Source organism: Heliophilum fasciatum (assembly GCF_004341395.1).
GTDB lineage: Bacteria > Bacillota > Desulfitobacteriia > Heliobacteriales > Heliobacteriaceae > Heliophilum > Heliophilum fasciatum.
Genome location: NZ_SLXT01000011.1, coordinates 1 through 57,671 on the forward strand (window position 1 = coordinate 1; position 57,671 = coordinate 57,671).

Here is a 57,671-nt window from a genome sequence, read left to right on the forward strand (position 1 = left end):
TTTCGAATCGATCGTTTCTTCATTTGATTCGACATGCGAAGTCAAAATACCTTTAAATGGTGCAAAATACCATCGAATAATGCGTTTTTTGAATCACCCCTTGGGATGCGGGGGTTTTTAGACAGACTCATATAGGTAATAGCGAAAAACGTTCCGTCCATCGCTATTGAATTATTGTTATTGAGGACGACCCCGACACTTCATGTATTTGGATATAAATATTCGTAATGATCCCGTAGAGCATAATGCGGAAATGTATCAATGCCGCTGGTAAGTCGAGCTTCTTTTTCGCTTCCTTAAGCAATATTTAAAACTAACGAATTTCTTCGCTACTACTTAAAATGCCGTCTTTGGACAGCTTTTTTGTGCTTTAATTATGGTCCGTCCTAATGATAAAAACGTTTCATCAAATAAAAAGCGTACAACATTGCAAAAAACTACCTTGGTTGCATTTTATGTCATCTTCTTATACATTCGCTGCCAACTGAGATCATCGTCGCATTTGATTTCTGTGTTTGAGCTCATCGATCTCATAATATTCATTGATTATTTTGGATAATCAACAGGCCGGATGTGAAAAGGTTTGCCCTGCTATAGAATTGCCGGCAATCACTGATAATAATATACGGTGAAGTATATTGCTAGTTGATGAAATTCTCAGAGCATTGACCTCTATCTGGAGGGGCTTTTTCAAGCACAGCAGATAATTTTTTAAAAAATGGCTGGCGTCGTTTTTGGTGCCGAACTTGGCAGCGACTTTGTAGTATGTCATGTCGGTACATTCGTGATCGGTTAACCATATATAGTGAAATTTATCAATGGATTCACCACATTGGAAATGCCGCTTCATGTTCCCAAGGCAAAAGGGGACCCCATATTGTGGGTATTCTTCATTACGATTGCAACAATAACCGGAAACTGTTGTAAATCGGAGTTTGTTTGATTTGTACGTGTTCTTTTTGGGGTGAATTTGGTTAACCGAACACGAATGAACGATTGTTAAGTAAGGCCAGTCTTTATGGATTGTTAAAAAAGAAAAATATTCTATAGAAAGAATGAAACACAAATGAAAGGTGTAAAAGTTACTTTGAATGAGAAAAGAAACCGTGATAAATATAAAAAATACGGTTTTTTTATTTGGTTTCTATCTCGTATTATAAGAATACTTCCCATTCATGCGCGAATTTTTTATATAAATCGGTTGAACAGGAGAAGTGGCAAAATTGCAATAGGATTGCGTTACGCCGCGTTAAGAACCATTGCCAGAGAATGCGGGGAGAATGTTGCTATTGATGAGGGTGTTATCCTGTATAACCCTGAAAACCTTAAACTTGGCAATAATATTTCAATTAATCAATTCTGCTATCTGCAAGCAAGAGGCGGAATAACGATTGGAGATAATGTTTCAATTGGTCACATGGTAACCATCATGTCATCTGAGCATGTATTCACTGATATCCATAAGCCAATTAAAGATCAAGGGATTCAAGTAAAGAGTGTTGTCATAGAAAACAATGTATGGATTGGAGCAAAGGCAACAATTATGATGGGTGTACATATTGGTCAAGGGGCCATTATTGCTGCAGGGGCCGTTGTTACAAAAGACGTTGCACCGAATACTATAGTTGGTGGCGTGCCCGCTCGCGTGATTAGGAAAAGAGTATGAATATATTGGTGATAACCCGCGGTGCTTGGAATACCAGCAACAATACCGGTAACACACTTGAGAACTTCTTCCAGGGGTTGTCTGAGTACAGCTTTTATAATCTGGCATTGAAAGAAGAGCCAATGAATTCTGTTGTATGCAAGAGAAGCTTTGTTATTTCAGAGGAAAAAATGATAAAGCACTTTTGTTGCAAGAAGTATGAACAAGAAATGTCTTGCAATACACAGCTTTCATCCGGTGGGAATAGGATTTATGTCGATGTAAATAAGAGACATAATTCGTTGGTACTGAAAATTATCCGCGAGATAATATGGGCAGTGAAGCGTTGGGATGGTAAACCACTTAAGCAGTATCTTGATGAAATAAAGCCAGATGTTGTGTTCATGCCTGTCTACAATTGCCTGTATCCGTTTGATGTACTTGAGTTTGTCAGAACTTACACTGGTGCAAAAGTTGTTCTCTTCCATGCAGATGACAACTTATCGGTTCCTAAAGACAGCAAATCCGATCTGTTTGTTGCCTACCGTAAAAGACTGCAGAAGAAAATCAAAAAGGCAGCCAATCATTCATTTGTTAATCTGGCAATTAGTCCACTGATGGCAAAAGAGTATTCTAAGCAGCTTAACAAGGAAATGTGGGTAGTACAAAAATCATATCTTCCCGAACAGGTTATTGAAACAGCATTTGACTATGCAAGTATTGTTGACAGCGAAACGGTTAAGATGGTTTATACAGGTAACGTTGGGTCTGGAAGACTGGCAACACTGATAAAGGTTGGCCAGGAAATCAATAAACTCAGCTGTTGCAAAAAAATTGTTCTTGAAATCTATACGAATACGGCACTCTCCGAGGAAGATTGCATGAATATTGAAACAACTAATGTTATAAAAATTATACCGCCCGTTAGCTATGAAGAAATTCAAAAGGTGCAAGCAAAAGCAGATTTTCTTGTCTATGCCGAGCCATATGACAAGGAGAATTTAGAACGAGTACGGCTTTCTTTTTCCACCAAAATAACGGATTATTTGACAAAAGGCAAGTGTATAATTGCCTTTGGAAACGAGGGAGCAAATTCGATTCAGTATCTTCAAGAAAATAATGCTGCCGTAGTTGTAACAAATCCGGATAAGATTGGACAAACGGTTTGCAATATCATTTTTGATCCAAAGTTTTGTACCAAAACTGCTGATAATGCTGTTAAGTGTGCTAAGAAAAATCACAGTCCCGATTCCTTGCGTAATCTGCTGAAATCAGTGTTTGAGGAGATTAATGATGAAAGTTGCACAGATTAATACTGTATATGAATACGGTAGCACGGGTCGCAACTGTAGCGAACTATGTGGATACTTAAGGGAAAACGGTGTTGACTGTGTCAATATCTATTCGAAGGGAAAGAAAAGTGATGGAGGATATGTAGTCGCATCGGTTTTGGAATGCAAGTTGGCGGCTTTGTTGTCAAGGGTTACTGGGTATCATGCCCATAACTCCTTAATCTCGACAAACCGTTTGCTGAAGATTCTAAGTAAAGAAAAACCGGATGTTGTATGCTTGAATAATCTTCACTCTAATTATGTGAATCTTCCACAGCTTTTGTCTTTTTTAAGTATTAACCAAATTCCCACTGTTGCTATTTTGCATGACTGCTGGTTTTACACTGGCTATTGCACTCATTATACATATATTCGCTGCGATAAATGGAAGAGAAGCTGCGGTGACTGTAAGTATGTGATACAAGATGGCGGAACATGGTTTTTTGACCGTACAAAACAGATGTGGGACGACAAAAAAAAATATTTTAATTCTATAACAAATCTCGCAGTTGTCGGTGTTTCTAAGTGGATAACAAATGAAGCAAAGAAGTCACCTATATTTGGCCGCGCAAAAGAAATCGTTCATATTGGGAACTGGATTGATTTGTCAGTTTTTAGACCTAAATATTCTAACAAGAAAATAGAAGGATTTTCCGTGTTGGTTGAAGCAACAAAATGGTACGACATGAGAAATTGTGAGGTAAAAAAAAATCTCTTAAGTAACCTATGGGCAGATTGCAAAATTCTTTTGCTCGGAAATGAACAGAAGGACGAAATTGATGACCCACGGGTGATTAATCTAGGTTACATAAATAATATTGAAAAGCTAGTAGAGGTTTATAATACTGCCGATTGCTATTTACATATGTCCTACGAAGATAGCTTCGGCAAAATTGTTGCTGAATCAATGGCATGCGGAACGCCTGTAATTGTATATGACAGTACCGCGCTTCCAGAATTCGTTGTTAATGAACGCTGCGGTTATGTTGTTAAGCCTGGTGATGGCAAGGATATTATTTGTGCTTTGGACAAGATAAGAGGTAATGGAAAAAAATACTACAAAGATGAATGTGTAAGTTTAGCAAAAGAAAAATTTGAAAAACAAAAGCAATGTGTGAAATACCTCGAATTATTCAAAAGAATGGTTGGCGAAAACAGTGTGGCAGATATTTGTATACATTGAGGTGTTCATATTAGCCTTTATTGCAATTTATGGTAATGCAAAAACGAGAAAAGGTGATTTCTTTGTTCGAAAATTCGTTTATTTAAGTCTGGTAATACTTGCTTGTACCAGAAACTATTCGGGTTACCCCGATTACATCGGATATAATGGTTACGAACAAGAGTACAATCGTTTTGCAATAATGTCATTTGAGAGCATAATCGACCAATTTGATATTCTTAAGGACCCGGTTTATTATTTGGTCGGCAGTGTCTTTGGCAAATTAGGTTTACCGTTTCGTATATGGATTGCTGTGATTGCGGTTTTTTCTATAGCCGCATTAATTAATTATGTCTGGAAGTATTCACAAAATAGAGGATTGTCCATGTTGCTGTACTGCACGTTTGGCTACTTTTTCTTTTCACTATGCGGATTAAGACAGGCAATTGCTATAGGATTTATTTTTTATGCTTACATTCAGGCTAAAGAACAGCACCTTGTAAAATTTTGTGTTCTTGTTGTGATGGCGACCATGTTCCATGAAAGTGCACTTATTTTTTTACCCGCTTACTTTATTATCTCAAGGGAAAAACCAAATAAGAGAACTGCAATGTTACTTGTTCCTATAGCAGTTATTTTGTTAATAAGATCGGATTTGGTTATATCTTTCTTGAAAATTATTATTATTAATGATACCAGATTTGAGGGAGTGCTTTCTGGAGCACAGGAGGGGTTAAATGCTACAAATGGTATTATTTTTACAGCTATATTAATATATTCCTTTACAATCAGGCACGCTAATGCGGATATAGGCAAACAAATAGATTGCCTTACTTTGCTTGTAATAGGATGGTTTTTCCGGATGTTTTCGATGGTAATGTCCGTGTCATTTAGGCTTGCAATGTATTACGATATATTTATTATTTCGTATATACCGGAGCGGTATATTGGTTCGGGAAAGAATAAAACTGATGTAAAAACTTATGCAATTATCGGTATGTGCTTGCTTTATTTCGTATTCTTTTCAGGCAGGAGTTTTGGCGCATTTAACTGGTAAAAAACAAGGGAATATTTAGGTGATAATATGGATGAATTACTATACATTGGGTGTTACGACTGCAATGAAAATAAAATAGAAAACAGAAAAGTTGCTCTTTCGGCAGTGAACAAAATGAATTACATTGCAAAATCACTTCGTGACATCGGATATCGCGTTAAAATAGTTTCGTCGGCAATTACAATGAATAAAAAACGATATGAAGCCCGTTCTGTTAATTTGGAACATAATATTGAATTGCAGTTGTTGCCGACTTTACCATGCGGGAGTGTATGCGCTCGTGTTCTTCAACGGCTTACAATGAGGATACAAATAGCAAGATTTCTTTATAAAAATACCAATGAAAATTCAAAAGTAATTGTCTACCATTCCTGCGGCTATATGCGAATTATTGAGTTGCTAAAGAAAATCAAAAAATTTAAACTTATACTTGAAGTTGAGGAAATATATGCTGATGTTAGCGGAAATGAGCGTATGAGAAAGAGTGAATTGCACTTTTTTAATCAGGCGGATGCATTCATTTTCCCGACGGAATTATTAAATCAACAGATAAATAAAAAGGGTAAACCTTATGTACTGATACATGGCACATACCAAGTAGAAGCGGCGAGAGAGTGCAAGTTTTTCAATAGCAAAATTCATTCCGACAAACAATCGCAGATCCATGTGGTATACGCAGGGACATTTGATTCTAGAAAAGGAGGTGCCATAGCCGCCGCCGCCGCCGAACATTTACCTTCTAACTACCATATTCATATAATTGGCTTTGGAACAGTAGAAGAAACAGAAAAAATGAAAAACTTAATATCTAAAATTGCAGACAAAAACAAAGCTATGGTAACTTATGACGGTTGCTTATCAGGCGAAGAATACATACGTTTTATTCAAGGATGTGACATTGGTCTTAGCACCCAGAATCCTGATGCTGCTTTTAATATGACCTCGTTCCCGTCAAAAATCCTTTCTTACTTGGCAAACGGTTTACGTGTGGTAAGCATAAGAATAAGCGCAATAGAAGATTCTGCTATAGGTAAAGAATTATTTTACTACGAAAATCAGACACCGTTAGAAGTGGCTGAGGCAATAAAAAGAGCGTCCGCAGAAAAGAAGAATTCAAGAGCGGTAATAAAGGAACTTGATGAGAAGTTCAAGGACGAGATAGGAAAAATACTGAGTATAGTATAAAAAGCAATGTTATATAGGAAGAAAGATATAAACGATGGATAAAGGTGTATGCATATTAGATTAAGTGAATTAATTAAAAAAATCAAAGATTCAGACAACGATACAAAGAATGTTCTGATTAATATGTTTGGGGCCTTTTCTGTTAAAGGTGGTGCATTGATTGTTTCACTTTTAGCAACCCCCGCATACATTCGTTTCTTTAACGATAACAGCGCATTAGGGTTGTTGTACACGTTACTCTCTGTAATTTCATGGGTTTTGAATTTTGATTTGGGCATCGGAAATGGGCTTCGCAATAAGCTCACGGTTGCCTTTGCGAAAAAAGATAATGATGCAATAAAAAAATATATTACAAGCTCCTATATTTCAATAGGCATGGTCGTTCTGATAATTATTCTTCTGTCTATTTTTTCATTTGACTTCGTTTCATGGAATTTGATCTTTAATATCGACTCAGAAATAGTATCTTATCAGGCTGTACTGCTGTCGGTTAAAATTGTTTTTAGTGGCATTATGCTTCAGTTTTGGCTTAGAATTATTTCTTTTATTTTGTATGCTTTGCAATTATCGTCAATAAATAATGTATTGTCTCTTATAACTTCTATACTTCAATTATTGTATGTATCTTTTGCCGCTTCTGGTACTAATGATTACAATCTTGTCGTGATGGCAGTTGTACATACTCTTGCGGTTAATGTGCCGCTCGTAGTTGTGACAGTAGTAGTTTTTTCAATGAGGAGGTTAAAAAGTGTAAGACTGAGACTGTCTGATTTTAGCCTGTATCACACAGTTGATGTATTAAGGCTTGGCGGTAAGTTTTTCTTTGTCCAGATTGCATACATGGTCCTAATTAATACAAATGAGTATTTTATCTCTTTGTTCTCGGATAGTTCATATGTAGTAGATTACCAAATATATTACAAGCTATTTACAATAATAGGGACGATAGTAAGCTTAACACTAACCCCAATCTGGTCTGCAATAACAAAGGCAGTTGTAGAAAAGAGGATTAAATGGATTAATAAACTGTACAAAAAACTTCTTCTATTTGGGGCAGTGGGTTGCATTTTTGAGTTCATTTTAATACCGTTTTTACAGTTTGTAATTAACATATGGCTAAAAGAAGATGCTATAGTTCTTGATTACACATATGCTACAGTGTTTGCAGTATTTGGGAGCTTGATCATATTGAATAGTATCTTCTCAAGTATAGCAAATGGAATGGGTAAACTTATGCCTCAGCTTATCTGCTTTGGACTCGGCGCAATTATAAAAGTACCATTGGCTTATCTACTTGTATCGCATATCGGTTCATGGATAGGAGTTATTATCGCCACTGTTATTACAATGGCTGTATATGTAATTATCCAGCCTATAGTATTAAGGCAGGAAATCAACCGTCTCGGTAAATCAATAGAATAATAGTGGAACAAATAAATGTATATAAGGGTGTTAATCACTCTTGTTTTGAAGAGAAATCAAAATCATTGACAACACGGACAAACACCCTAAGTGGTATTTTAGCGGGCAGTTCAAGAGCAATTATAGCCATACAGGCCTTTGAAGATAGATGATTATCTCACCTGATTATATAACCATATTCCATTTCTGATTAACATTTTCACATAGGGAGGTAACAGAAAAATGAGCGTACAACCTAATTCGTTATTTACAGGAAAGACATTAATGATTACAGGTGGGACAGGGTCATTTGGCAATGCCATACTTAACCGTTTCATTGAGTCTAACATTGGCGAAATACGTGTCTTCAGTAGGGACGAGGCCAAGCAAGATAACTTAAGATACTCCCTCCAGGTACGCTTTCCTGAAGCATCCGAAAAAGTGAAGTTCTTTATCGGTGATGTGAGAGACATCCAGTCCATCCGTAATGCTATGCACGGTGTGGATTACATCTTCCACGCTGCTGCTTTGAAGCAGGTACCGAGCTGCGAGTTCTTCCCGATGGAAGCTGTTAAAACAAACGTTATTGGTACTGACAATGTACTGACGGCGGCTATTGATGCGGGTGTTAAGACGGTCATTTGCCTCTCAACAGATAAAGCTGCATACCCTGTCAACGCAATGGGTACGAGCAAGGCAATGATGGAGAAAGTTATAGTGGCTAAGAGCCGGACAACGAAGAGTACGAAGATTTGTTGCACCAGGTACGGTAATGTCATGTGTAGTCGTGGATCTGTTATACCTCTGTGGATTGACCAGATTAAAGCGGGTAATCCAATCACCATTACAGAGCCATCAATGACCCGATTTATCATGTCTTTGGAAGAAGCAGTTGATCTCGTGATGTTCGCCTTTGAACACGGCGAAAGCGGTGATGTACTGGTTCAGAAGGCACCAGCGTGTACAATTGAAACTCAGGCCAAGGCTGTAATCAGACTCTTCGGCGGGAAGGAAGAGGACATTAAAGTCATCGGCATCCGTCATGGCGAGAAGGTATATGAGACGCTTTTGACTAACGAAGAGTGCGCTCACGCCATTGACTTGGGGAAGTTTTACAGAGTACCATGCGACAAGAGGGATCTGAATTATAATAAGTATTTCACGGTTGGAGATACCGAGAGAAACACACTCACTGAATTCAATTCCAATAACACAGAACTGTTGAATGTCGAGCAGACTATGGAGAGAATAGCTGCCTTGTCTTACATCCAAGGACTGCTTGCTGAAAAGAAGTAATTTCTGATTGAGTCTGGATTTGCTCATATTATTGTGCTAAACCTTTGAGTTCGGATGAAGGGATGAAATGATGAGGATTTTAGTTACCGGTGCAGCAGGTTTCATAGGAAAGAACTTGTGTACATCTTTGAAGAACATAAAAGAGAAAAAAGACAGGACGCATTTTGGGCTGGCCATTGATGAAATCTTTGAGTATGATATTCAATCCACAACTGAAGATCTGGATGCCTACTGTAGCCAGGCAGATTTCGTTTTTAATCTTGCCGGTGTGAACAGACCGAAGGATGAATCAGAATTCATTGCAGGAAATTTCGGCTTTGCTATTCAACTGCTAGCCACCCTTAAAAAGCATAATAATTTTGCTCCTGTAATGCTGTCTTCTTCAATCCAGGCGACTCTCATCGATCGCTATAGTGGGTCCGACTACGGCAAAAGCAAGCTGGCAGGTGAAGAGTTGTTCTTCCGGTATGCTGCCGACACAGGTGCTCGTGTCCTTGTCTATCGTTTCCCGAACATTTTTGGCAAGTGGTGCCGACCAAAATACAATTCGGTAATTGCCACTTTTTGCAACAGTATAGCCAACGATCTGCCAATAACTGTGAATGATCGATCCACTGAACTGGAACTGCTTTACATAGATGACCTCGTCGCAGAAATGATTGCAGCACTTGAAGGCAAAGAACATCACTGTGACTACAACGGCTTGAATCCTGTGGAGAAAGCTGATGGTCGTTACTGTTTCGTCCCGACAACACATCATGTAACTCTGGGTGAGGTTGTGGACTTGTTGTATACCTTCCACGACCAACCACAGACACTGATTATGCCGGATCTACCGGATGGTAGCTTTGCCAAGAAGCTCTATTCAACCTATCTGTCGTATCTGCCTGCGTCTAAGGTTGTATTCCCGCTGAAGATGAACGTGGATGCAAGAGGCAGCTTCACAGAGTTGCTGAAGACAAAATCCTGCGGTCAGTTTTCTGTGAATATCATCAATCCTGGTATCGTCAAAGGACAGCATTGGCATCAATCCAAGTGGGAGCTCTTTATCGTCGTATCAGGTCACGGTCTAATTCAAGAGAGACAGATCGGATCCGACGAGGTGCTTAACTTCGAAGTCTCCGGTGACAGTATCCAAGCAGTCCACATGCTGCCTGGATATACGCATAACATAATTAACCTGAGCGATACAGAGTCGCTCGTTATAGTCATGTGGGCAAATGAGCAATTTGACCCGAATCACCCTGATACGTTTGGTGAGCCAGTAGATCCAGTTGCTCCAACGGAGGACAAATAATTATGAAGTTAGATTATAGCGATATTAAATTTGCAGACAACGGAAAACTAAAGCTACTTATTATCGTCGGTACAAGACCTGAAATCATCAGACTCGCTATGGTCATTTCTAAGTGTCGACAATACTTCGATTGCATCCTTGCACACACCGGACAGAACTACGACTATAACCTCAACGGTGTGTTCTTCAAGGATCTGAAACTAGCAGACCCGGAAGTATATATGGACGCAGTGGGCGATGACCTCGGTGCAACTGTTGGCAATATCATCAATTGTTCCTACAAGCTGATGAATGCTATCCAACCGGACGCTCTCTTAATACTTGGTGATACTAATTCTTGTCTTTCTGCTATTTCTGCAAAGCGCCTTCATATCCCTATCTTCCATATGGAAGCGGGTAATAGATCCAAAGATGAATGCCTTCCTGAGGAGACGAACCGTCGAATCGTTGACATAATCTCCGACGTGAATATGGCATACTCCGAGCACGCAAGAAGATATCTTGCTGAATGTGGATTTCCAAAGGAGAGAACCTATGTAACTGGTTCACCGATGGCCGAAGTGTTGCATGCAAACCTTGAGGATATCAAAAATAGTACCATCCTTGAAAAGCTGGGACTCCAGCCGAAAAAATACATCCTCCTCTCGGCTCATCGTGAGGAGAACATAGACACAGAGAAGAACTTCTTGTCGCTTTTCACAGCTATAAATACGCTATCCGAGAAGTATGACATGCCGATTCTGTACTCTTGCCATCCGAGGAGCAAAAAGAGACTGGAACAGTCCGAATTCGCCTTGGACCACCGTGTTATCCAGCACGATCCGCTTGGCTTCCATGACTACAATAACCTGCAGATGAATGCCTACGCTGTAGTTTCTGATTCTGGTACTCTGCCAGAGGAATCAAGCTTCTTCACGTCCATCGGACACCCGTTCCCAGCAGTATGTATCAGAACTTCCACAGAACGCCCAGAGGCATTGGATAAGGCATTGTTTATCCTCGCTGGAATCGACACGAAGAGCTTACTGCAGGCGGTTACCACAGCGGTCGAGTTGAATGACAATGGACAATCCGGCATTCCAACACCGGATTACCTTGATGAAAACGTATCAACTAAGGTCGTGAAGATCATCCAGTCCTACACTGGCATAGTGGATAAGATGGTATGGAGAAAATATTGATATGCGGATAACGGTGTTTGTCAAGGTAGTTGTCATGTACGAGATATCATAGACCCAAACGGTATTGGGTGCATCGACGTGAAAATCTTGCTTTAACAGGTTTTCCGCAACGGGCAAGTTATGATTGGAGTTCGTAGTAGCTTTATATTTCCGGCACCGGATTGAACGAATTCCATGGTCTTGCATCATCGGTACACTCGTTTGCGACTGCAACGTTGCTGTTCCCGAACATCGGCCAGGATCTTGTCAACCCATAAATCCCTTTGCTTGTTTGATGTCTTGCTTGAATGAGCTTCAAAACTTGGGCATCTTCTTGCTTGCGACGGCCTGGCTTGCGGCGCATCCAGGCATAGTAGTTGCTCCGTGGAAACTCCAAATCATGGCACAACCTCGCCACCGAATGTTCGGAGCAATTGTCCCGGATAAACCGGCACTTTACTTCCAGTGTTGCGTTGCGAAGAAGGCCGTTGCTTTTTTAAGATTGTCACCGTTTCTTCCAGGTCGGCTGTTCGTTTCTCTGCGGCCCGTAACTTTGCTTCAAGTTCCTGAATCCGTACTTGATCCGGATTTTCCTGGCTTTATCACGTTCCATCCGGCAATAGATGTTTTGATTGCTGACACCGAGGTCTTTCGCTACACTCGTGATGCTTCGGCCCTGTTTTTAGATCATTTGTAGGGTATTTTGCTTAAATTCTTCACTATATCTCATTCCCGTTCGTGGCATTTTCATCGCTCTCCCTAAGAGTATTTTATCTCACTCTTAGGTGTCCAACAAATCGGGTACAGGTCATAGGTGGTATGCTGAAAGAAATTGATATGCCTCCACACTCTCTCCGATGTATTAACCGCTTTGCGGCCCTTCTCTTCGCATACCGGGCAATCAAATTTTCCGCCAGGTGTAAAATCAAGGAAGATGCCCAATCGATCTTGTTCTACGTAAAAGCGTGTTTTTTTGACATGCCATGGCGGTCTCAATCCTAATGCAAGTTTAAATAAATCAATATTGTTCATACCCATATTTTGCCCAGGTACCCTTGCATTCACACTTTGTTACCCGAGCTAAACAGCGAAGAACCAAACAAAGTTACTGACAATGACGATGCCCCGTGAGATATTGGATCATGGTCATTTTGGTAACCACTGGAACAACGGTTCATGTTACATAATAAAAATAAATTAAAGAAAGGTAATTCGGCATGTGCAAAATAGCAATAGCGGGAACTGGTTATGTTGGTCTTGTATCCGGTGTGTGCTTTGCCGAAAAGGGACATCAGGTAACTTGTGTCGATACTGATGAGAATAAAGTTAATATAATGAAATCAGGGGTTTCTCCAATTTATGAAGCAGATCTGGAAGAACTGATGCAGAAGAACTATGCAGAAGGTAGAATTAGCTATACGACAGACTATAAATCAGCCTACAAAGATGCGGATGCAATATTTATTGGGGTAGGAACTCCAGAGCAACCTGATGGATCTGCTAATCTTACATATATTGCGACGGTAGCAAGGCAGATAGCTGAAACTGTAATGAGGGACTGTCTTGTTGTCGTTAAATCCACGGTGCCCATTGGTACCAATGATAAAGTTGAGCAGTTTATAAAGGACTTTTTAATTAATGATGTTAAGGTAGAAGTGGCTTCTAATCCAGAATTTTTGGCCCAGGGAACGGCCGTACGAGATACACTTCATGCGGCAAGGGTAATCATTGGAACAGATAGTAAATGGGCAGAAGATATGCTTAAGAAGATTTACGAACCATTCAATCTTCCAATAGTGTCTGTGAGCAGAAGATCTGCCGAGATGATAAAATATGCCTCAAATAACTTTTTAGCGCTTAAAATATCGTATATGAATGACATTGCTAATCTCTGTGAACTGGTGGGAGCGGATATACAGGACGTTGCTAAAGGTATGAGCTTTGACGAGCGTATTGGCAACAAGTTTCTGAGTGCTGGTATTGGTTATGGGGGATCGTGTTTTCCTAAGGATACGAAAGCGCTAGAATACCTTGCCAAACAAAATGGCTATGAATTAAGGACCGTAAAGGCTGGCATAGCTGTTAATAAGGAACAAAAGACTCTGCTTTACAAGAAGGCCAGCAGCAGATTGATAACATTTAACGGTTTAAAAGTTGCTGTTCTTGGGCTAACATTTAAACCGGGAACAGATGATCTTAGGGAAGCTCCGTCGCTTGAAAATGTGCCGTTATTGTTAGCACAAGGAGCAAATATCTATGCTTTTGACCCAGTAGGCAAGAAAAATTTTGAGGATAGATTCCCAGAAGGCAAACATGATAAAGGAAGAATTACATACGTAGATAATATAAAAGATGCATTGATAGATGCTAATATTTGCTTTATATTTACTGAATGGAGCGAAGTAAAGTCTGTAGCTCCAGAAGATTATAAAAATCTCATGAGAACACCATTGGTTTTTGACGGAAGAAATATTTATGAAATAAAAGACATGAGAAAAGCAGGAGTTGAATACTACTCTGTTGGAAGAAACTATCATGGGAGATGAGAAATTGAGTTATAAACAAATAGATAGATCGAAAATATACCTTGTAACTGGGGTGGCAGGTTTTATAGGATTTTTTTTATCTAAAAAACTTTTAGAACATGGATGCAAGGTAATTGGTATAGATAATATGAATGATTATTACGATGTAAAACTTAAACATACTCGTTTAGATCAGCTTAAACTATTAGAGAAATTCTCGTTTATAAAAGGTGATATTTCGGAAAAGGCTTTAATTACCAAATTGTTCGAAGAATACAAGCCTAATATTGTAGTGAATTTAGCTGCACAGGCAGGTGTTCGCTATTCGTTAGAAAATCCAGAAGTGTATATTCAAAGTAATATCATTGGATTTTTTAATATTCTTGAAGCATGTAGGCATAATCCTGTAGATCATCTTTTATATGCATCATCAAGCTCGGTTTATGGGGCAAATAAAAAGGTTCCATTCGAGGAAACGGATTTTGTGGATAATCCTATATCACTATATGCTGCTACAAAGAAATCAAATGAATTAATGGCCCACACCTACAGCCATCTCTATAAAATACCTGCTACAGGGCTAAGATTTTTTACGGTATATGGACCTATGGGAAGACCAGATATGGCATACTTTAATTTTGCTGATAAGCATTTTGCTGGAGAAGCCATAAGAATATTCAACAATGGGAATTTTGAGCAAGATTTGTATAGGGACTTTACATATATAGATGACATAGTGGAAGTAATTATGAGGATTCTTAATAACCCCCCTGATGATTTAGTTCCTCAAAGGGTTTTTAATATAGGAAACAACAGTCCGCAAAAACTTATGACATTCATAACAACTCTTGAGAAAGCTTTAAGCAAGGCAGTTGGTAGAGAAATTATCTTTGAAAAGTTATTCGAACCTCTGAAGGATGGGGACGTGCCTGCTACCTATGCATCCACACAAAAAATCCAGGAAGCAGTAGGTTTTCAACCATCTACATCCATTGAAGACGGATTACAGAAATTCGCTGACTGGTATGTAAAATCAAGAAAGTTAGTATAAACCTTCAAAAAACCCGATGTTTTCTTTGATTATTGATCTGAATATTTATCTAGATCTGATGCTGTCTATGGGATTTTATATAGGAAAAATGAAAACTAAATTGTGGGGTTTTTGTGTCGAATTGTAACTAGAAAAAAGCGTCATCATGCAGGATTGTTTCTCATAATGGAGAACTATATCAAAGTTAGGGTTAACCTATATCAATACATAGAGAAGGACGGAACCCATCTATGCAAGATCCTGCGCAAACATCAATAGAGTCGAACCAACGAGGGGTGCTTGATGATGAAATTGATCTGCGCCGCCTCTTTGGCGTGATCAAAAAATGGAAAAGCATGATCGCCGGGTTGACGTTGCTTTCCTTGTTGACAGCGGCGATTCTCAGCTTTTTTGTGCTTTCGCCTGTTTATGAAGCGCGCACTACCTTGCTGATCCTGCAGGCCGGCGATGTCAAGCAACTTGGCCAGCAAGGGAAAAACGGTGAAGGCCTCGAAGATGTGGTCGCTCAAGCATCGCGCATTCCCGAACTGACGCTACAGTCCTACGTCAATCAAGTAAAAAACGAAACCGTAGCACAGCGCGTCATTGACAAGTTAGGCTTGCAAGACCGTTACAGTTTGTTTGGCTTACTTGGTCAGATCGATGCCACCCTGATTAAAGACACCAACTTGCTCGAAGTGCGCGTCTCCGAACAAGATCCACTGCTGGCCAAAGAAATTGCTAATGCATTGGCCCAAGAGTTTGTCGATTATATTGCTTCCACCAATGTGGAGAAGTTGACCAAGTCCGGAAACCTCCTCGATGCCCAGGCCACAGAAGAAGAAAAGAACCTGCAAAAAGCTGTGGAAGCGTTGAACACCTTCTACGGGCAACCACGCAATCCCAATATTCTGGAACAAGAATCCAAAAATTTACTGGAGTCCTTGACGAAGTACCGTAATGCCAAGATGCAGGCGGAGATCGATATTCAGCAGTTGCAAGCCCAGATCAAGCAGATGGAGCAGCAGATGACCCAAATGCCGGTCACCCAAACGGTACGCCGTGTGGGCACCGGTGCTGACGTAGGCGGCTTCGGCGGTGTGACTGAAGTGGAAGAAGCTAACCCGATCTACAACAGCCTGCGCATTGACTACAGTCAAAAATCCGCCCAGTTGGCTGGCAAACAAGCCGAACTGGCCACAACCACCGCTGCCATCGCTTCCATTGAAGGTCAATGGCGGCAGATCACCGAAGAATTGGCCAACAAACAAACCGAGCAAGAGCGCTTAAAACGTGAGGTCGATCGGCTGAGTAAGACCCAAACCTTGCTCGTCGACAAAGTAGCCCAAACGCGGATCGCCAAGTCGATCAACCAAGGTGAAACGACCGTCAAAATCGCTTCGCCCGCCGTCATGCCCACATCGCCGGTCAAACCCAAAAAAGCGATGAATATGGCCATCAGTTTGGTCCTTGGCCTCATTGTTTCTGTCGGGATTGCCTTTGTCGTGGAAATGCTCGATAACCGCATTAAAAATCAAGACGATGTGGAGCAGCACCTCGGCATCCCCGTGTTGGGCATGATCCCCGGCCATGATGATGAAATGCTACGCGGGAAGGGAGGAAAACGGTGAGTTGGTTTAGCAGCAGCTCTAAGAAGAAAAAACGCGATCACCGGCAGCCGGAACGCAAAGTGATCGCCCTCGATAATCCCAAGTCACCCATCGCCGAAGCCTACCGTACGCTGCGCACCAGTATTCGCTTTGCCACAGCCATCCAAGAGCAGGCGAAAGTCTTTTTGTTTACCAGTGCCGGCCCGCGCGAAGGCAAATCGACGGTCACGGCCAACGTGGCTGTTACCTTTGCTCAAAACGGCACCAAAACCTTGCTGATTGACTGTGACTTACGCAAGCCTGTGCAACATAAAATTTTTCATGTCAGCAATTCCGTTGGCTTGACCAATGTCCTTGTTGACAAGTGTCCCGAAGTCGATGCGATCAATCTGACCAGCATCCCGCAGTTAGATGTAATGACCAGCGGCCCCATTCCGCCCAACCCGTCAGAATTACTGTCGAGCCCGCGGATGCAGGATTTGCTCGATGATCTTCGCCAACGTTATGACTTGATCCTCATCGATACACCGCCGGCCGTGGCCGTCACCGATCCCGTCGTCTTAGCCAGTCATGTGGACGGTATTTTTCTGGTGATTCGGGCCAAGCAAGCCACCATTGAGATGGCCAAGCTAGCCACAACGCGCTTGCAACAAAGCCAAGGACGGATCATCGGCGCCATCTTAAACGGTATGGAGATCCATGGCGAAGATTACTACTATTACTACTACTACGGTGGATCGCAAAACCAAAGCGAATAAGCGGTACGCCCTGTTTTGTGACGACAAAACGGGGTTTTTTTTCTTTTCTTTGCTCGTTATAATCAATCAAAAAGGACAGGTGGACCCATGGCAGTGAAGCAACCTATGGAAGACGCAATTATCGATTTGCATTGTCACATTCTTCCCGGTATCGATGATGGTGCCCCTGATCTGGAAGAGTCGCTGGCCATGGCGCGGCAAGCCTTTGACCAGGGTGTCCGCACGATCACCGTTACGCCCCATTTTCTACCGCACGGTGACGCGCCGCCACCTGATGAAGTGCGCCAAGCTTGTGCGGCGTTGCAAGCGGCATTGACGGAGCATGCTATAGAACTAGAACTCTTGCCTGGCCATGAAGTGTACCTGACGGAAGAAGTACCTCGTTTGTGGCGGGAAGGGAAGTTGCTACCGTTAACGGGGGAAGGGAACAAACTGCTCGTGGAACTGCCGCTCAATCAATATGCTTCTTGGATCAGTGATGTACTGTTTGAACTGCAGGTGGCCGGTGCTCAAGTGGTCATCGCCCACCCGGAGCGGTATCGTTATTTTCGTGATTCCCTCGAACTCCTTGAAGAGTGGGTGGCTCGGGGCACAGTGCTGCAAGTTAATGCCGGCAGCATTGTCGGACACTATGGGGAGTCTGTGTTCAAGGTGGTGGAGCGGCTCTTTGAGCAGGGCCTCGTCTCGCTCATCGGCTCCGATGCCCATTCGTCCCGGCGACGTACCTTCTTGTTTGATCAAGCATCAGCCCAATTGCATCGCTGGGGCATCGATGCCGGACGGCTCTATGCCAATCACCGGCGCTTATTGGCCGGTGAAGAGCTTGATCGGGATATTGTCAAAGCCCTGCGTCCTTGGTGGCGCCTTTGGGCATAAATTTTGTTAGGCATGGTTGCTGATTGTAGCTGATCGTTGGAAAGGGGTTGGTTGGAAATGGAACGCCCGGTCTGGGCTGACGTCGACCTTGCGGCCATTGCCGCAAATGTTCGTAATATCTGTCAGCATGTGCAACCAAGCACTCAGGTGATGGCTGTCGTTAAAGCCAATGGTTACGGCCATGGTGCCGTGCCGGTAGCTAAGGCAGCCCTGGATGCAGGCGCGACCTATTTGGGTGTTGCCTTGCTTTCGGAAGTGGAAGAATTACGCGGGGCGGGAATCACCGCGCCGATTCTCATCTTGGGCTATACGCCGCCGGAATTAGCCGGTGCAGCCCTTGCGACCGGTGCGGCGCTGACCGTTTTTGATCTGCCGACGGCCACCGCTTATTCCGAGGCGGCCCAGGCGGCGGGAAAGACGCTGACGGTGCATTTGAAAGTCGATACCGGCATGGGGCGTATCGGTGTGCTGCCCGAAGAGGCCGGTGACCTGGCAGCGGCTATTGCTCGGTTGCCGGGGCTTGATCTGGAGGGCATCTTTTCGCATTTTGCTGCCTCCGATAGTCGCGATAAAAGCTATGCCCATGCCCAGTGGGCAGCCTTTCAACAAGTTTTGGCGGCAGTGGCGAAGCGAGGAATTAGGGTGCCGATCCGCCATATCGCCAACAGCGCCGCCATTTTGGAGATGCCCGAAACTCATCTCGATATGGTGCGAGCCGGGATCATCTTGTACGGATTGCAACCTTCTGATGAAGTGACCTTTCCGTTCCCTCTGGCACCGGCCATGGAGCTCAAAGCGCGTATCGCCCATCTCAAGACCGTGCCGGCAGGCACCGCCATCAGCTACGGCTGTACCTTTCGGACGGCGCGGGAATCGGTCATTGCTACCTTGCCGATCGGCTATGCCGACGGCTGGATCCGCTTGATGTCCAACTGTGCCCACGTGCTTGTTCGGGGCCGGCGTGTGCCGCTCGTGGGCCGGGTCTGTATGGATCAATGCATGATTGATGTGACTGATGTGCCGGCTGTATCTGTTGGTGATGAAGCCGTGCTTTTTGGCCGACAAGGAGGCGAATTTTTGTCGGTTGATGAAGTGGCCCGTCATGCCGGGACAATTAATTATGAAACGGTTTGTTTGGTCAGTTATCGTGTGCCTCGCCATTATCACGGCGCAGGGAAATCGATGCCATAAGTTGAATGTAGCGCTAGCTTGAAGGTGATAACGTCTGGATTGGTCAAGTGACGTCGTAGCGTTACGCTGCCATCAGCGAAATCGGCAACCTGCGTAACCAAAAGGAGGAAGTGCTTTTGTTTTTAGTGACTGGCGGAGCCGGTTATATTGGCAGCCATACGGTGTTGGCGTTACAAGCGTCCGGACATGCTGTGGTAGTTCTTGATAATTTATCGACGGGCCATCGTGATCTGGTGCCGGAAGGTGCCCTTTTTTATCAAGGTGATATTGCCGATGCGGATCTGGTGGGGGCGATCTTCCGGCGCCATCCCGTAGAAGGGGTATTGCACTTTGCGGCGCGCAGTTTGGTCGGTGAGTCCATGGGCGATCCGGGGGCTTATTTTTTGGCCAATACAGCCGGGACGGCGTCACTTTTGCAAACGATGGCGCGCCACGGTGTCAAGCGGTTTGTCTTATCGTCGACTGCCGCTGTCTATGGGGAGCCGGAAACGGTGCCCATCGATGAAGGGCACCGGCAACAATCGACCAATCCCTATGGCTTATCCAAATGGATGATCGAACAGATGCTGCCCTGGTTCGAGCGGGTTCATGGCCTGCGCTGGGCGGCGCTTCGCTATTTTAATGCTGCTGGCGCTGATCCGGCGGGACGAAGCGGGGAACGCCATGATCCGGAGACGCACTTGATTCCGAACGTCTTGAAAGTGGCCCTCGGTGAACGAAGCGCTGTAACCGTCTTTGGCGATGATTATCCGACGCCCGACGGAACTTGTTTGCGTGATTATGTCCATGTGGCTGACCTAGCCGATGCCCATGTGCTGGCGATGCAGCATTTGGACCGTGGTGGTCCGTCCGGTGTGTTTAATTTGGGCAATGGCCGTGGTTTTTCCGTGCTGGAAGTGATTGCTGCGGCACGCAAAGTCACCGGTCAACCGATTCCGGTGATGATGGAAGGGCGCCGCGCCGGCGATCCGGCTGTGCTGGTGGCGTCTAATGAGCGGGCGCGCCATGTGCTGGGCTGGCAGCCGCGCTATGGCGATCTGGAGACGATTGTGGCGACGGCCTGGTCCTTTGCTGCTGCGAAGGCAGGACGGTGAAGATCTTGAGCAAAGGGGTAAGTGCGTTGCAGGATCAACTTCCAAACAAATTGCTCCGCTATCGAACGGTCCAGGGTGAAGGTTGCGGGGAGATCGTGATTCAAAAATCCCGCTTTCTTGCTTATGTGAAACGGGCCGAAACGGAAGCGGATGCGTTACATTTCATTGAGCGAATTCGCAAGCAACACTGGGACGCTACGCACAACTGTACCGCTTACGTGGTCGGTGATCATGATCAATTTCAAAAGGCCAATGATGACGGCGAACCGGCGGGGACGGCCGGCAAGCCCATGCTGGAGGTCTTGAAGAAGTCGGGGCTTAAGGATACGGTTGTTGTGGTGACGCGCTATTTTGGCGGTGTCAAGTTGGGTGCTGGTGGCTTGGTTCGCGCTTACAGCAAAGCCGTCAGTGCCGGGCTGGCCGCTGTCGGTGTGATCGAGCGGACCCTGCACCGGCCCATTGCCATCGGGATTGACTACAGCCAACTGGGGCGTGTCGAGCGGGAACTGCGCACGGCGGGGATTGCCATTGCCGAGATTCGCTATTTGGAAACGGTGACGGTGGTGGCGCTGGCCGAGGCCGGTCAGGAAGAAGAAGTCGAAAAAAAAGCGATCGACTGGACCGCAGGCCAAGCGTTGTTGGAACGCTTGGCGCCGGTCTGGGTCGATCGCTCGGTAAGCTGTAATGACGAAGAGTTGTCATGAACGGACGTTGGAACGGTAGTGGTCGTTGGATTTGTATCGGAGTTGTAGTCGAAGCCGCTGGATTCGTTACGCAGGGTGAAGTTATTTTGGGATGTTCATCGCCCGGTAAATGGCGATGGCCGCTTGGGCGCGGTTGATTTGTTCGCCGGGGCCGTAGGATCTGTTTTCTTCGCTGTAGTTGCCGCGGATGATGCCGAGGCGCGATGCGATGATCACGTGGCCGACGGCGTCGTTTTTGATTAAGGCCGTATCGCTATAAGGTACTTGGAAGATGTCTGAGTAGCGTGCCGCCGCATCGAGGCCCAGGTAGCGCACGATCAACTGCGCCATCACGTCGCGGCGCAAGGGATCGGCGGGATTCATGTCTTCTTTGACTAAGCCCAGTTCCCGTGCTTGCCGGAGAATGTCTTCCTCGGTGCCGGTGGCGCCCATGCCTTCGCCGGCGCCTTTGAGGGTCAGCAGGGCGCGCAATACGGCGGTGCCGGTGGCCGCTTCATCAGGCCGGAAGCTGTTGCCGTATTCTTTGAAGAGGTTGGCTTTGCCCAGGAAAGCGATTTCTTTTTCACCGTAATGGCCTTGGATGTCGGTAAAGCGATTGCCGCCCGGTTGGACCGGCTTGCCTTGCCAGTCCAGGGGTTTGCCGGTCTGGGCATCAAGCAATTCAAAGAAGGGCATGGTCGGATCGGCGATGGGCTGGTAGACGAGACGGATTTTGGTCGGTTGGCCTGGCGCACGTTGCGTCAGGTACGATAAGGTTTGCGGACGCAGTTTAAAGTAGGCGTCCGTTGCTTTTTGCTGTGAAAGAATGTTTTGGGCACTCGGGAACACTTGATGCTTGTTCCAGTTCAAGTCATAGTTGACGACTTTGCCGTTCGTCACGTTAACGTAGGCGTAGTTGTCTTGGTAGACGATCCCGTTGACCAGGCGCTTGTAGAAGAAGCTGTGGTTGGTGGGACGGGGCATGCTGGAATCGGTGCTCGTGTTTTCCAACTGCAGATCTTTGAAATAGGCCGGGGCCACACTTTGCAGGAAATCTTCCGCCACTTTACGGGCTTCTGTCTCGGAAAGCTGTTTGGTGTTTTTTTGGTTTTCCGGGTCATTGATATCCAAACCCAACAGTTCGCCGGTGGTTGCATCAACGCGGGCCGAGACGGATTGGGGGTTACTGCCGCTGGTTTCCCACATCAAATACCAAACGCGGTCTTTGCCTTCATTGACGCTGTTGAGATTGGCTGAACGCAAGCTGGCTTTTTGCGTGGACGGTGCCCACCGTTTGACGATCCGGATGGCTTGCTCTTGGCTGATCAAACTGGCGGTGGTCGTCAGTTCTTTGATCTCTTGTTCGGTCAAGGGAGGCACGTCGTTGCTGCTGGCCTGCGTGATCGACGCGCCCATGCCCATGCCGCCTTCCGCTTTGCCGATGCCGTAAAAGCCTTGATGGTTTTGAATGGGTTCACCGCTGTCGGCATCAATGATGCCGCCTGAGGGGTGATTGAAGCGGTAGGCCAAGATCACTTTGGGCATTTGTCCGGTGGTCATGGGGCGCATGTCATAGATGCGCTGGTAGTTTAACTGCAGCATCCGGTTGTCGTCGACGATTTTCCGTGCTCGTTCCGGAGTGACGGCCGGTTTGGGCGATGGGACGTTGCCTTCGGTCCAGTTGAGACGGTAATTGAGGTAGTAGCTGTCTTCGCTGTTGATCGAAATCGTTACGCCGTTGTCGGCAAAGGGCAGGCCGTTAGCGATGCGCCGCCACTGGAATTCATAGGAGCCGGCCATATTGCCCGGTTGAATGTTCATCGCCGGATCGATGGGCACACGCTCCAATTGTTGGACTCGTTGCCCGGCAAGGCGTTGCAAGAGGGTTTGGGCCAGTTCTTCCGCTTCGGCGACGGTCACGTTGACTTGGGCTTGACTGCCGTCACGGCGATAGGTATTTTTCCAGTGCTCCAGGTAGGTAATTTCACCGGTCTGGGCGTTAACGGAAGCGCTGAGGTATTGATCGGCAATGCTGGGATTGGTCCATTGCAGACTCCACCCTTGTAGGGTATCATCATTGGTATAGCCTGAGGTAAAGTGGGTATATGTAGCGGGAATGATGATCGTTTGTTTGACTCGGTTGATCGCTTCTTCCAGAGTGATCTTGCTGGCTACGACGGCGCTGCTGCTGGTGGCCGGCTGGCTCTTGGTGGCGGCGCTTTTGGTGATCCTGTTGTTGCCAGCGGCGCTTGGGACGGCCGTCGAAGCGACTGCTGTGGGGGAGTTGGCCCAACTGAGGCCGGGTAAGGCGGCGCTGAGCATGATGGTGGCGAGGCCGGTAGCGGTTGCTCGCTGCCAGCGCGATGGGGATGACCAATTTTTCTGGGACATGACGATCCACCTTTCTTTTTTTCGGGGTAGCCCTGTGATTCGGGCATTGTTGCCATGGGGTCTTGTTGGGTAACCTATTGATTAGCGATAAGTCATGCCTTTTCCTGCCGGGCCGTTGGACCGTTGAACCCTTTGGCGTTGAATCCTTTACCCTTTCACGGTCGGGCAGGGGTGAAAGTAAATTGGAGGAGGTTTGCAGTTTGCCGATACCGATCGATCCGGTGGCCTTTACCTTGGGTTTTTGGAAGGTGCACTGGTATGGTTTGATCTTGACGTCGGCGATTGCGCTGGGCATTTACTTGTCCTGGCGTGAAGGTCAGCGTTTGGGGTTGGACGGGGATTTTTTGCTGGATGCGGCGCTGGTGGTCATTCCGGCCAGTATTTTGGGAGCGCGGTTTTATGAAGTCTTCGTGCTGAGTTGGGATTATTACGGCCGGCACCCGGAGGATATCTTGGCTGTCTGGAAAGGGGGCTTGGCGATTCATGGTGGTGTGCTGGCCGGTGCCGCTGCCGGGCTGGTCTTTGCCTGGCGGAAAAAGCAGCCTCTGTGGCGCTGGGCCGATGTGGTTGCACCTTATTTGATTTTATCACAAGCGCTGGGTCGGTGGGGAAATTTTATTAATCAAGAGGCTTATGGTGCGCCGATACCGCTCTGGCTGGAAGCATGGATGCCGCGTTGGCTTCGTGATCAGATGTGGATCGAAGGCACGGTGATGCATCCGGCTTTTCTTTATGAAAGTGTTTGGAACGTTCTTGGTTGTCTAGCGCTGCTGGCTTTTCGCCGGGGGAATCGCCCTTCCGGTATGACCTTTTTTCTCTATTTTGTGGTTTACAATCTGGGCAGGGTGGCGATTGAAAGCATTCGCATGGACAGTTCGTACTTATTGTTCCCTGGCCTCCGGACGGCCCAGGTGGTGGCGGTGCTGTTGATCCTGTTGGGACTGGCTGGTATGTACTGGCGGTCGCGTCAAGGGGAGCGTTATGAGGCGCCGGTGGGGGTCGCCGGGAAGCGGGAAGTTAAAACGGCGTCTTGAATCGGTATCCTTGGAAGTTGGAAGTTGAAATAATCGAAGAAATAGAGGTGGCTACATTGGCAAAAACGGTGGAACTGATTGCAACAGCAGCCTTTGGGCTGGAGTCGGTCGTCGCTCATGAGTTAAAGCGGCTTGGTTATGATGATCAAACGGTGGAAGACGGCCGCGTAACCTTCCGGGCCGACATGGCGGCCATCGCGCGGACGAACCTGTGGCTGCGCAGTGCGGAACGGGTCTTGGTCAAGGTGGGCTCTTTCCGGGCCATGACTTTTGAGGAGTTGTTTCAGGGTGTGAAGGCGCTGCCCTGGGCCGATTGGTTGCCGGTCAATGCTCTTTTTCCCGTCGATGGCAAGTCGATTCGCTCGCAGCTTTTCAGCGTGTCCGATTGCCAGGCGATCACCAAAAAAGCGATTGTCGAAAAGATGAAGCAAACTTATCGCCAGAACTGGTTCGACGAAAACGGGCCGAAGTATCAAATTGAAGTGGGCTTGCTCAAGGATGTGGTGACCTTGACGATCGATACGAGCGGTCCCGGGTTGCATAAGCGGGGCTATCGCCAGTTGAATGGGCCGGCGGCGCTGAAAGAAACGATGGCGGCGGCGCTGTTGTCGGTGGCGCGCTGGTATCCCGACCGCCCGCTCATTGATCCTTTTTGCGGCTCCGGGACGATTCCGATTGAAGCGGCCCTGATCGGCATGAATGTGGCGCCTGGCAGTTTTCGGGAGTTTGCAGCGGAAAAATGGCATCAGGTGCCGGCTGAACTCTGGCGACGGGCGCGGGAGGAAGCGCGTGATCTTGTGCGCCGCGATGAACCGCTGCGGATTGTCGGGACCGATATCAGTGAAGATGTGCTGAGTTATGCGCGCCATCACAGCCGCGTTGCCGGCGTGGCCGATAAGATTCATTTTCAGCGGATGGATGTCAAAGCGATGCGTTCGCGCTTTGATTATGGGTTTGTGATTTGCAATCCGCCTTATGGGGAGCGGCTCGGCGAGCAGGAAGAAGCGGAGGCGGTCTATCGTTCGCTGAAGGAAGCTTGTGCGACCTTGCCGACGTGGTCGGTTTTTGTTTTAACGTCTCATCCGCGTTTTGAGTTTTTCTTTGGTCGTAATGCTGATAAGAAGCGGAAGCTTTATAATGGGCGGATTCAGTGTAATTACTATCAGTATTTCGGTCCTCGTCGCCCGCGGTTGGAGCGGACGGCGGCGGCGGTACCGGCAGCGGCTGAGGTAACTGAATAGGTTTCTCCTGAACGGTGAAAGCTGTATTTATCTGTTTTTCTTGATGACCAGTAAGCGGGGCTTGGCGCAACGGTCATGAGAAAACAGGAATACGCTGGAGCAGATATGGGAGGAATCAACGATGGTTCGTCGAATCGGGCGCGACCGGTTTGATCTGTCGCGGATCCTGATTGCGTTGCTCGTCCTGGCAACGGTGGCCGGGGTCTTTGCTTTGACACCGGTGCGACAAGCAACGGCTGATTTTCTGGGGCTTTTCCGGGCGAAAAAGATGCAAACTGTGCAGATTGATCCGGCCGCCATGGAAGAGATGGCGGCGCAAATTCGCCAGCAGGTAGGGTCTGTTGATCTGGCGCAGTTTGGCCAGGTAGAGATGGTCATGAAGCCGGAGCAAAAGCAAGTGCCCTGGTCGCAGGCCGGGTCGCTGGTGGCGTTGCCTTTGCGCCAGCCCTTGGACTTGCCTGCCGGCATGACGCCGGTGGAGCCGGTTACGGTGTTTACGGGGGGACATGCTTCGTTTACGCTGAAAGTGGATGCAGTGAATCAGTTGCTCACGAGTTTGGGATCGAAAGTGCTTTTGCCGGCCACCTTAAATAACCAGCCTTTTGCTATTGCTATCCCGCAAGGTGTGCAACGGGACTATGTGCTTAAGGAGCAACGGGTGACTTTTTCGCAGTTTGCCAGTCCGGAGATCGTAGCGCCGCCGGGAACGGATGTGGAGGCGCTTCGCTCATCCTTGTTAGCCCTGCCTTTTTTGCCGCCGGACTTGCGTCAACAACTGGCGGCGATTGATGATTGGCACAATACGATGGTCGTTCCCTATGAAGCGAGCCGGATGGAAAAAGTACAAGTTAATGGTGAGGATGCTGTCTTTGCGCGCGGTGATGGCGGTCAGCAGCATTTGATTTGGATGGAGCAGGGGAATCTCTATCAGCTACGTGGTACGATCAGCAAAGAAGCGATGCTGCAGATGGCCCGGCGATTAAGCTGATGGGACGGATCGGACCGATGGGCACGATTGCGCGGTTGACTTTTATCGAAGCCGTGCGCAAAAAGGTGTTTTTGTTGTCCCTTTTGTTGGCGCTGTTGTTTTTGGGCCTTTATGTGTTGGGCATGGATTTTGCCGCTCAGGAGATTCAGCGGGTTCGTGCCCTTCATGGCCGGCCGCCGTTGTTAGGGCAGATGATTGGTCGACAATTGCTGGCCATGGGGCTCCATTTTGCGTCTTTTTTGTTGGCGATGCTTTTGCTGGTGACCAGTGTCGGTGCGATTATGGGTGAGTTGGAAAACGGTCTGATGCATGCTGTGGCGTCCAAGCCGCTGGCGCGCTCGCAGATCATGCTGGGCAAGTTTGTTGGCTTCGGTGCGATGACGGCCATTTATGGGACGGTGCTTTTTGGCGCTGTGCTGGCGGTCAACGGGATCTATAACCAGGTCAGTTTAGAAGGGTTGTCTTTGGCTTCGCTGGTCGGTGCTTGGGCCGTGTTTTTACTGCAGCCGCTGGTGCTGCTGGCTATTGTGTTGCTGGCGGGGACGTGGCTCAAGACGGTCGCTGCCGGGGTGGTGGCCATGACCTTTTATGTGCTTGCCGGTGTGGGCGGCTTCTTGGAACAGGTGGGCGGGCTCTTGAGCAAGCCGCTGATGGTGCAGATTGGTATTGCTGTTAGTTTGGTGATGCCCACCGATGCGCTGTACCGGAAGCTGATGGCGATGGTCACTACCAGTGATGTCAGTCCGGCATCGACGATGTCCATGGGGCCATTGAGCATGGGGGCGCCGCCCAGTGATTTGATGGTGCTTTATGCCGGTGGGTATGTCGTGGCGTTTTTGCTTCTGGCGCTTTGGCGCTTTGAGCGGATGGATCTGTAATTGTTAGACGCGCCGGTTCGGACGCGCTGTTGTAGGATGGAAAAAAGGTTATGAAATCAAGCAAAAGACCTGTGCTGGCGCACAGGTCTTTTCTGGCTGCTGACAGAGTCAGTGGCCTTGTATTTTTATTGACCGATCGTGAATTTTCGAGGCATGTCAATGTAAGGTTAATTGCAGCTTACGTACCTCTTCATAAGGCAATCCGGTAATCTTGACTACGAGTTCAGGCGGGAGGCCTTCTTTAAGTGCGTTCAGGGCATTTGTGTGCTGGGTCTGTTTTATCCCTTCTTCCCGCCCTTCTTCTCGCAACCATTTCTCAATATCGGTCATTCTCAGCACCTCCAATAACATTTTCTTGATGTGATCTGGGAGAATCTTATCAGTAATAGCAATAATGCTGGCGATACATAATCCCTGTGCTGGTCCTTGGACTTCTTTGGCGAGATAGGCCGCCTGGACGGCCAGTTCTTCTTCAGTAAATTGGTTGCTGCGCATCAAAGGAAGAAAAATGAGCTTAAGTATATTGTAGATCACAAAGACCTTGGATCGCTAACATGATCCAAAGTCTTTTGCTTCAATCCACGCGTACCGCCAAGCGATACATCGTTAACCAGAACAAGACCAGTGCCGGCGCACAGGTCTTGTTCTGACTGCTGACAAAGTCAGTGGCCTTTTATCTTTATCGACCGATCATGAATTTTTGAGGCATGTCAATGTAAGGTTAATTGCAGCTTACGTACCTCTTCATAAGGCAATCCAGTAATCTTGACTACGAGTTCAGGCGGGAGGCCTTCTTTAAGTGCGTTCAGGGCATTTGTTTGCTGGGTCTGTTTTATCCCTTCTTCTCGCCCTTCTTCCCGCCCTTCTTCCCGCCCTTCTTCTCGTCCTTCTTCCCGCAACCATCTCTCAATATCGGTCATTCTGAGCACCTCCAATAACATTTTTTTGATGTGATCTGGGAGAATCTTATCAGTAATAGCAATAATGCTGGCGATACATAATCCCTGTGCTGGTCCTTGGACTTCTTTGGCGAGATAGGCCGCCTGGACGGCCAGTTCTTCTTCATTTAATTGGTTACTGCGCATCAGAGGAAGAAAAATGAGCTTCAGTATATCGTGCTCATCCAAGCCCACATGATTGTGAATTTTGTGTTGTAGCCGCTCCATTTCCAGGTCGCCATCAAAAGTGCGCATAAAGACATTGTCCACGCGATACGTAAGGGAGGACATTTCTAAAGTCGCCGGTGCTTCTTTGACATTACCAGCGTAAATCACGGCGGTGTGCACAGGTTTGCCGTGACGCTCGACGATTCGTGCCCCATAGAGAGCAATACGGCGCAGCAGTTCCGGCGGTGTGTTAACTTGAAATTCCAGATGCAAAAGGCTGTCATCTTCCAAAAGAAAAACAAAATCGATCCTACGTTCTTTGGCTTCCACCATGGGCAACACTGTCGGCACTGCGCGAAGCACGCGAGCGGTATGCAGCCCAAATACATCCAATGTCTTGTCCATAAACGTTTCGGCCATAAATTTCATGACGATGTCCTTGTTCTGATAGGCTACCTCAGTAGTTTGCACAGAATCTTCTGCCTGGGTCATCTTCTTCCGTCACATCCTTTCTTTATTGTATCATGTTTCTGAACTACAAGTTTGTTAGAGTAATATTCGACACCATAAGTTAATTTCCTTTTTATGTATACACCTTTTTGTAATTATTTTGAAGAATCAAAAAGACCTTGGATCGCTAACTCGATCCAAAGTCTTTTGCTTCAATCCACGCGTACCGCCAAGCGATACATCGTTAACCAGAACAAGACCAGTGCCGGTGCACAGGTCTTGTTCTGACTGCTGACAAAGTCAGTGGCCTTTTATTTTCGAGGCATGTCAATGTAAGGTTAATTGCAGCTTACGTACCTCTTCATAAGGCAAACCGGTAATCTTGACTACGAGTTCAGGCGGGAGGCCTTCTTTAAGTGCGTTCAGGGCATTTGTGTGCTGGGTCTGTTTTATCCCTTCTTCCCGCCCTTCTTCTCGCCCTACTTGTCGTCCTTCTTCTCGCAACCATCTCTCAATATCGGTCATTCTCAGCACCTCCAATAACATTTTTTTGATGTGATCTGGGAGAATCTTATCAGTAATGGCAATAATGCTGGCGATACATAATCCTTGTATTGGTCCTTGGACTTCTTTGGCAAGATGAGCCGCCTGCACGGCCAGTTCTTCTTCAGTAAATTGGTTGCTGCGCATCAAAGGAAAAAAAATGAGCTTAAGCATATTGTAGATCACAAAGACCTTGGATCGCTAACATGATCCAAAGTCTTTTGCTTCAATCCATGCGTACCGGCCAAGCGATACATCGTCAACCAGAAAAGACCTGTGCCGGCGCACAGGTCTTTTGCTTGGGAATGGCTATGGTTATGGTTATGGTGGTTACCGTTACCCTGTAGTTTCCGTTATTCCATGGAACGGGGATAGTGAGGCATGGGGTAGTTGGTCGGCATCCGGTACATGGGGCTGAGATCGCAAGGATCAGCCGGGCGCTGGGCGGGATAAAGATCACAAGGGTCAGCGATGGGACGGGGATAACTCTGGCGGGGGCGCGGTGCCGACCGTTTCGGGCTGATCCGCTCAGGCATGGGATGGCGCTCATGGGGCATGGGATGACATTCGTGCGGCATGGGATGACATTCGTGCGGCATGGGATGGCACTCGTGCGGCATGGGGTGGCACTCGTGCGGCATGGGGCGGCATTCTTGCGGCATGGGATGGCATTTTTCTTGTCGTTTCGGTCGGCACTCTTGGGGCTTATGGTGTTCGTGATGGCAGTGCTCTACCGGTTTGGGGCAAGCTTCCGGTGCAGGGTGGCACTCCATCGGTTGCACCGGTAAGGGCTGCAGCGGCGCTGTCAACACCGGTTGAGGAACGCGGGGCGGGCAGCAACTTCCCTCGGCATCGCTGAGCAAGATCGGCATACGCATGGCATGTTTGGCTTCGTCGGTGCGGGTCATAAAAAAGAGGTTCTTGAGATGAGAATTGCATGCTTTCAGGTATTGTTCGCCATATTTTTTGTAGTCCGCTGTCTCGGCGATGATCCGTGCTTTCACGGCTTCGGTGAATTCCGGTACGCAGGGGTCGCAGACTGGTTTAGGGCAATAAGGGCAACCGGTAATCATGCGATAGGCATCCATGAAACACTGGGCATGTAATGCTTCTTCGCGGCTGAATTCCATGAGCAGCTTGGCGGCTCGCGCTGTAGGGGCATTGGCTGCCATGATCGCGTAATAACGGCTGTCACAACGTTCGTCGTTGATGTATTCTTCAAGGTCACGAATCAAAGATTTTTTGCTGCTGCCGCAACAATTGGCGTTTTGCACGTGAATCCACGCTCCTTTGGGATGTTTGTTTGCTTTTCGCGATAACATATGGATGATGGGTGAAATGGGTGCCATAATTTGCCTTGATTCGGATCTGTTTTTTGACTTCTTGTTTTTGAATATGCCGTTGCATCCGGATCTGGGAGCATCGAAAGTCTTCGCGTGGCAGGGTTTTTTTGCTATAATGAGCAAGATCACCTTGCCAAAATTGATGTGTAATTTTTGATGTTGATAGGGGAGAGTTTACGTGAAAACAAGATTGACCGAGTTGCTGGGGATTCAATATCCTGTGCTTCAAGGGGCCATGGTCTGGATCTCGGAAGCCAACTTGACCAGTGCCGTTTCCAATGCCGGTGGTGCCGGAATTATTGCGGCTGGTGGCCGAACGGCTGAATGGCTGCGTGAGGAAATCCGCAAGACCCGTGAACTGACGGATAAGCCTTTTGGTGTCAATATCATGCTGATGGCGCCCAATAAAGAGGAAATTGTCGATGTGGTTTGTCAGGAAAAGGTCGCTTTTGCGACGCTCGGTGCAGGCAATCCGGTGCCTTTTTTTGAGCAACTCCACGGGGCCGGTGTCAAGGTGATTCCGGTGGTGCCCAGTGTCCGGCTGGCGCGCCGTGTCGAAGAAAAGGGTGCTGATGCGGTGGTCATCGAAGGGATGGAAGCGGCGGGGCATATCGGTACGCTGACGACGATGGCTCTGCTGACGAATGTGATTCCGCAAGTGAAGATTCCTGTGGTGGCTGCCGGTGGTATTGCTGACGGTCGTGGGATGGCGGCGGCGCTGTTGATGGGCGCCTCTGGGGTGCAAATGGGATCGCGCTTTTTACTAGCCGAGGAATGCCTGGTTCATCCCAATGCGAAGCAGAAAATTATTGAGGCGACTGATACGGACTCGGTGGTGACCGGTTATTCCCGTGGCCATGGCGTTCGTGGGTTGAAAAACAGTTTTTCTTCCAAGTATCTGGCGCTGGAAGTGCAAGGGGCGCCTGATGAGGAACTGACGGCCTTGGCAACGGGGACAAGCAAAAAAGCCGCCATCGACGGTGATGTCGATGAGGGCTTTGTGCAGGTCGGTCAAAGCTTGAATGTGTTAACGCGTATTGAGCCGGTGAAGACGATCATCGAGGGAATGGTTGCGGAAGCGAAGGCGACGCTGGTTGGTGCACCGCGGTTGGTGGAGATGTAATCGTTGTTGTAGCCAAAGGGGCAAAGGAGAGACTGGCACAGAAATTATCTTTTTTTCCGTGAGGCGCTCACCGGAACGGATGGTTCCGGTGGGCGCTTTGTGTCTTTAGGTGTTGTCATTGCGTATTATCTTCGCTCGTGTTTCTGGTGGACACAAATAATAGTATCCTGATTATATTTATAGGAATTTATTCTTGACGATGGTGGGGATTTATTATACAATCTCAATCGGGATACATGCATATAGCTGACCAGACAAACTGGAAGAAACCGATAAGGGTGGAGAAGTAGAATGAAGATTGCCGTTGTTGGCAAAGGCGGTGTCGGCAAGACGACCCTTGCCGCTGCGCTGGCTCGTACCCTCGACCACCGGGGATATCAGGTAGTGGCGATTGATGCCGATCCCGATGCGAATCTCGCCTCGGCACTACCCCTTGACGCCAATGAGCGCGAGAGGATTGTCCCTTTGGCCCAGCAAGGTGCTTTAATTGACGAAGCGCTGGGCGGAAAAGAACAACTTCGTGATGGCCTTGTACCCCTTAACCCCGATGTGCGCCCCTTGATTGAGCAACTGAGCGTCTCTTGGGGGCAAGGACAACGCTTGCTTACCTTAGGGTGGACCAAAGGTGGTGGACAAGGCTGTTATTGTAAAGAAAATGCCTTGTTAAGCCGTGTTCTCTCGGCAATTCCCTCCGGGTCCAAGGATGTTCTGTTGATTGACAGTGAAGCTGGGCTGGAGCACATGAGCCGTGGCACGATTCGCAAGATTGATGCGGTGATTGTTGTCTTGGAACCGGGGGCACGCAGTGTGCAAACGGCCCGGGACCTGCACCGGTTAGCCCAAGACTTGCAAATTCCCAAGTGCTTGGCAGTGCTCAATCGTTGCCCATCTCCGGAGGAACGCGAAGAAGTGCAGCGGTATTTGCCCACTTGGCCCATCGTCGCCGCGTTTCCCGATGATCCTGCGATCCGTCGTGCTGATCTGCAAGGCAGTCTTCCTCCGCTGTCCGGTGCTTTTGGTGAAGGTGTAAAACAGATTTTGCAACAGTTGTTCCCTCCGGCGGACAATGCGCCGGTGGACAACGCACCGGAGAACAAGGAGGGTAGCCATCATGCATGATCCACAAGAGTTGAATGAATATCGTCGTACCTTCCCGTCAACGCAACAAGTGCTGGAGGAAACGCCTGATCCCGGTGTGCGGGCGATGCTCCGTCATTTTGCGGACCAAGGATTGGAAACTACCTTTGATCGTTTTGATGCACAAAAACCGCAATGTACTTTTGGACTTGCCGGCACGTGCTGCCGCAATTGTAATATGGGACCTTGTAAAATCACACCGAAAAGCCCACGCGGTGTTTGTGGCGCCGATGCTGACTTGATCGTGGCCCGCAATTTTTTGCGTTGGGTCGCCGCCGGTGTCTCTGCCCATGGTGCTCGTGGGCGGGAAGTCATGTTGGCGCTGAAAGGCGCTGCTGAAGGAACGATTCCGCTGCCGATCCGGGGACCGGAAAAAGTGCGTGCCGTAGCCAAAGCGTTGGGGATCACGGCAGATAGGCAAAATCATGAACGCCAGGATCGGCAAGGTCAGCATCAAGCGGGCCATGATCAACAACCCCGGAATCTGCAAAGCCTGACTGGATCGGATGATCAAGAACCTTCTACTGAGGAGCTTCAAGCCGAAATCCGCTCACTGGCCGCGCAAATTGCCGATGTGCTGCTGGAAGATCTTTCGCGGACCGTTCCCGGTGAACATAAAACCTTGGCGGCCATGGCGCCGCCCGAACGGATCGCGACTTGGCGTGATTTAGATATCCTGCCGATCGGTGCCTATCACGAAGTGTTTGAAGCGCTCCATCGTACGGGAACCGGTACTGATGGCGATTGGGAAAACATCGCCCGACAAATCTTGCGCTGTGGTCTGGCTTTTGCTTGGTCCAGTGTCCTCGGTTCGTCGATTGCGATGGACAGCTTGTACGGTCCGCCCCAACGCCAGCGCATCAGCGCCAATTTCGGCTCTCTCAAGCCGGAGTACGTCAACATCGCGATCCACGGTCATTCTCCGGTGATGGCCTCAGCGATTGTACAGGCCGCTGAATCGCCGGAAGCCATCGCCCGTGCCCGTGAACTGGGGGCCGCCGGCATTCGCCTCTATGGCATCTGCTGTTCGGGATTGTCCAGCTTGTACCGTTATGGCCAAGTGCACCCCTTAAGCAATGCCATCGGTGCCGAACTGGTCATGGGCACGGGAGCGCTTGATCTCTGGGTCGCCGATATTCAAGACGTTTTTCCCAGCATCATGAATGTGGCCGCTTGTTTCCATACCAAAGTCGTGACGACCCATGATGCAGGGCGGTTACCGGGCGCGATACATATTGGTTTTGATCATCACCATCGTAATCTGAACAAAGTCGAAGCAATGGCTGCCCAAATTGTCGGGCTGGCGATCGAAAATTACCCCCGCCGCAAGGAAGGCAATGTGTTTATTCCGGAGACATCCATCGATGCGGAAATCGGTTTTTCCGTGGAGAATGCATTGCCCCTCTTTGGCGGCCCGCAAGGATTATGGCAGTTGATTGACTCCGGTCAGATCCGGGGAATTGTCAACTTGGTCGGCTGTAACAACCCCAAAGTGATATATGAAAAGACGATCACCGATGTGGCTGATATTTTACTGGCTAATGATATTTTGATTCTCACCAACGGCTGTGCTTCTTTCCCGCTCTTGAAGCTGGGCTACTGCCATCCTGACGCGTTGGCGCAAAAAGCCGGCCCTGGTCTGCGCCAAGCACTGGAAGCGCATGGACTTCCGCCGGTCTGGCACATGGGCGAATGCCTCGACAATGCCCGAGCATCAGCGCTCTTCCGTGCCGTCGCCGATGCGGCAGGAAGACCATTAAAAGCGATGCCCTTCGCTTTTTCCAGCCCCGAATGGTCGAACGAAAAAGGTGCTGGTGCTTCGTTAAGCTTCCGGTTGCTGGGATTGAATTCCTACCACTGTGTGCCGGCGCCGCTCTTTGGCTCGCCCAATGTACGGAAGTTTTTTGAGCATGATACGGAAGCGCTGTTAGGTTCGGTCATGGTTGTTGATCCTGATCCACGCCGACTTGGTGAGCGGATAGTGGCGGATCTGGAGAAGCGGCGAAGTCAAAAATAGAAGCGAAGAATACAAAGAGATTCGCTGCTTTCAAATTAGGTTAAGGATACCTACGGGGCAACGGAGACAAGTGTGAGAAGAGAGGGCGGTTAATTTGTTTCAGGTCATCATGAATCGTCGGGAGTTAATTAAAACCGGTCTATGGACGATGACGGCCGGTGCAGCGCTGATGGCCGCTGGCTGCGGTTCATCGAATTCACAGACCCTATCCGGCAGCGGTGCCGGTGCCAATAAGCCGAAGCTGAAAATCGGCTACCTGCCGATTACGGATCACTTGACCGTCATCGGCTTGGATCAGCATCAATTTACCCATAGCCAAGTGGAAGCGGTGAAATTCTCCAACTGGGCCGAGATCGCCGAAGCAATCAAAGCCGGTGCTATTCAAGGTGCTTTTTTACTGACGCCCATCGGGCTTACGTTACGGCAAAAAGGGGTACCGCTGAAAGCCGTCATGTTGGGACATCGCAATGGTTCGGTGCTGACCGTGAAAAAAGGCGATGGTGCCCAAAAAATTGAGGACTTGCGCGGTAAAACCGTAGCGATTCCCAGTCGCTTTTCCACGCACCACATCTTGATCCGCAAAGCCTTGGCCGATCGCGGTGTGGCCGCTTCGGAAGTGAAATTGCTCGACATGGCGCCGCCGGAAATGGTCAATGCCTTGGCGACGGGCCGGATCGATGCGTTTATCGTGGCTGAACCCTTTGGCGGTCAAGCGGAACTGCAAGGTCATGGACAAGTGCTGACCTTGTCCAAAGATTTATGGCCCGATCACATCTGCTGCGCCTTAAATATTCAGGAATCGGTGCTGCAGCAACACCCGGAGGCCGTTACCGAACTGGTCGGTAATCTGCAAAAAGCCGGCGCTTTTATCGATGCCAACCCGGAAGAAGCGAGCAAGCTGTCGGTGAAGTATTTAGGTCAAAAAAAGGAAGTCATTACCCATGTATTGACCCAACCACGCGGGCGGGTAACCTTTAATCAATTGGCACCGGCATTGTCTGATTTTACGGCAACGCAAGATTACATGCTTCAGTTTGGGATTACGACGGAAAAGGTGGATTTGGCTCAGTATGTGGACAATCAATTTGCGAGCGCAACTTGACGGCTGGCTAGCCTTTTTGCTGGTGCTTTTGCTATGGACGGGAGTGGCCGGATTCTATACGCCGGAGCAGTTGCCGTCACCGCTCGATGTGCTGAAAGCGTTTCCTGAGCTTTGGGAAGCCGATATGCTCGGCAAGCATATCCTGGTGAGCATGGGGCGTTTTCTCACGGCCTACGGGTTGGCAGTGGTCATCGGGATTCCACTGGGACTTTGGATGGGCTGGGTAACACGGGCGCGGCAGGCCCTTGATCCGATCATCCAGTTTCTACGGCCCATTTCACCGATCGCTTGGTTTCCTTTGGCTGTGCTTTGGTTTGGTATCGGCAATGCACCGGCAGTGTTTATCATTTTCTTAGCCGCTTTTTTTCCGGTGGTGGTGACGACGGTCAGCGCTGTCCGTCAGGTCAATCCCCTTTATTTAAAAGTGGCCTATGATTTTGGCGCCGGTCCCTTGATGGTTTTTCGGCAAGTGGTGCTGCCGGCCGCTTTTCCGCAGATGATGAATGGCTTACATATTGCTGTTGGGACGGCTTGGATTCATCTGGTCGCCGGTGAAATGCTTGGCGCCCAAAGCGGCCTGGGGTATTTTATTGTCGATTCACGCAACTTCTTGCGTACTGATTGGATCATCGCCGGCATGATCATGGTCGGGGCGATTGGCTTGATCATCAATCGCTTGATGCGCACTGCGGAGCGCTGGATCTATCGCCAGTGGGGACAGGAGGCAGGTAGTCATGAATAATGTAAAAAAAGTTTCTCCTGAGGCGGAACTGGATCCACGTTCGCGTGACTTGGTGTTTCAAATGCGCGGCGTCAGTAAATCCTTCCCTACGCCGGAAGGGCCTTTGCGGTTAGTCCTGGACGATGTGAATCTGGATATCCAGCAAGGCGAATTTGTTTGCCTCTTAGGTCCCAGTGGCTGCGGCAAGACCACCGTAATGAATCTGTTGGCACGGTTTATTACCCCTACATCGGGAACGTTGCTGGTCCATGGCGAACCGTTGGTCGCGCCGAACCCGAAGCATGTGACCATTTTCCAAGAACATGGCCTTTTTCCCTGGCGGACCGTGATCGACAATGTGGCCTTTGGCGTGCAGGCGCAAGGGGCAAGCAAAAGCGATGCCCGCGAAAAAGCGATAAAATACTTAGAACTGGTCGGGTTACAGGAAGTGGCCACCTTGTTTCCGCATCAGTTGTCCGGTGGGATGCGGCAGCGTGTGGCCATTGCGCGGGCGCTGGCGGTGGAACCGGAAGTGATCTTTATGGATGAGCCGTTTTCGGCGCTCGATGCTTTTACGCGCTACCGTTTGCAAGATGAGATGTTGCGCATCTGGCAAGATCAGAAAACAACGATTATTTTTGTAACTCATGATATTGATGAAGCGGTGTATTTGGGCCAAAAAGTGGTGGTCATGGCACCGAATCCGGGGCGGATTGAAATGGTCTTGCCGATGAATATCGCTCGCCCTTGTGAACGGACGGACAGCCAGTTTCTCTATTATCGCCGTGAAATTTTCAAAGCTTTTCAATTGGTTCATGAGTGGGCACCGGAATATGCCATTTAGTTTAGTTGGGCAACTTGGGTGGGGATGATGGAGGATCTATCCAGGCCTGCTTGGAAATTATCTTTGATCATCGAAAATAGGAGCATCACGAGCATGCGGTGGTGCTCTTTTTTTTTATTGGGGATTTGCTTGATGCCCAAGAAAAGGGTAGAATAAATAGAATAAATTTAAAAAGGTGATCTTGGTGCGGCATCAACCATATAAAAATCAAGCGGATTCGGAAGAATTTTACGAAGAAGTATACGAAGAAATTTACGATCACCGCCGTCGTCACCGTGCATCGCATCGTGGGGTTTTATGGCTGGGATGGGGTATGGTGATTTTTTGGTGCGCGATTATTTTTATCGTGACTGCATCACCGGAGGGGACGCCGGAAGCCACACGTCTTTGGCTTGCCCAGACTTTTGGTATCGATGGATCTTTGGCTTATTCGTTGAACTGGAGCTTTCGTAAGTTAACCCATCTTTTGTTGTTTGGCGGTTTGGCCGTTTTGATTTACTTTCTTTTGCGTCAAGTCAAGGTGTCCGGCGGCGTTGCTTTTATCGTGGCTTGGCTGATCACGACGATCTATGGCGCAATCAATGAATGGTGCCAGCTTTATGTACCGGGTCAAGATCCTTTGGTTGCTGATGTTATCCTGGTGGCCTTGGGGGCTTTGACGGTCCTGTTGACCATGGTCTTTGGATTGCAGGCTTATTGTTGGATTAAGGAGCGAAACTCGTTGTGATCATCAATCGCCGGGGTTATCTTGGCAAAATTTTTCATCCCTTTTTCGCTTGGTTCTTGTTGTTTTTATGGTGTTTCTTGATCTTTTGGATTACGTCTTTACCGGAGGCAACGTCGAACCACACGCAGGGGGTACTGACGAAACTGCTTGGGCTCTCGCCGCAAGAGATACGTATCGTCAATTGGTTGGTCCGCAAGGCTGCTCATGTTGCGTTGTTTGGTGTTTTGGCGTTGTTTTTGTTGGGAGCGCTGCGGTTGTCGCGCTTTTCCTGGACGACTTGTTTTCTGGGGGCTTGGGCGGGGGCTACGTTCTATGGGGTCACTGATGAATGGCATCAAATGCATATGCCGGCGCGCAGTCCGTTGATGTCGGATGTGCTTTGGGATTCCTTGGGTGCTTTCTTGGCTCTGTCAATGGCCGCTGTCGGGCTGGGGCTCCATCGTCGCTTTTGGCCGGGGAGAGCGGGGAGAGCGGGGAGAGCGGGGAGAGCGGAATAAAAGCTTGGCGACGAAGTCATCGAAGAAAATGTTACGCTCAAAAAATACGATACACAAAGGAAAAACAGCAGCTGCAATTTATGGCTGCTGTTTTTCCTTTGTGCTCACTTTACGCGAAGCAACTGCTTTAAAAATGGGATTATAATCTAATTGAGGAAGGAATTTATTGGACGATGTCGAATACTCGCTATACAGGGAGGTGTAAAAAAAAGGATAAAGGGTGGTGTGGCGAGATGGACAATCGCAAACGCGTCTTTTTTGTCTTGGGAGCACTCTTGGTGTTAGTGGTGGCGGTGATGCTTTTCCAAGGGACCCGGTTTTCGTCGAGCAGCAACGACCTATCTTTGGCTGACGGCGGGAAGGCCAACACGCTCACGCTCGGGATGGGTGAGCGCTTCGGTGGGGTCAATCGCCCGGGCGAAAGCGGTGGAGGTCAGGCCCCCGGAACCGGCGGCAAAGAAATTGTCGTACACGTTTTGGGCGCGGTCTACAAGCCTGGCGTTTATCGCCTGCCAGCAGGTAGCCGTGTGGAGGACGTGCTGCAACTGGCTAGTTGTACTGAAGATGCTGATCTGGAAAGTATCAACCGGGCAGCGCCGCTCGTTGATGGCAAGCAGTTGGTCATCTTGACCCGGGAAGAGGTGGCGCAAGCGGCAGTCGGTTTTGCCGGTAATGGTGCTGTTGCCGGAGGGCAAAACCGTTGGGGAGCAGGTGGTAGCGTTGGGGCTGGTGGGACTAGCAGTAGTGCCGGAAACGGCGGGACCGGCAATAGCGGCGAAAACGGCGGGGCCGGTGGGACTGGCGGTGCCAAATCAAGCGGCAGCGCTGTACCTACCCGGGCTGCCGGGGCCACTGGCTATACTTTTGCTGCGGGAGCAGCGACGATGGCCGCTACTGATAATGGGGCTACTGTCCAAAGAGGTGGTAGTTCCGGAGTTCGCTCTGTTGCTGCCGGGGGTGGCGGTCTGATCGACATTAACCAGGCCACAGTGGCGGAACTCGATCAATTGCCGGGCATTGGCCCCGCTTTGGCTGAACGGATTGTCCAGTATCGTGAATCAAAAGGCGGCTTCGCGCGACCGGAAGATCTTCAAGAAGTGGCCGGTATTGGGGCGAAGAAGTATGCCGATTTGAAGGATCGCATTTGTGTGCAGTAGACCGGTTAGTAGGAACCTGGCTGCTTGCCAGTTGTCGCTAACTGTCGGGTGAAGTATTGCTGCCGGGTTGTTAGCCAAGCAGTTAGCCAAGCCGTTGGCCAAGCTGTTGCCCGAGCCGGATCAAATGAAAGGTTTGGCGGGCGCTTGCTGATAGCCAGGCAGTGGCATGGGTCATCGCTTCCGTAACCGGAACCGGTAAGCGGGTGCTGGTGATCAGGGCGGTGAAGTTTTTGTCCAGGTCGGGGTGATCTTCGATGCCGCCGGCGATGAGGATCAATGGCTTTTCATACTTTGCGGTAAGAGCAGCGACCCCGGCAGGGACTTTACCAAAAAGGGTTTGAAAATCAGTTTTGCCCTCACCGGTGATGACCAGATCGGCATTAGCAATTTTGGCTTCCAGATCAGTGATCGTACTGACTAAAGCAAAGCCTGGCTCCAGCGATGCGTCGAGAAAGCCAAGCAAACCGGCGCCAAGGCCACCGGCTGCACCGGCACCGGGGATATTGGCTACATCACGGCCTGTCGCTGTTGCGATACACAGGGCCAAGTGTTGCAAGTTACTGTCAAGTCGTGTCACCATTGTGGGGGTGGCTCCTTTTTGCGGACCATAGACGGCTGAGGCGCCATGGGGGCCGCAAAGCGGATTGGTCACATCACAAGCGGCAATGATTTGAACCTTATCGCCGGCAATCGCCGGGTGAAGGTGCGATAAGTCGATCTGATGGAGTTGAGCAAGTGCTTCACCACTGAGCGGCAGAGGCTGATGGTTGTTGTCGAGCAAACGAACCCCGAGGGCTGCCGCCATACCGGCACCACCGTCATTGGTGGCAGAACCACCGATACCGATGTAGATCGTTGTACACCCTTCGGCGATGGCGGCCGCGATCAACTCACCAGTGCCATAGGAGGTTGTAGCGAGCGGATTTCGTTGATCGGGAGGCACAAGATGTAGTCCGGAGGCGGCTGCCATTTCAATGACGGCGCTCTTCCCGTCAGGAAGGATACCCCAGGTGGCCTGAACGCGCTGTGCCGGACCGAGGGGGCCCGTAACTTCGTTGGTGATGGATTGCCCGCCGGCGCCGATCAGCATCGCCTGGACAAAACCTTCACCGCCATCGGCAAGCGGGATCTGTTCGATGGCAACCCCGGGGAAGACGTCCTGGGCAGCGGCGGCGATGATCGTTGCAACTTCAACGGCACTTAGGGACTCTTTATAGGAATCGGATGCGATCACTAGTCTCATTCATGAATCACACTCCTCGTCCGGAAATGGCTACGGATGACGATAGTATGCCCTGGTTAGGGTAGTGGTCACGATTACGGTGAAGGTAGCGTGAGCGGTTACGTTTTGGGTGAACCTTCATTGCCCAGATAGGCCTTTAGTTCGGCCATCCAACGCTGGATTTGTTTTTCCCGCCCGTTATCACTGGGGGTGTAGAATTGAGCACCGGCAAACTCCTCCGGCAAGTAGCGCTGTGCTGTATAGCCGCCAAAATCGTGGGGGTATTTATAGCCAACGCCGTGGCCCAGGCGTTGCCGCGCTTGGCTGTGTGAGGTATCGCGCAAATGGCGGGGTACCTCAATTTTTTTGGCTTCCCGTACCGCTTGCAGCGCCTGATCGATCGCTACCTTGGCCGTGTTGCTTTTCGGCGCCGTTGCCAGGTAAATTGTTGCTTCCGCCAGGGGAATGCGCCCTTCCGGCATACCGATCAGTTGTACCGCCGCCGCGGCTGCTTGGGCGATCAGCATGGCATTGGGGTCAGCCAGTCCGATATCTTCAGCGGCATGGACGACGAGGCGGCGAGCGATGAAGATCGGATCTTCGCCGGCGTCGATCATGACGGCCAGGTAAAAAAGCGCTGCGTCAGGATCGGAGCCCCGAATGCTTTTGATGAACGCCGAGATCGTGTCGTAGTGGCGATCGCCTTTTTTGTCGTAATAGGTGGCCATTTTGCCGGTGATGGCCATCACTTCTTTGGCACCGATGGCAACTGTCCCATAAGCGCTCATCACCATCTCCAGCAAAGTCAGTGCTGCCCGGCCATCGCCTTTGGCTGCTTGGATGATGGTGGCGAGGCCGTCCTCCACCAAGCACTCGGCCGGGAGCCCCAGTCCCCGTTCCCTATCCGTCAACGCGCGCAGGACAAGCTGCCGTAAATCGCTTTCGCCGATCGGTTGCAGGACATAGACGCGTAGCCGTGATAGCAACGCCGAGTTGATCTCGTAGAGGGGATTTTCCGTGGTAGCACCGATCAACAGGAGTGTGCCGTCTTCCAGAATCGGCAGGAGGACGTCTTGTTGGGCTTTATTAAAGCGGTGAATCTCATCGATAAAAAGGATCGTTCGCCGCTGGTAGTAGGCTAGGTGGCTTTCCGCTTCTTTGGCCACTTTTTTGATTTCGGTGGAGGAACTGTTGACCGCCGAAAGGGTGATAAAACGGCTTTGGGTGGAGCGGGCGATCACTTGCGCCGTTGTGGTTTTGCCTGTGCCCGGTGGGCCGTAAAGGATAAAGGAGTGCAAGCGGTCACCGCTGATCATGCGGCGCAGCGGTGCACCCGGTCCTAAGAGGTGCTGCTGGCCTACGATGTCGTCGAGGCTTTGGGGACGCATGCGATACGCCAGTGGTGCGTCGCTGTGTTTCTGGGTTTCCCTTTGACTTGTAAAGAGATCCATCCAAATTCCCTCCCAAGGCAAAAAACCAGCCATGATGCTGGCTGGTTTGTAAGTGGTGATCTATTTTTTATTGGCTCGTGCCCGCATGTGGGGATCGAGGATGCGTTTGCGCAGGCGAATCGATTTGGGCGTGACTTCGACGAGTTCATCGTCTTCAATCCACTCCAAGGCGTCTTCCAGCGACAGTTCGCGGTGCGGTTCTAAGCGGGTGGTGCCGTCGGAGCCGGAAGCACGCATGTTGGTCAGGTGCTTGGTTTTGGCGACGTTGCACTCCATGTCTTGCTCACGGGCGTTTTCGCCGACGATCATGCCCGTATACACGTCGGTACCAGGCGGGATAAAGAAGGAGACCCGTTCTTGCAAGTTCCCCAAGGCGTAAATCGTGGCCGTGCCGTTTTCGGCAGCGATCACAGCGCCGCGGGAACGACCGGCGATCTCGCCGCGATAGGGGCCATATTCATGGAACAGATGGTGCATGATGCCGAAACCTTTGGTGTCCGTCAGGAACTCGGTACGGTAGCCGATGAGGCCCCGGGCGGGAATGATAAATTCCAAGCGCAGTTGGCCTGTGCCGGCGGTGCCCATGTTGGTCATTTCGGCGCGCCGTGTTCCCAGTTTCTCCATAACGACGCCCATAAATTCTTCGGGCACGTCGATGATCAGGTGTTCTAAGGGCTCTTGCAGTTCGCCCTCTTCGTCGCGATGCAGAATCACTTGCGGTTTGGAAACGGCCAGTTCGTAGCCTTCGCGGCGCATCGTCTCGATCAAGATGGAGAGATGCAGTTCGCCGCGGCCCGAAACGAGAAACACATCGGGGTCTTCCGTTTCTATGACGCGTAGGGCTACGTTTTTCTCCAGCTCTTTATAGAGGCGGTTGCGCAGGTGCCGCGACGTGATAAAGTCGCCTTCTTTGCCGGCGAAGGGGCTCGTGTTGGTCTGGAAGGTCATCTGCAAGGTGGGCTCATCGATGTCGATCACTGGCATAGGCTCTGGATTGTCAAAATCCGAGACCGTTTCGCCGATATGGACGTTTTCAATGCCGGTGACGGCGATAATGTCGCCAACGGTGGCTGATTCGACGGGGATACGCTTGAGACCTTGATAGGTAAAGACTTGCAACACTTTGCCTTTGACGATGGAACCGTCGCGCTTGCAGATCGAAACGTTTTGGCCGGATTTCAAGGTGCCTTGATGGATGCGGCCGATGGCGACGCGACCGACATAACTGTCATAGTCTAACTGGGTGACCATGAACTGGACCGGTTTTTCCGTGTCACCTTCGGGGCAGTGTACCCGCTCCAGGATGGTCTTAAATAACGGTTCTAAGCTTGTACCGGGGGTTTCCATATCTAAGGTGGCCCAACCGGCGCGGCCGACGGCGTAGAGGGTCGGGAATTCCAGCTGATCGTGGTCGGCACCGAGGTCCATAAAAAGTTCCAGGATCTCGTCGTATACTTCGGCCGGGCGTGCGTCTTGGCGGTCCATTTTATTGACGACGACGATCGGCGGCAAGCCGGCTTCCAAGGCCTTGCGCAGGACGTATTTGGTTTGGGCCATGACGCCTTCGGCGCTGTCGACGAGCAAGATGGCGCCGTCGACCATGGAAAGGATCCGCTCTACTTCGCCGGAGAAATCGGCGTGGCCCGGTGTATCGACAATGTTGATTTTTACACCATCATAGGAGACAGCCGTGTTTTTAGCCAGGATCGTGATGCCCCGTTCCCGTTCCAGATCATTGGAGTCCATCACGCAAGTCTGGACGTCCTCGTTGGCGCGAAAAACGCCTGATTGTTTCAGCAGTCCGTCGACGAGTGTTGTTTTGCCATGGTCGACGTGTGCGATAATGGCGATGTTTCTGAGGTCAGTCCGTTTCAACGTCAATCTCCCTTTCAATCATAAAAGAAGTGAGTGTTGATTACACTCACCGGCTCCCGTTCGTTAACCTTTCAGATCATACGTGGTTTATGATCTTTTTGTCAAGATGAAAACTGTAACTTTCTCCCGAATAATTTCTTTGCCTGTATCTGCGGAATCGTCGGGGGCAATGGAAGATCCCTTGAAGATTACCTACGAGCAAGAAAAGGAGAAATTACGTTGACTACTTTACCAAATCATAAAGCCTTTTATTTTGATAAATTCGTTCCTTACCGATTTTTTCCGATATTAAAAAACCTTCTTTTTCCAATACATTAAGGTAATTGATGGCTGTTTTTCTGGATACTGATAAGCCTTTTTCAATATAGGTTATTTTGGTATAGAATTCGTAAAACAACAATTCGATAAGCTCCTTGGAATATATTTTCGGAAGCTTATCTTTGATTTCTGCACTCATGGCTTCTACTTCCGCATTAATCCGCTTGACAAGCTGTAAGGTCTCTTCCGCCGTTTCTTCGATTCCGGTAAGGATGTAGATAATCCAGGGTTCCCAATTGCTTTCCGTTCGAACGCTCTGCAAAAGTTGGTAATAAGCCGATTTATTCCGAATGATATACCGGCTCAAATAGAGTATGGGGCTGTCGAGTAATCCTTTTAACACTAAATAAAGTACATTGATGATTCTGCCGGTTCGGCCATTACCATCATAAAAGGGATGGATGCTCTCAAACTGATAATGAATCATAGCCAGTTTGATCAGCGGGTCAATATCGTCGATATCATCGTTAATGTATGTTTCAAGATTGGCAAGCAGCGTTCGAATGGTGTCTTCACCGGCTGGTGGTGTATAGACTGTTTCACCGGTTCTTTCGTTTCGCAATACCGTACCGGGCAATTTTCGAATACCGGCACGATTTTTTTCGATGTGACCCTGGATTTCGATCATCATATTGGTTGTCAGCATTTCGCGAGCTTTTACCTGTTCATAGCCAAACCACAACGCCGTCCGGTAGCTAACCACTTCTTTAGCGGCCGCACTTGCCCCGTTGGCATCACTCATGGCTTTATATAAATCGTCATGAGTCGTGATGATGTTTTCAATGGCAGAACTGTCCTTTGCTTCGTTGATCATTACGGCATTGATCAAAATGTGTTTATTCGGAATGGTGTCAGCGTACCCTTTCAGTTCCGCTAACGCTCGGTTCGCTCTGGCCAGTTGTTTTAAGACCGCCTTTGTTTCGACATCCACATCAGGCGGCAACAGCGGTAACTGATTCCCGTTCATGGCTACACCTCCATTATATGGGCATATTATCACCAATTTTTACCTATGTCAATTTTCATATGGGTAAAAAATGTGCAAAACTACCTATATCACAGGGATATAGGTAGTTTTCGTTGCTTTTTTACTCTTTTATTGTTCTCAATATGAATCGAAGTTTACTTAAGCCAGGTTCCACCCTGAAAATACCCCCGCTCTGTGTTCTTCTTGGGTGCTGCGTAGCGGCATAGGGGGCTATTGCGGACTCATGATCATTGGGTTCCTCAGCATCGTGCGCCAGTTCATGATCGTTCCGTCACTTTCAATCGTTACGGCGCCGTGGTGATCGGTGCGCAGCACGGTGGCACCGGTGTTGGCCCAGGCATCGATCACTGTTTTGGCCGGATGGCCGAAGGTGTTTTTGCCTACCGAGATGATCGCCAGTCGCGGTTGTGTAGCTGGGGGGAGATTGCTATGGAATGTACGGGAACTGCCGTGATGGGGCACCTTGACGATGTGCGCTAGCAGAGGTTGTTCTTGATTGCTGTCGCTGAAGTGTTTGAGAAGTTGTTCTTGGCCGTTTTTATCAACGTCGCCTGTCAGGAGCAAGCGCAAGCTACCGTAGGTAAGTGCTGTGACGATGGACGAATCGTTAATATTTTCCGGTCGAGAGTCGACTGTGGGGTACAAGACATGAAGGTGCAGTGGCGGGTCATGCTTTTGCGCTGCCAGCGGTGCTAGGTCGCTTTCAGGTGCGGGTGCTTCGACTACGGTGATACCGCGTTGTTGGGCCAATTCCAGTAACGACAGATACGCTTCGTTCGGTTCCGGCGACGGTGAAAGAATCAACCGCTCCACCGGAATGGCCTTAATGATGGCCAATAAGCCGCCAATATGATCTTGATCGGCATGGGTATTGATCACAGCGCTGAGGCGCGTCGTGCCGGTGCGGTTGAGGTAGGGAAGCACTGTTGTTGCCCCGGGATCGCGTGGGGTGGCTGGACCGCTGTTGCTCTGATTGCCCCAGGAGCGAGCCGGCCCCGGCGCATCAATGAGTATGGGGTCCCCCGTGGGCGGATGAATAACGATGCTGTCTCCTTGACCGACGTCAAGAAAAACAACCCGCAGCGGCTGGGGCCACCACCACGTAAAGGCGATCAGGGCCATGAGTAACAATGCACCTGGCGGAGCAAACTGCAAAATCCAGGCGCTGTGCTTCGGCGAGAGGTGATCGAGCCGGAACTCACGCCAGAGCAAGAGAAGCCCATAGAAAAGCACGATCCAAAGCGGATGGGGGGAGGCGATCGTTAATGCCGCCCCAGGCAACTCAGCCAGAAACTGCAAGGCTGTGCGCATGATGCTGACGAGCAGGGCAACTGGCTGGAGTAAAAGCGCCGCCAGATCGGTGGAGATGAACTGGAGGACGCTGGCGGCCATACCGATGTTGGTGACGAGGCCGATGATCGTGCCGGCGGCCAGATTGGCCACAAAACCAGCTAAGGAAAAAAGGTTAAAGTGGTAAATGCTCAGCGGCGCCACGGCGATTTGGGCGGCCACTGTCAGGCAAGCGGCCGTGATCAAGCCCTGGCGCAGTTTTTGGGTCCAAGGGGAGCCCGATGCCCCATCTTCTGCTGCGGCCCCGGCTTCGTTATGTGTCGCGTCCCGTGCTACATCCTGTTCTGGGCCTGCTGATTTTCCTTTTGCTTCGCCTACGGCTTCGGTTGGTACTGTCACTGCCCCTTCCTGGTAGGCAGCAAGCATGGATAAAGTTATGCTTGGACCCGAACCTATGCTTGGTTGTGAACTTATGCTTTCCTGTGAAGTTCTACTTGGTCGCGGTGTAAGAGCCGGCAAAAGATAGATGATCCCCCAGGTGGCGATAAAGGAAAGTTGGAATCCCGGGTCGGCAATCATTAAGGGCTCCCAAAGCAGCAATGGTAAGGCGGCAGCGGCAATTAATGTCGGCGGATCGGTGCGGCGGCTAAGACCGCGCGCCAGCAACGCCATCAAGGCCATGGCCAGGGCGCGCTGCACCGAAGGCGGAAAACCGGCCATCCAACTGTAAAAGGTGATGATCACCGCCGTCAGCGCCAAGCTGGGCCGCAGTGGCAAGCGAAAGCGGGGATGCCCTTGCAAGATCCAAAGAACGCTGGCTGTGATTACGGCAATGTTAGCGCCAGACACGGCAAAAGCATGGGCGACACCGGTCAAACGAAAAGCGTCGCGATCGGCCGGCGAAAGCCCGGCTTGTCCGCCAAAAAGAATGCCCTTGATGATCGCCCCCTCCTCAGGCGCTGTGGCGGCGTCCACAAAGGCCTCCAGGTTCAGCCGTTGCCGAGCTGCCGTAGCTTGGATTTGATCGATGATGCTTGTAAGTATACCGGTGCGGCTCCGGACGAATGCTTCTTCTTCAGGCGATAAAAGTTCCAGGCCACCCTGGCGGTCGAGCAGCAGTTCCACAGCTATGCCTTGTCGCCACAAATAGGCTTGATAATCGAAATCACCGGGATTGCGCGGTGGCGATGGCCGTTGGATTTTGCCGGTAGCACGAACGATTTGATTGACGTAGACGGAGCCGGCCTCTGTTGTGGCGTCGGCCTCCGTCAGAGCGATGGCCTTCGTCGTGGCGCCGGCCCCTGTCAGGGCGGCTTCCGTCGTGGCGCCGGCTTCTGACCTGCTGCCAAAAGGGCCAAATTGGCGCAAACCGATGATTTCACCGTTTTCCAAGCGCAAACGGTACGTGCGGCGTTCCGGGCTGTACTGGGCTTCGGTGATCGTGCCACGCACAGTGATGCGCTCGTCCTGATCGGTAGTGATGGACGAGGTAATCTGGGCTGCTTGCGCAGCATAAAAGGCGGCGGTGATCACAATTAAACTGTAAAGCAGCCAGCGAAGGGCCGGTGCTTTTACTCGTGGCGCGAAGGAGGGGGCCGCCGTGAGGTGACGGTCGCTTCCGTAGACGATCATCGCCAGTGTGAGAACACAACTGATCAACAGAGCGCCTTTCGCCGGATCGCCGGCATCATGCAGCCACGGCGGGAAGGTCAATCCGAGGGCCAAGCCGTTGGCGAAAAGCAGAGAAAATACGACCAATGGTCGCTGCATCTTCAACACCTCCCCATGATGAGCGATTCTTCGTCAAGGTGAATTAAAAATCCTGCTATAAAATACATTAAATGGTTAAAATGGCGCGAAGTTTTTTTCTGCACTGTCGACAAAGGGAGTCGTGACTGCTCACGAGTGGTTGCGGTATACTGGTGAGGAATGAGTTGATGAGAAGGTGGCAAGGCAATGGATTACCAGGGCTTCAAAGCGGCGCTTGATCGTGGCTTGCTCGCGCCTGTTTATATCCTGACCGGTGAAGACCCTTTTTTGCTTCAGGAGCTTTACGGCCGTTTGACGGCTTGGTTTTTAGCGATGCCGTCGGGCGATTTTAACTTTGATCGCCTGGAAGGGGATACGTCGGCAGAAGCCTTGACGGAGCTAGCTCAAACGCCGCCGTTTTTGGGGGAACGGCGCTTGGTTGTCGTTCGTGACTTGGCGTTGCTGCGCAGTCGCGGCGATAGTGGTGCCGGTGCTGGTGACGAGGAAGGAGCCGGAGCGGCTGTGGGTGCCGGCAAAGAAAGCCCGGTAGCATCGGCAGCGACGGCCCCTTCGGCAGCAACTTCCAGCGGTAAACGGGGAAAAAACAAAAAAGCGCCCGATTCGGACGCTTCCTTGCTGGCTTATGTTCAAGATCCGAACCCGACGACGACGTTAGTTTTTTATTCGCCGGGCGGTGTAGATAAACGCAAACGGCTCTATAAGGCCGTGGAAAAAGCCGGCGGCGTCGTAGAAGTCAAGGCGCTTCGTGACAGCGACGTGCTGGCCTGGGTGCGGCGGCGCGCTGACGGGCTGGGCATGCCGATTGATCCGGAAGCGTTGACCTTGCTCGTCGAGCGCACCGGCAATGATCTGGGACTGTTGACGCAGGAATTGACAAAGTTGCAGACCTTCCTGGGACAACCGTCGCCGCAGCGACGGGTTACGGTGGAACGGGTGCGTCGCTTGGTGCCGGCTACCGCCATGGACAAGATTTTTGCGATCACCGAAGCGCTGGGACGGCGGGCCGTTGGTGAAGCGCTGACGTTGACTCGTGAATTGATCTTGCATGGCGAAAAGCCGGTGCCCTTGATGTTTTTGATCGTCCGCCATGTGCGCCAACTGTTGATGGTGACTGATCTGGCGGCGCGCCGTGTGCCCAAGACGGAGTGGGTGACTGTGTTAAAGGTACCCCCGGGGATCGTACGTAAGTTAGAGGAGCAGGCGAAGCGATTTCGTCCCGACGATCTGCGCATGCTCCATGGGCGGTTTGCCGAAGCTGATCGGGCGGTGAAAAAAGGCCGTGAAGATGCCCAAGCGCTGCTGGAACGGATTATGCTTTCCTTTGCCCGGTCACAATAGCCAAAAAATGAAAAACCCTTCGCCGTTCGGGCGGAGGGTTTTTTAGCGTCTTATGAATAAATTATTGCGCAGCTGCTTTGTTCAGCTTGCGGGTAAGACGGGACTTTTTCCGGGAAGCCATGTTTTTATGCACAAGGCCTTTCGCGGCAGCTTTGTCCAGGGCTCGAACAGCTTTGGCGAGGGCTAGACGAGCGTTATCAAGATTAGCCGAAGCTACGGCTTCTTCAAAGCGTTTGATCGTCGTACGCAGCGCTGAACGAGCCGATGCATTGCGCAGGGTCCGTTCTTGGGTAATTTTCACACGCTTAATCGCCGATTTGATATTAGGCACACTCTTCACCTCCTCGCTGGTCAACAACGGATATTCTACCATGTTATCGCTCGTGGTGCAAGTATGTTTTTCACTGTATGAATCGTTATCTTTTGAGTCATACTACTACCGGATTAAAACGCAAAGGAGGTTAGAACGTTTTGATTGGTGCATTGGTTCGTTTTCTCGTATCCGCCGTGGTTCTTTTAGTGGTTAGCTGGTTTGTTCCAGGCTTTGTTATTAACGGCATTATGGGTGCGGTTATCGCAGCTTTTGTGATCGCTTTGCTGGGGTATGCCGCCGAAGCTGTGCTGGGTGACCAGGTAATGGGCATGCGCCGTGGGATTGTCGGCTTTGTTGTTTCCGCGATTGTTATCTGGCTTAGCCAATTGCTCGTTCCCGGATCGATTCAAGTTACCCTCGTAGGTGCGATTATCGCTGCGTTGGTCATCGGCGTTTTGGATGCTGTATTGCCTACACCGCTTGACAGCGCCCGTGCGTTGAACAATCGCCCTAAGGAATAATTGAATAGGCAATTATTTTTCTGACATAGGTCAGTCCCCCTTCTCATAAGCTAAAGAGAGGGGGGATTTCTTTGTTTTTTGGCTGGACAAACCGCGGGAGGCAGCTTGTCTTGCGCTGGATCGGCTGGGGAAGTGCCGGCGCGTTGATGGTCGGTGTTGTTTGGTTAGGCGGCTTGTGGACATTCCAAGGCGGTCTGCGCCAGATGATCGCCGCACCGTTGACGTGGCTTCATGTAGCCGTGCCGGCCGTAGGCAGTCGGGAAGCTGCAGCGGGATTGATTCCGCCGGAAGGAACGGCCGGTGCCCTGTCACCCCATCCCATAAGTGCATTGTTGAGTTGGCAGTTGCCTTTTTGGCGAAGCGCCGAGTCCGCCGGCGGGGAAAAGCAGCAAGATGACCTGGAAGTGGGAAGAAAAGCGGGGCTGCAGGCGGGGACGGAAGCCGGCACACAAGCCAAGCTGGGGCTACAACCACCGGAACCGACGGTGCCGCCGCTCACCGGTGCGCTGGCTTTGCGTAAGGTCGACACAGGGGAACCGGAAGCTGCCGAAGTCGAAGGGGAAGACAACTTGGACGTCGATGTGCTGCGTGAAGATCTGCGTGGCTTGCCCGGTGACGGAAAGGGATCTGCGAACGGTGGCGGTGCGGCCGGAGGGGCCGGAGAGGCCGGAGAGGCTGAGCCGATCAAAGAACGGCCGATTTCGCCGGTACTGCTGCTTTATCATACACATAACAGTGAAACCTACGCAGCGACCGGCGGCAAGTCCCGCTTGGACGGGCAAAATGCCGGTGTTTATAAGGTAGGCAAGCGTTTTGCCGAACAGATCAAAGCCAAGCGCGCCTTGCCGGTGATTCATTCCGAACGGATCAATGATTTTCCTTCCTATCAAGCGGCCTATGCTGAATCGGCCCGTACGCTGGCAGAGATGCTGATCTCCCATCCCAACCCCTTGGCGATTATGGACATTCATCGTGATGCCGGGCCGGGCCGGGAAACGGTTAAAATCGGTAAGCGAACCTATGCCAAGATCCTTTTTGTTGTCGGTACGGATGCACGGGCACCGCACCCACGGTGGCGGGAGAACCTTGCTTTTGCTGAAGCCTTATCGGCCAAGTTAAATGAGCTCTATCCGGGGATCAGTAAGGGCATTCTGACCAAGAACGGCCGCTATCATCAGCAAGTGTCGCCACGGGCGCTTTTGGTGGAGATCGGTAGTGATCGTAACGCCACGACGGAAGCTTTGGCTTCGGCTGATGCCTTGGCTGATGCCTTGGGCAAGCTACTGGAAGAGCAAGGGTTACTCAAGGACCTCTAAAAAAACCTTTGTCGATATGACGAGGTTTTTTTTTTGCTCGTTACCTGTTATAGTGAGGAGCGATACAATGGGGGAGGGGAGAGGCCATGACCCAGGGCCAGCGTGTAGCCCGTGCTGCCGGTTCCATGATGTTAGCTATGCTGGTGTCGCGGATTCTTGGCTTTGTCCGTGAAGCCGTCATCGGTGCTAAGTTCGGACAAAATGAAATTACTGATTCCTATATTGCGGCCTTTGCTTTACCGGATTTTTTATATTTTTTGCTGGTTGGCGGTGCCATCTCGACGGCCTTTATCCCGGTCTTTTCGTCTTATGTAGCCCGTCAGGAAAACGAAGACAGTTGGCGTGTGGCTTCTTCCATCGTCAATGCGATGGTGATCATGCTGGTCATCGGTATTGTGTTGGGCGAGATTTTTACGCCCTATCTGATCCCGCTCGTTGCGTTTGACTTTGAAGGAGAGACGCTGGAACGAACGATCTTCTTGACTCGGCTTATGTTTCCTTCGGTCTTGTTTACCGGTTTGGCCGGACTGTCGATGGGGATTTTGAATTCCCATCAGCATTTTCTCATGCCGGCCCTCGGATCGATTCTTTATAATTTGGTGATCATTGTCGTTGGTTGGCTCTTTGCGGATCAACTGGGGATTGCGGCTTTTTCGATCGGCGTGGTTTTCGGAGCTTTGACCAATTTTGCTGTACAATTGCCGGCGCTGTCGCGGGCCGGTTTTCGTTACCGCTTGACCTTAGATCTCCGCCATCCCGGCGTGAAGCGGATCGGTGCGTTGATGATACCGGCGCTGATCGGTTTGTCGATCGGACAAGTGCAGGATATTATCAATCAGAATTTGGCGTCGTCGCTGGAAGCCGGATCGATTACGGCGCTGCGCTTTGCGAACCGGCTGATGCAACTGCCTCTAGGAGTTTTTGCCATTGCCATTTCGGTGGCTGTGTTCCCGACACTGACTCGCTGTGCAGCAAACAAAGAGTGGGAGGAGTTTCGTAAACATTTGTCTTTGGGCTTGCGCAGTGTCGTGTTCATTACGTTGCCGGCGGCAGTGGGGATGATGATCTTGCGCGTGCCCCTTGTGCAGGTGCTTTTTGAACATGGCAAATTTGATCGCGCCGCGACGCTAAGCACGGCATCGGTGTTGTTTTACTTCTTGATCGGCTTGGTGGCGCAGGGGGCCAATCAGTTATTGCCGCGGGTTTTTTATGCGGTGCAAAAACCGCAGATCGTCGTACGCATATCGGCGATTTCGCTCGTTTTTAATACGCTGATTTCGCTGGTGGTGCTGAACTGGCTTGGCGCAGAAGGCCTGGCGCTGGCTTTTTCGATCAGTGCTTTTTTGACGACGGGGCTCTTTTTGCTGATGGCACGCCGGGCACTGCGCAAGATGGGCGGGCGGCGCATGGTGCGCTCCTGCTTGCAGACGCTGTTCGCTGCGGTGCTGATGGGGGCGGTGCTGCAAAGTGTGGTTTATCTGGTGTCCACTTTTTTACCGGTGGAGCAGGAATGGATGCAGTATGGGGCGATGGTGATCTATGTTGCCGTCGGTGCGCTGGTCTATGGCGCGGTGACGATCGCCATGGGGATGGAGGAAGCGCGCTTTGTGCAGCAGGCGTTTCTGGGGCGATTTAAGCGACGGTGATCGCCAAGCTTGTCCGTGCTTGTGCCAAGCTTGCCCATGCTTGTGCTGTGCTTCTGCGGCTAATCCTGTTGCTCCGATGGAACAGGTTAGGTATAATACATTAGATATGTCGCTTTTTAAGGCAAGGGAGGTTAAGACTCATGGGATTGGTTCAAGAGAACGTCCGCAATTTTTGCATTATCGCCCATATTGATCACGGTAAATCGACCCTTGCTGATCGGATCTTGGAATTTACCGGGGCGCTTTCGTCGCGGGAGATGGAAGACCAGGTCTTGGACAGCATGGACTTGGAACGGGAACGGGGGATTACGATCAAGCTGCAGGCAGTGCGCTTGCAATATAAGGCCAAAGACGGTCAGACCTACACGCTGAATTTGATCGACACACCGGGCCACGTTGACTTTACTTATGAAGTTTCACGGTCGCTGGCCGCTTGTGAAGGTGCGTTGCTGGTTGTTGATGCGGCCCAAGGCATTGAAGCGCAAACGTTGGCCAATGTCTATCTGGCTTTAGACAATAACTTGGAGATTATTCCGGTGATCAACAAAATTGATCTGCCCAGTGCGGAGCCGGAACGGGTCAAGCAAGAGATCGAAGATGTGATCGGCCTCGATGCCTCCGATGCGATTCTGGCTTCGGCCAAATCCGGTTTGGGGATTGAAGACGTACTGGAGGCTGTAGTGGCCAAAGTGCCGCCACCGAAGGGCCAAGTGGAAGAGCCTTTGCAGTGCATGATCTTTGACTCCTTTTATGATGCCTACAAAGGGGCCATATCCTACGTGCGGGTTGTGCACGGGCAGGTCAAAAAAGGCACGAAGATCAAAATGATGTCCACAGGCCGCACTTTTGAGGTGACGGAAGTGGGCGTCTTTACGCCGGCGCCGCGTCAAGTGGAAGGTTTGCATGCCGGTGAAGTCGGCTTTATCGTGGCATCGATCAAAAACGTCAAAGATACCCGTGTCGGTGATACGATTACCGATGCGGAGCGCCCGGCGGCGGAGCCCTTGTCCGGCTATCGTCAGGTGGTGCCGATGGTCTATTGCGGTCTTTATCCGGTAGAAACGAACCAGTATGAAGACCTGCGTGATGCACTGGACAAGCTGCGTTTGAATGACGCGGCTCTGTTATATGAACCGGAAACGTCGGTGGCGCTGGGCTTTGGTTTCCGTTGTGGCTTTTTAGGCCTCTTGCACATGGAGATCATCCAGGAACGGCTGGAGCGGGAATTTGATCTCGATCTGATCACGACGGCGCCCAGTGTTATTTATCGGGTCAATCAAACCGACGGCGAAGTGGTCATGATGGATAACCCGACCAAACTGCCGCCGGTAGCCAAGATCGAATCGATTGAAGAGCCTTATGTCAAAGCGTCGATCATGGTACCGACCGATTATGTCGGTGCCGTTATGGAGCTTTGCCAGGAAAAGCGCGGTACTTTCACCAACATGGACTATATCGCTTCGACGCGGGTCATGCTTACCTATGATCTGCCGCTGGCCGAGATCGTCTTTGACTTTTTTGATCAATTAAAGTCGCGGACCAAAGGCTATGCGTCCCTCGATTATGAGCTGATCGGTTACCGGGTATCGCAGCTGGTTAAGCTTGATATCTTGCTCAACAGTGATTTGATCGACGCCTTCTCGGTGATTATCCATAAGGACAAAGCCTATGCCCGTGGGCGGGCGCTGGCAGCTAAGCTGCGTACGCTCATTCCCCGCCAGATGTTCGAAGTGCCCATTCAGGCGGTGATCGGCAACAAAGTCATTGCCCGGGAAACGATCAACGCCATGCGTAAAAACGTCCTCGCCAAGTGCTACGGCGGTGACATCTCGCGGAAGCGCAAGCTCCTGGAAAAGCAAAAAGAAGGCAAAAAGCGCATGAAGCAAGTGGGCAGTGTCGAAATTCCGCAGGAAGCCTTTATGGCGGTACTGGCGATCGATGAATAATCTCGCCCCGTTGCGCCTGGGCTGGACGATCTATGTGCACGTACCCTTTTGTGTCGCTAAGTGCAGTTATTGTGATTTTTACTCGCACCGGGCCGATCCGGCGGAGCGTTTGGCCTACGGCGAAGCGCTCCGCCGGCATCTTGCCGCTTTGCCGGCCGATCCCGGTGGTGACGGCCGCCCGCCGGCCAGTCTTTTTTTCGGCGGCGGCACGCCATCGCTACTGCCGCCAAGCATGCTGGTAGGGCTGGTCGGGACCGTAGCGGAACGCTTTGGCATGCCGGCAGAAGTGACCGTCGAAGCCAATCCCGGTACCGTTTCTCCCGATGACTTGGCGACCTGGGTCGCCGGGGGGATTCGTCGGCTTTCCTTTGGCGCCCAAGCGTTTCAGGGGCGCCTTTTGCATTTGCTTGGCCGTTGTCATGATCAAGCGGCCATTGGTCAAGCGGTAGCCATGGCGCAGCAGGCCGGCATCGAAGACATTAATCTCGATCTGATTTATGGCATTCCCGGACAAACTCTGGAAGACTGGCGAGAATCGCTGCAAGCGGCAGTGGCGCTGGCACCGACCCATTTGTCCCTTTATAACTTGAAGTTAGAAGTGGGAACACCGTTGGAGCGGCAAGCGGCGGCCGGTCATGTGGCGCTTTGCCCGGAAGAAGATGAAGTGGCCATGTACGAATGGGCCTGCGCTTATTTAGCGGCTCACGGTTTTGACCAGTATGAGCTTTCCAATTTTGCGCGGCCCGGTTATCAATGCCGGCATAATCTGAATTACTGGCGCCGCGGCGATTATCTGGGCATCGGTAGTGGCGCCGCCTCGAACTGGGGACACTATCGCTGGACCTGGTGCCTTGACAGCCGGCGGTACAGCCAGGCTTGGCAGCAGGGGGAAGCATGTGCGCTGCCGTCAATGCTTGGAGGCGGATCAAACGATAACGTTCTGCGTTCAAGCGGCGGTGCGGAGCGACCCGCCGGGGTCGGTCCCGCGCAGACCGTGGAAATGATCGATGATTTCGAAGCGCTGGCGCCGGAAGTGGCCGCCGGTGAAGCCATTTTTCTCGGCTTGCGCCGGATGGT

Annotated in this window: 47 protein-coding genes and 1 pseudogene (1 of these 48 running past the window's edge); 37 read left to right on the forward strand and 11 right to left on the reverse strand. The window is 50.1% G+C overall.

All coding sequences use genetic code 11. The annotated features are described in order from the left end of the window. Window positions 1–1,504: 1,504 nt before the first annotated feature. The 18 genes and pseudogenes from EDD73_RS15600 to EDD73_RS07445 all read left to right on the forward strand — a co-directional run. Window positions 1,505–1,666 (forward strand): annotated as a pseudogene (locus tag EDD73_RS15600) (DapH/DapD/GlmU-related protein); the annotation flags it as partial. Further along, window positions 1,663–2,958, forward strand: a complete 1,296-nt coding sequence (locus EDD73_RS07365) for a glycosyltransferase family protein (RefSeq protein WP_131919148.1) — start codon at window positions 1,663–1,665, stop codon at window positions 2,956–2,958. The pseudogene EDD73_RS15600 and the gene EDD73_RS07365, both read left to right, overlap by 4 nt. Further along, window positions 2,939–4,159: a glycosyltransferase gene (locus EDD73_RS07370; RefSeq protein WP_165876378.1), complete on the forward strand. Its 1,221-nt coding sequence runs from the start codon at window positions 2,939–2,941 to the stop codon at window positions 4,157–4,159. Before EDD73_RS07365 ends, EDD73_RS07370 begins: the two co-directional genes overlap by 20 nt. After that, a complete protein-coding gene (locus EDD73_RS07375; protein ID WP_165876379.1) occupies window positions 4,134–5,195 on the forward strand; it encodes an EpsG family protein in 1,062 nt (353 codons plus the stop codon). The genes EDD73_RS07370 and EDD73_RS07375 overlap by 26 nt, the downstream gene beginning before the upstream one ends. 27 nt (window positions 5,196–5,222) lie before the next feature. Next, on the forward strand, window positions 5,223–6,380 hold the full coding sequence (locus EDD73_RS07380) for a glycosyltransferase (protein WP_131919151.1): 1,158 nt from the start codon (window positions 5,223–5,225) through the stop codon (window positions 6,378–6,380). 48 nt (window positions 6,381–6,428) lie between these two features. After that, window positions 6,429–7,802 (forward strand): lipopolysaccharide biosynthesis protein, encoded by a 1,374-nt coding sequence (locus EDD73_RS07385; RefSeq protein WP_131919152.1) that lies wholly within the window; start codon window positions 6,429–6,431, stop codon window positions 7,800–7,802. Between the two features lie 222 nt (window positions 7,803–8,024). After that, the gene (locus tag EDD73_RS07390; protein WP_131919153.1) at window positions 8,025–9,077 is read left to right on the forward strand and encodes a polysaccharide biosynthesis protein; all 1,053 of its coding nucleotides are present in this window, start codon (window positions 8,025–8,027) and stop codon (window positions 9,075–9,077) included. A 70-nt stretch (window positions 9,078–9,147) separates the two neighbouring features. After that, entirely contained in the window at window positions 9,148–10,374 is a 1,227-nt protein-coding gene (locus tag EDD73_RS07395) for a polysaccharide biosynthesis C-terminal domain-containing protein (RefSeq protein WP_131919222.1), read from the forward strand. Window positions 10,375–10,376: 2 nt separating this feature from the next. Then, window positions 10,377–11,555 (forward strand): non-hydrolyzing UDP-N-acetylglucosamine 2-epimerase, encoded by a 1,179-nt coding sequence (gene wecB, locus EDD73_RS07400; protein ID WP_131919154.1) that lies wholly within the window; start codon window positions 10,377–10,379, stop codon window positions 11,553–11,555. Between the two features lie 301 nt (window positions 11,556–11,856). Continuing rightward, complete coding sequence (locus tag EDD73_RS07405; protein ID WP_131919155.1) at window positions 11,857–12,231, forward strand: hypothetical protein; 375 nt, start codon at window positions 11,857–11,859, stop codon at window positions 12,229–12,231. Between the two features lie 520 nt (window positions 12,232–12,751). Next, entirely contained in the window at window positions 12,752–14,080 is a 1,329-nt protein-coding gene (locus tag EDD73_RS07410) for a UDP-glucose dehydrogenase family protein (protein WP_131919156.1), read from the forward strand. Beyond that, the gene (locus EDD73_RS07415) at window positions 14,070–15,110 is read left to right on the forward strand and encodes a GDP-mannose 4,6-dehydratase (RefSeq protein ID WP_131919223.1); all 1,041 of its coding nucleotides are present in this window, start codon (window positions 14,070–14,072) and stop codon (window positions 15,108–15,110) included. The genes EDD73_RS07410 and EDD73_RS07415 overlap by 11 nt, the downstream gene beginning before the upstream one ends. 230 nt (window positions 15,111–15,340) lie before the next feature. Then, entirely contained in the window at window positions 15,341–16,720 is a 1,380-nt protein-coding gene (locus tag EDD73_RS07420; protein WP_131919157.1) for a GumC family protein, read from the forward strand. Continuing rightward, entirely contained in the window at window positions 16,717–17,457 is a 741-nt protein-coding gene (locus EDD73_RS07425) for a CpsD/CapB family tyrosine-protein kinase (RefSeq protein ID WP_131919158.1), read from the forward strand. The genes EDD73_RS07420 and EDD73_RS07425 overlap by 4 nt, the downstream gene beginning before the upstream one ends. 93 nt (window positions 17,458–17,550) lie before the next feature. Then, complete coding sequence (locus EDD73_RS07430; RefSeq protein WP_131919159.1) at window positions 17,551–18,333, forward strand: tyrosine-protein phosphatase; 783 nt, start codon at window positions 17,551–17,553, stop codon at window positions 18,331–18,333. A gap of 57 nt (window positions 18,334–18,390) precedes the next feature. Further along, a complete protein-coding gene (gene alr, locus EDD73_RS07435; RefSeq protein WP_131919160.1) occupies window positions 18,391–19,524 on the forward strand; it encodes an alanine racemase in 1,134 nt (377 codons plus the stop codon). A gap of 110 nt (window positions 19,525–19,634) precedes the next feature. After that, on the forward strand, window positions 19,635–20,618 hold the full coding sequence (gene galE, locus EDD73_RS07440) for a UDP-glucose 4-epimerase GalE (RefSeq protein ID WP_131919161.1): 984 nt from the start codon (window positions 19,635–19,637) through the stop codon (window positions 20,616–20,618). A gap of 26 nt (window positions 20,619–20,644) precedes the next feature. After that, a complete protein-coding gene (locus tag EDD73_RS07445) occupies window positions 20,645–21,322 on the forward strand; it encodes a YigZ family protein (protein WP_243116834.1) in 678 nt (225 codons plus the stop codon). Between the two features lie 81 nt (window positions 21,323–21,403). Here the strand turns inward: EDD73_RS07445 and EDD73_RS07450 are convergent, their stop codons facing one another. After that, window positions 21,404–23,692: a YcdB/YcdC domain-containing protein gene (locus EDD73_RS07450; RefSeq protein ID WP_131919162.1), complete on the reverse strand. Its 2,289-nt coding sequence runs from the start codon at window positions 23,690–23,692 to the stop codon at window positions 21,404–21,406. Between the two features lie 200 nt (window positions 23,693–23,892). Between EDD73_RS07450 and lgt the strand changes: the two genes are divergently transcribed. The 4 genes from lgt to EDD73_RS07470 all read left to right on the forward strand — a co-directional run bounded on the left by lgt (window position 23,893) and on the right by EDD73_RS07470 (window position 27,833). Next, the gene (lgt, locus tag EDD73_RS07455) at window positions 23,893–24,726 is read left to right on the forward strand and encodes a prolipoprotein diacylglyceryl transferase (RefSeq protein ID WP_165876380.1); all 834 of its coding nucleotides are present in this window, start codon (window positions 23,893–23,895) and stop codon (window positions 24,724–24,726) included. A 56-nt stretch (window positions 24,727–24,782) separates the two neighbouring features. Beyond that, on the forward strand, window positions 24,783–25,967 hold the full coding sequence (locus EDD73_RS07460) for a THUMP domain-containing class I SAM-dependent RNA methyltransferase (protein ID WP_131919164.1): 1,185 nt from the start codon (window positions 24,783–24,785) through the stop codon (window positions 25,965–25,967). Window positions 25,968–26,088: 121 nt separating this feature from the next. Next, entirely contained in the window at window positions 26,089–26,955 is an 867-nt protein-coding gene (locus EDD73_RS07465; RefSeq protein ID WP_131919165.1) for a DUF4367 domain-containing protein, read from the forward strand. Then, on the forward strand, window positions 26,955–27,833 hold the full coding sequence (locus tag EDD73_RS07470) for an ABC transporter permease subunit (protein ID WP_243116835.1): 879 nt from the start codon (window positions 26,955–26,957) through the stop codon (window positions 27,831–27,833). Before EDD73_RS07465 ends, EDD73_RS07470 begins: the two co-directional genes overlap by 1 nt. Before the next feature lie 156 nt (window positions 27,834–27,989). Here EDD73_RS07470 and EDD73_RS07475 read toward each other — a convergent pair whose 3' ends face one another. From EDD73_RS07475 to EDD73_RS14875, 4 genes are all read right to left on the reverse strand, one after another. Then, window positions 27,990–28,367 carry an RpnC/YadD family protein gene (locus EDD73_RS07475; RefSeq protein WP_131919166.1) on the reverse strand — a complete coding sequence of 126 codons (378 nt, stop codon included), beginning with the start codon at window positions 28,365–28,367 and terminating at the stop codon, window positions 27,990–27,992. 176 nt (window positions 28,368–28,543) lie between these two features. Then, entirely contained in the window at window positions 28,544–29,431 is an 888-nt protein-coding gene (locus EDD73_RS07480) for an RpnC/YadD family protein (protein WP_131919167.1), read from the reverse strand. Window positions 29,432–29,716: 285 nt separating this feature from the next. Continuing rightward, a complete protein-coding gene (locus EDD73_RS07485) occupies window positions 29,717–30,106 on the reverse strand; it encodes an RpnC/YadD family protein (protein ID WP_131919168.1) in 390 nt (129 codons plus the stop codon). Between the two features lie 179 nt (window positions 30,107–30,285). Then, window positions 30,286–31,206: a ferritin-like domain-containing protein gene (locus EDD73_RS14875; RefSeq protein ID WP_165876381.1), complete on the reverse strand. Its 921-nt coding sequence runs from the start codon at window positions 31,204–31,206 to the stop codon at window positions 30,286–30,288. A gap of 247 nt (window positions 31,207–31,453) precedes the next feature. On the opposite strand from EDD73_RS14875, the gene EDD73_RS07500 reads away from it, so the two are divergent. The 9 genes from EDD73_RS07500 (at window position 31,454) to EDD73_RS15245 (ending at window position 40,600) form a co-directional block, all read left to right on the forward strand. Beyond that, window positions 31,454–32,398, forward strand: coding sequence for a nitronate monooxygenase (locus tag EDD73_RS07500; RefSeq protein ID WP_131919171.1), 945 nt, complete (start codon window positions 31,454–31,456; stop codon window positions 32,396–32,398). A gap of 291 nt (window positions 32,399–32,689) precedes the next feature. Beyond that, complete coding sequence (locus EDD73_RS07505; protein ID WP_131919172.1) at window positions 32,690–33,517, forward strand: ATP-binding protein; 828 nt, start codon at window positions 32,690–32,692, stop codon at window positions 33,515–33,517. Continuing rightward, on the forward strand, window positions 33,510–35,552 hold the full coding sequence (locus EDD73_RS07510; protein WP_165876382.1) for an anaerobic carbon-monoxide dehydrogenase catalytic subunit: 2,043 nt from the start codon (window positions 33,510–33,512) through the stop codon (window positions 35,550–35,552). The genes EDD73_RS07505 and EDD73_RS07510 overlap by 8 nt, the downstream gene beginning before the upstream one ends. Before the next feature lie 94 nt (window positions 35,553–35,646). Then, window positions 35,647–36,654: an ABC transporter substrate-binding protein gene (locus EDD73_RS07515; protein WP_207668835.1), complete on the forward strand. Its 1,008-nt coding sequence runs from the start codon at window positions 35,647–35,649 to the stop codon at window positions 36,652–36,654. Further along, window positions 36,623–37,396, forward strand: a complete 774-nt coding sequence (locus EDD73_RS07520; RefSeq protein WP_131919174.1) for an ABC transporter permease — start codon at window positions 36,623–36,625, stop codon at window positions 37,394–37,396. The genes EDD73_RS07515 and EDD73_RS07520 overlap by 32 nt, the downstream gene beginning before the upstream one ends. Beyond that, window positions 37,389–38,219 (forward strand): ABC transporter ATP-binding protein, encoded by an 831-nt coding sequence (locus EDD73_RS07525; protein ID WP_243116836.1) that lies wholly within the window; start codon window positions 37,389–37,391, stop codon window positions 38,217–38,219. The genes EDD73_RS07520 and EDD73_RS07525 overlap by 8 nt, the downstream gene beginning before the upstream one ends. Window positions 38,220–38,403: 184 nt before the next feature. Next, complete coding sequence (locus tag EDD73_RS07530) at window positions 38,404–38,946, forward strand: VanZ family protein (RefSeq protein WP_131919175.1); 543 nt, start codon at window positions 38,404–38,406, stop codon at window positions 38,944–38,946. Further along, a complete protein-coding gene (locus EDD73_RS07535; protein WP_131919176.1) occupies window positions 38,943–39,443 on the forward strand; it encodes a VanZ family protein in 501 nt (166 codons plus the stop codon). The genes EDD73_RS07530 and EDD73_RS07535 overlap by 4 nt, the downstream gene beginning before the upstream one ends. Window positions 39,444–39,676: 233 nt before the next feature. Continuing rightward, the gene (locus EDD73_RS15245; RefSeq protein ID WP_165876383.1) at window positions 39,677–40,600 is read left to right on the forward strand and encodes a ComEA family DNA-binding protein; all 924 of its coding nucleotides are present in this window, start codon (window positions 39,677–39,679) and stop codon (window positions 40,598–40,600) included. Between the two features lie 82 nt (window positions 40,601–40,682). On the opposite strand, the gene EDD73_RS07550 is transcribed toward EDD73_RS15245, so the two are convergent. The 5 genes from EDD73_RS07550 to EDD73_RS07570 form a co-directional block, all read right to left on the reverse strand. Beyond that, the gene (locus EDD73_RS07550; RefSeq protein WP_131919177.1) at window positions 40,683–41,843 is read right to left on the reverse strand and encodes a glycerate kinase; all 1,161 of its coding nucleotides are present in this window, start codon (window positions 41,841–41,843) and stop codon (window positions 40,683–40,685) included. A gap of 98 nt (window positions 41,844–41,941) precedes the next feature. Then, entirely contained in the window at window positions 41,942–43,273 is a 1,332-nt protein-coding gene (locus tag EDD73_RS07555) for a replication-associated recombination protein A (protein WP_131919178.1), read from the reverse strand. A gap of 60 nt (window positions 43,274–43,333) precedes the next feature. Further along, on the reverse strand, window positions 43,334–45,148 hold the full coding sequence (gene typA / locus EDD73_RS07560) for a translational GTPase TypA (protein ID WP_131919179.1): 1,815 nt from the start codon (window positions 45,146–45,148) through the stop codon (window positions 43,334–43,336). A 223-nt stretch (window positions 45,149–45,371) separates the two neighbouring features. Beyond that, window positions 45,372–46,433, reverse strand: a complete 1,062-nt coding sequence (locus EDD73_RS07565; RefSeq protein ID WP_131919180.1) for a Fic family protein — start codon at window positions 46,431–46,433, stop codon at window positions 45,372–45,374. A 231-nt stretch (window positions 46,434–46,664) separates the two neighbouring features. Continuing rightward, the gene (locus tag EDD73_RS07570) at window positions 46,665–49,514 is read right to left on the reverse strand and encodes a ComEC/Rec2 family competence protein (protein WP_131919181.1); all 2,850 of its coding nucleotides are present in this window, start codon (window positions 49,512–49,514) and stop codon (window positions 46,665–46,667) included. A gap of 186 nt (window positions 49,515–49,700) precedes the next feature. On the opposite strand from EDD73_RS07570, the gene holA reads away from it, so the two are divergent. After that, the gene (gene holA / locus EDD73_RS07575; RefSeq protein WP_131919182.1) at window positions 49,701–50,852 is read left to right on the forward strand and encodes a DNA polymerase III subunit delta; all 1,152 of its coding nucleotides are present in this window, start codon (window positions 49,701–49,703) and stop codon (window positions 50,850–50,852) included. 61 nt (window positions 50,853–50,913) lie between these two features. On the opposite strand, the gene rpsT is transcribed toward holA, so the two are convergent. After that, the gene (gene rpsT, locus EDD73_RS07580) at window positions 50,914–51,183 is read right to left on the reverse strand and encodes a 30S ribosomal protein S20 (RefSeq protein ID WP_131919183.1); all 270 of its coding nucleotides are present in this window, start codon (window positions 51,181–51,183) and stop codon (window positions 50,914–50,916) included. Window positions 51,184–51,323: 140 nt separating this feature from the next. Here rpsT and EDD73_RS07585 point away from each other — a divergent pair, with 140 nt between their 5' ends. The 5 genes from EDD73_RS07585 to hemW all read left to right on the forward strand — a co-directional run. Continuing rightward, window positions 51,324–51,686 carry a phage holin family protein gene (locus EDD73_RS07585; protein WP_131919184.1) on the forward strand — a complete coding sequence of 121 codons (363 nt, stop codon included), beginning with the start codon at window positions 51,324–51,326 and terminating at the stop codon, window positions 51,684–51,686. Between the two features lie 71 nt (window positions 51,687–51,757). Next, entirely contained in the window at window positions 51,758–53,002 is a 1,245-nt protein-coding gene (spoIIP, locus tag EDD73_RS07590; protein ID WP_131919185.1) for a stage II sporulation protein P, read from the forward strand. 86 nt (window positions 53,003–53,088) lie between these two features. Then, a complete protein-coding gene (murJ, locus tag EDD73_RS07595; protein ID WP_131919186.1) occupies window positions 53,089–54,648 on the forward strand; it encodes a murein biosynthesis integral membrane protein MurJ in 1,560 nt (519 codons plus the stop codon). A 140-nt stretch (window positions 54,649–54,788) separates the two neighbouring features. After that, window positions 54,789–56,594 carry a translation elongation factor 4 gene (gene lepA / locus EDD73_RS07600; protein ID WP_131919187.1) on the forward strand — a complete coding sequence of 602 codons (1,806 nt, stop codon included), beginning with the start codon at window positions 54,789–54,791 and terminating at the stop codon, window positions 56,592–56,594. Beyond that, window positions 56,587–57,671: the 5' portion of a radical SAM family heme chaperone HemW gene (gene hemW, locus EDD73_RS07605; protein WP_131919188.1), read on the forward strand. Its footprint extends 184 nt past the window's final position; 1,085 of the gene's 1,269 nt are visible here — the first part of the coding sequence; the start codon lies at window positions 56,587–56,589; its stop codon lies off the right edge, out of view. The genes lepA and hemW overlap by 8 nt, the downstream gene beginning before the upstream one ends.

What these genes read in the sequence shown, in the direction of transcription:
- EDD73_RS07525 (WP_243116836.1), top strand. Translation starts at nt 37,389, where the DNA reads ATGAATAATGTAAAAAAAGTTTCTCCTGAGGCGGAACTGGATCCACGT.
- EDD73_RS07410 (WP_131919156.1), top strand. Translation starts at nt 12,752, where the DNA reads ATGTGCAAAATAGCAATAGCGGGAACTGGTTATGTTGGTCTTGTATCC.
- EDD73_RS07570 (WP_131919181.1), bottom strand. Translation starts at nt 49,514, where the DNA reads ATGCAGCGACCATTGGTCGTATTTTCTCTGCTTTTCGCCAACGGCTTG.
- EDD73_RS15245 (WP_165876383.1), top strand. Translation starts at nt 39,677, where the DNA reads ATGGACAATCGCAAACGCGTCTTTTTTGTCTTGGGAGCACTCTTGGTG.
- holA (WP_131919182.1), top strand. Translation starts at nt 49,701, where the DNA reads ATGGATTACCAGGGCTTCAAAGCGGCGCTTGATCGTGGCTTGCTCGCG.
- lepA (WP_131919187.1), top strand. Translation starts at nt 54,789, where the DNA reads ATGGGATTGGTTCAAGAGAACGTCCGCAATTTTTGCATTATCGCCCAT.
- EDD73_RS07465 (WP_131919165.1), top strand. Translation starts at nt 26,089, where the DNA reads ATGGTTCGTCGAATCGGGCGCGACCGGTTTGATCTGTCGCGGATCCTG.
- EDD73_RS07565 (WP_131919180.1), bottom strand. Translation starts at nt 46,433, where the DNA reads ATGAACGGGAATCAGTTACCGCTGTTGCCGCCTGATGTGGATGTCGAA.
- EDD73_RS07370 (WP_165876378.1), top strand. Translation starts at nt 2,939, where the DNA reads ATGAAAGTTGCACAGATTAATACTGTATATGAATACGGTAGCACGGGT.
- EDD73_RS07550 (WP_131919177.1), bottom strand. Translation starts at nt 41,843, where the DNA reads ATGAGACTAGTGATCGCATCCGATTCCTATAAAGAGTCCCTAAGTGCC.
- EDD73_RS07480 (WP_131919167.1), bottom strand. Translation starts at nt 29,431, where the DNA reads ATGACCCAGGCAGAAGATTCTGTGCAAACTACTGAGGTAGCCTATCAG.
- EDD73_RS07390 (WP_131919153.1), top strand. Translation starts at nt 8,025, where the DNA reads ATGAGCGTACAACCTAATTCGTTATTTACAGGAAAGACATTAATGATT.
- EDD73_RS07415 (WP_131919223.1), top strand. Translation starts at nt 14,070, where the DNA reads ATGGGAGATGAGAAATTGAGTTATAAACAAATAGATAGATCGAAAATA.
- EDD73_RS07505 (WP_131919172.1), top strand. Translation starts at nt 32,690, where the DNA reads ATGAAGATTGCCGTTGTTGGCAAAGGCGGTGTCGGCAAGACGACCCTT.
- EDD73_RS07510 (WP_165876382.1), top strand. Translation starts at nt 33,510, where the DNA reads ATGCATGATCCACAAGAGTTGAATGAATATCGTCGTACCTTCCCGTCA.
- EDD73_RS07420 (WP_131919157.1), top strand. Translation starts at nt 15,341, where the DNA reads ATGCAAGATCCTGCGCAAACATCAATAGAGTCGAACCAACGAGGGGTG.
- EDD73_RS07385 (WP_131919152.1), top strand. Translation starts at nt 6,429, where the DNA reads ATGCATATTAGATTAAGTGAATTAATTAAAAAAATCAAAGATTCAGAC.
- EDD73_RS07555 (WP_131919178.1), bottom strand. Translation starts at nt 43,273, where the DNA reads ATGGATCTCTTTACAAGTCAAAGGGAAACCCAGAAACACAGCGACGCA.
- EDD73_RS07395 (WP_131919222.1), top strand. Translation starts at nt 9,148, where the DNA reads ATGAGGATTTTAGTTACCGGTGCAGCAGGTTTCATAGGAAAGAACTTG.
- EDD73_RS07365 (WP_131919148.1), top strand. Translation starts at nt 1,663, where the DNA reads ATGAATATATTGGTGATAACCCGCGGTGCTTGGAATACCAGCAACAAT.
- EDD73_RS07450 (WP_131919162.1), bottom strand. Translation starts at nt 23,692, where the DNA reads ATGTCCCAGAAAAATTGGTCATCCCCATCGCGCTGGCAGCGAGCAACC.
- EDD73_RS07520 (WP_131919174.1), top strand. Translation starts at nt 36,623, where the DNA reads ATGTGGACAATCAATTTGCGAGCGCAACTTGACGGCTGGCTAGCCTTT.
- EDD73_RS07485 (WP_131919168.1), bottom strand. Translation starts at nt 30,106, where the DNA reads ATGCTTAAGCTCATTTTTTTTCCTTTGATGCGCAGCAACCAATTTACT.
- EDD73_RS07470 (WP_243116835.1), top strand. Translation starts at nt 26,955, where the DNA reads ATGGGACGGATCGGACCGATGGGCACGATTGCGCGGTTGACTTTTATC.
- murJ (WP_131919186.1), top strand. Translation starts at nt 53,089, where the DNA reads ATGACCCAGGGCCAGCGTGTAGCCCGTGCTGCCGGTTCCATGATGTTA.
- wecB (WP_131919154.1), top strand. Translation starts at nt 10,377, where the DNA reads ATGAAGTTAGATTATAGCGATATTAAATTTGCAGACAACGGAAAACTA.
- alr (WP_131919160.1), top strand. Translation starts at nt 18,391, where the DNA reads ATGGAACGCCCGGTCTGGGCTGACGTCGACCTTGCGGCCATTGCCGCA.
- EDD73_RS07380 (WP_131919151.1), top strand. Translation starts at nt 5,223, where the DNA reads ATGGATGAATTACTATACATTGGGTGTTACGACTGCAATGAAAATAAA.